General features: G+C 72.6%; 56 protein-coding genes (1 of these 56 running past the window's edge). 14 read left to right on the forward strand and 42 right to left on the reverse strand.

Translation table 11 applies throughout. The features are described 5' to 3' along the window. The 3 genes from ABWI04_RS08345 to ABWI04_RS08355 all read right to left on the reverse strand — a co-directional run. Positions 1-1,364, reverse strand: a 1,364-nt coding sequence (locus ABWI04_RS08345) for a lipid II flippase MurJ (RefSeq protein ID WP_353831963.1), incomplete at its 3' end; no start/stop codon positions are given. Beyond that, on the reverse strand, positions 1,361-2,668 hold the full coding sequence (locus ABWI04_RS08350) for an O-antigen ligase family protein (RefSeq protein ID WP_353831964.1): 1,308 nt from the start codon (positions 2,666-2,668) through the stop codon (positions 1,361-1,363). The genes ABWI04_RS08350 and ABWI04_RS08345, both read right to left, overlap by 4 nt. Beyond that, positions 2,665-4,071: an exopolysaccharide biosynthesis polyprenyl glycosylphosphotransferase gene (locus ABWI04_RS08355; RefSeq protein ID WP_345177971.1), complete on the reverse strand. Its 1,407-nt coding sequence runs from the start codon at positions 4,069-4,071 to the stop codon at positions 2,665-2,667. The genes ABWI04_RS08350 and ABWI04_RS08355 overlap by 4 nt, the downstream gene beginning before the upstream one ends. Positions 4,072-4,445: 374 nt before the next feature. Between ABWI04_RS08355 and ABWI04_RS08360 the strand changes: the two genes are divergently transcribed. After that, positions 4,446-5,660, forward strand: a complete 1,215-nt coding sequence (locus ABWI04_RS08360; protein ID WP_345177970.1) for a L,D-transpeptidase — start codon at positions 4,446-4,448, stop codon at positions 5,658-5,660. 54 nt (positions 5,661-5,714) lie between these two features. Next, complete coding sequence (locus tag ABWI04_RS08365; protein WP_345177967.1) at positions 5,715-6,827, forward strand: hypothetical protein; 1,113 nt, start codon at positions 5,715-5,717, stop codon at positions 6,825-6,827. Between the two features lie 294 nt (positions 6,828-7,121). Here the strand turns inward: ABWI04_RS08365 and ABWI04_RS08370 are convergent, their stop codons facing one another. Continuing rightward, the gene (locus ABWI04_RS08370) at positions 7,122-7,562 is read right to left on the reverse strand and encodes an ATP-binding protein (protein WP_345177966.1); all 441 of its coding nucleotides are present in this window, start codon (positions 7,560-7,562) and stop codon (positions 7,122-7,124) included. 100 nt (positions 7,563-7,662) lie between these two features. Here ABWI04_RS08370 and ABWI04_RS08375 point away from each other — a divergent pair, with 100 nt between their 5' ends. From ABWI04_RS08375 to ABWI04_RS08385, 3 genes are all read left to right on the forward strand, one after another. Continuing rightward, positions 7,663-8,472 carry a helix-turn-helix domain-containing protein gene (locus ABWI04_RS08375; protein ID WP_353831965.1) on the forward strand — a complete coding sequence of 270 codons (810 nt, stop codon included), beginning with the start codon at positions 7,663-7,665 and terminating at the stop codon, positions 8,470-8,472. Further along, on the forward strand, positions 8,469-8,654 hold the full coding sequence (locus ABWI04_RS08380) for a DUF397 domain-containing protein (RefSeq protein WP_353831966.1): 186 nt from the start codon (positions 8,469-8,471) through the stop codon (positions 8,652-8,654). Before ABWI04_RS08375 ends, ABWI04_RS08380 begins: the two co-directional genes overlap by 4 nt. Before the next feature lie 126 nt (positions 8,655-8,780). Continuing rightward, entirely contained in the window at positions 8,781-9,203 is a 423-nt protein-coding gene (locus ABWI04_RS08385; RefSeq protein WP_353831968.1) for a hypothetical protein, read from the forward strand. Between the two features lie 102 nt (positions 9,204-9,305). Here the strand turns inward: ABWI04_RS08385 and ABWI04_RS08390 are convergent, their stop codons facing one another. Then, entirely contained in the window at positions 9,306-9,716 is a 411-nt protein-coding gene (locus ABWI04_RS08390) for a hypothetical protein (RefSeq protein WP_353831969.1), read from the reverse strand. A 216-nt stretch (positions 9,717-9,932) separates the two neighbouring features. On the opposite strand from ABWI04_RS08390, the gene ABWI04_RS08395 reads away from it, so the two are divergent. Together ABWI04_RS08395 and ABWI04_RS08400 are read left to right on the forward strand one after the other, a co-directional pair. Beyond that, positions 9,933-10,982, forward strand: a complete 1,050-nt coding sequence (locus tag ABWI04_RS08395) for a hypothetical protein (RefSeq protein WP_353831970.1) — start codon at positions 9,933-9,935, stop codon at positions 10,980-10,982. Between the two features lie 108 nt (positions 10,983-11,090). Next, positions 11,091-11,687, forward strand: a complete 597-nt coding sequence (locus tag ABWI04_RS08400; RefSeq protein ID WP_353831971.1) for a hypothetical protein — start codon at positions 11,091-11,093, stop codon at positions 11,685-11,687. A 76-nt stretch (positions 11,688-11,763) separates the two neighbouring features. On the opposite strand, the gene ABWI04_RS08405 is transcribed toward ABWI04_RS08400, so the two are convergent. From ABWI04_RS08405 to ABWI04_RS08425, 5 genes are all read right to left on the reverse strand, one after another. Further along, complete coding sequence (locus ABWI04_RS08405; protein WP_353831972.1) at positions 11,764-12,798, reverse strand: CU044_5270 family protein; 1,035 nt, start codon at positions 12,796-12,798, stop codon at positions 11,764-11,766. Beyond that, positions 12,791-13,390 carry an RNA polymerase sigma factor gene (locus tag ABWI04_RS08410; RefSeq protein WP_345177946.1) on the reverse strand — a complete coding sequence of 200 codons (600 nt, stop codon included), beginning with the start codon at positions 13,388-13,390 and terminating at the stop codon, positions 12,791-12,793. The genes ABWI04_RS08405 and ABWI04_RS08410 overlap by 8 nt, the downstream gene beginning before the upstream one ends. 161 nt (positions 13,391-13,551) lie before the next feature. Then, the gene (locus tag ABWI04_RS08415) at positions 13,552-14,157 is read right to left on the reverse strand and encodes a GNAT family N-acetyltransferase (protein WP_353831973.1); all 606 of its coding nucleotides are present in this window, start codon (positions 14,155-14,157) and stop codon (positions 13,552-13,554) included. A 68-nt stretch (positions 14,158-14,225) separates the two neighbouring features. After that, positions 14,226-15,554 (reverse strand): serine/threonine-protein kinase, encoded by a 1,329-nt coding sequence (locus ABWI04_RS08420; protein WP_353831974.1) that lies wholly within the window; start codon positions 15,552-15,554, stop codon positions 14,226-14,228. Positions 15,555-15,636: 82 nt separating this feature from the next. Continuing rightward, positions 15,637-16,869: an amidohydrolase family protein gene (locus ABWI04_RS08425; protein WP_345177939.1), complete on the reverse strand. Its 1,233-nt coding sequence runs from the start codon at positions 16,867-16,869 to the stop codon at positions 15,637-15,639. 105 nt (positions 16,870-16,974) lie between these two features. Here ABWI04_RS08425 and ABWI04_RS08430 point away from each other — a divergent pair, with 105 nt between their 5' ends. Then, positions 16,975-17,463, forward strand: coding sequence for a MarR family winged helix-turn-helix transcriptional regulator (locus ABWI04_RS08430; RefSeq protein ID WP_353831975.1), 489 nt, complete (start codon positions 16,975-16,977; stop codon positions 17,461-17,463). 2 nt (positions 17,464-17,465) lie between these two features. On the opposite strand, the gene ABWI04_RS08435 is transcribed toward ABWI04_RS08430, so the two are convergent. The 3 genes from ABWI04_RS08435 to ABWI04_RS08445 all read right to left on the reverse strand — a co-directional run bounded on the left by ABWI04_RS08435 (position 17,466) and on the right by ABWI04_RS08445 (position 20,242). Next, positions 17,466-18,071, reverse strand: coding sequence for an isochorismatase family protein (locus ABWI04_RS08435; protein WP_353831976.1), 606 nt, complete (start codon positions 18,069-18,071; stop codon positions 17,466-17,468). A 71-nt stretch (positions 18,072-18,142) separates the two neighbouring features. Then, the gene (locus ABWI04_RS08440) at positions 18,143-19,117 is read right to left on the reverse strand and encodes a GlxA family transcriptional regulator (protein ID WP_345177934.1); all 975 of its coding nucleotides are present in this window, start codon (positions 19,115-19,117) and stop codon (positions 18,143-18,145) included. Positions 19,118-19,243: 126 nt separating this feature from the next. Beyond that, positions 19,244-20,242 carry a zinc-dependent alcohol dehydrogenase family protein gene (locus tag ABWI04_RS08445; RefSeq protein ID WP_353831977.1) on the reverse strand — a complete coding sequence of 333 codons (999 nt, stop codon included), beginning with the start codon at positions 20,240-20,242 and terminating at the stop codon, positions 19,244-19,246. 89 nt (positions 20,243-20,331) lie between these two features. Between ABWI04_RS08445 and ABWI04_RS08450 the strand changes: the two genes are divergently transcribed. Then, on the forward strand, positions 20,332-20,664 hold the full coding sequence (locus tag ABWI04_RS08450) for an ArsR/SmtB family transcription factor (RefSeq protein ID WP_353831978.1): 333 nt from the start codon (positions 20,332-20,334) through the stop codon (positions 20,662-20,664). A gap of 11 nt (positions 20,665-20,675) precedes the next feature. On the opposite strand, the gene ABWI04_RS08455 is transcribed toward ABWI04_RS08450, so the two are convergent. Then, the gene (locus tag ABWI04_RS08455) at positions 20,676-21,038 is read right to left on the reverse strand and encodes a VOC family protein (RefSeq protein ID WP_345177930.1); all 363 of its coding nucleotides are present in this window, start codon (positions 21,036-21,038) and stop codon (positions 20,676-20,678) included. Positions 21,039-21,275: 237 nt separating this feature from the next. Here ABWI04_RS08455 and ABWI04_RS08460 point away from each other — a divergent pair, with 237 nt between their 5' ends. Then, positions 21,276-22,493 (forward strand): coiled-coil domain-containing protein, encoded by a 1,218-nt coding sequence (locus ABWI04_RS08460; protein ID WP_353831979.1) that lies wholly within the window; start codon positions 21,276-21,278, stop codon positions 22,491-22,493. An 11-nt stretch (positions 22,494-22,504) separates the two neighbouring features. Here the strand turns inward: ABWI04_RS08460 and ABWI04_RS08465 are convergent, their stop codons facing one another. The 23 genes from ABWI04_RS08465 to sigJ all read right to left on the reverse strand — a co-directional run bounded on the left by ABWI04_RS08465 (position 22,505) and on the right by sigJ (position 46,147). Continuing rightward, positions 22,505-23,551, reverse strand: coding sequence for a hypothetical protein (locus ABWI04_RS08465; RefSeq protein WP_353831980.1), 1,047 nt, complete (start codon positions 23,549-23,551; stop codon positions 22,505-22,507). Beyond that, positions 23,548-23,910 (reverse strand): PadR family transcriptional regulator, encoded by a 363-nt coding sequence (locus tag ABWI04_RS08470; protein ID WP_353831981.1) that lies wholly within the window; start codon positions 23,908-23,910, stop codon positions 23,548-23,550. The genes ABWI04_RS08465 and ABWI04_RS08470 overlap by 4 nt, the downstream gene beginning before the upstream one ends. 39 nt (positions 23,911-23,949) lie before the next feature. Continuing rightward, complete coding sequence (locus tag ABWI04_RS08475; protein ID WP_353831982.1) at positions 23,950-25,647, reverse strand: GMC oxidoreductase; 1,698 nt, start codon at positions 25,645-25,647, stop codon at positions 23,950-23,952. Positions 25,648-25,767: 120 nt separating this feature from the next. Next, complete coding sequence (locus ABWI04_RS08480; RefSeq protein WP_353831983.1) at positions 25,768-26,346, reverse strand: hypothetical protein; 579 nt, start codon at positions 26,344-26,346, stop codon at positions 25,768-25,770. Between the two features lies 1 nt (position 26,347). Beyond that, positions 26,348-26,878, reverse strand: a complete 531-nt coding sequence (locus ABWI04_RS08485) for an Rv1363c family protein (RefSeq protein WP_353831984.1) — start codon at positions 26,876-26,878, stop codon at positions 26,348-26,350. A gap of 10 nt (positions 26,879-26,888) precedes the next feature. Next, entirely contained in the window at positions 26,889-27,413 is a 525-nt protein-coding gene (locus ABWI04_RS08490; protein ID WP_345177918.1) for a hypothetical protein, read from the reverse strand. Then, positions 27,410-27,940 (reverse strand): hypothetical protein, encoded by a 531-nt coding sequence (locus tag ABWI04_RS08495; protein WP_353831985.1) that lies wholly within the window; start codon positions 27,938-27,940, stop codon positions 27,410-27,412. Before ABWI04_RS08495 ends, ABWI04_RS08490 begins: the two co-directional genes overlap by 4 nt. Beyond that, complete coding sequence (locus ABWI04_RS08500) at positions 27,937-29,184, reverse strand: MCE family protein (protein WP_353831986.1); 1,248 nt, start codon at positions 29,182-29,184, stop codon at positions 27,937-27,939. The genes ABWI04_RS08495 and ABWI04_RS08500 overlap by 4 nt, the downstream gene beginning before the upstream one ends. Further along, complete coding sequence (locus ABWI04_RS08505) at positions 29,184-30,239, reverse strand: MCE family protein (RefSeq protein ID WP_353831987.1); 1,056 nt, start codon at positions 30,237-30,239, stop codon at positions 29,184-29,186. Before ABWI04_RS08505 ends, ABWI04_RS08500 begins: the two co-directional genes overlap by 1 nt. Beyond that, a complete protein-coding gene (locus ABWI04_RS08510; protein ID WP_345177910.1) occupies positions 30,236-31,228 on the reverse strand; it encodes an MCE family protein in 993 nt (330 codons plus the stop codon). Before ABWI04_RS08510 ends, ABWI04_RS08505 begins: the two co-directional genes overlap by 4 nt. After that, the gene (locus ABWI04_RS08515; RefSeq protein WP_353831988.1) at positions 31,228-32,271 is read right to left on the reverse strand and encodes an MCE family protein; all 1,044 of its coding nucleotides are present in this window, start codon (positions 32,269-32,271) and stop codon (positions 31,228-31,230) included. Before ABWI04_RS08515 ends, ABWI04_RS08510 begins: the two co-directional genes overlap by 1 nt. Next, positions 32,268-33,323: an MCE family protein gene (locus tag ABWI04_RS08520; RefSeq protein ID WP_353831989.1), complete on the reverse strand. Its 1,056-nt coding sequence runs from the start codon at positions 33,321-33,323 to the stop codon at positions 32,268-32,270. The genes ABWI04_RS08515 and ABWI04_RS08520 overlap by 4 nt, the downstream gene beginning before the upstream one ends. After that, complete coding sequence (locus ABWI04_RS08525) at positions 33,320-34,579, reverse strand: MCE family protein (protein WP_345177905.1); 1,260 nt, start codon at positions 34,577-34,579, stop codon at positions 33,320-33,322. Before ABWI04_RS08525 ends, ABWI04_RS08520 begins: the two co-directional genes overlap by 4 nt. Next, positions 34,576-35,403 (reverse strand): MlaE family ABC transporter permease, encoded by an 828-nt coding sequence (locus ABWI04_RS08530; protein ID WP_353831990.1) that lies wholly within the window; start codon positions 35,401-35,403, stop codon positions 34,576-34,578. Before ABWI04_RS08530 ends, ABWI04_RS08525 begins: the two co-directional genes overlap by 4 nt. 3 nt (positions 35,404-35,406) lie before the next feature. Beyond that, positions 35,407-36,192: an MlaE family ABC transporter permease gene (locus tag ABWI04_RS08535; protein ID WP_353831991.1), complete on the reverse strand. Its 786-nt coding sequence runs from the start codon at positions 36,190-36,192 to the stop codon at positions 35,407-35,409. Positions 36,193-36,247: 55 nt separating this feature from the next. Further along, the gene (locus tag ABWI04_RS08540; RefSeq protein WP_345177899.1) at positions 36,248-36,766 is read right to left on the reverse strand and encodes a hypothetical protein; all 519 of its coding nucleotides are present in this window, start codon (positions 36,764-36,766) and stop codon (positions 36,248-36,250) included. Positions 36,767-36,819: 53 nt separating this feature from the next. Next, entirely contained in the window at positions 36,820-38,043 is a 1,224-nt protein-coding gene (locus tag ABWI04_RS08545) for a lipase family protein (protein ID WP_353831992.1), read from the reverse strand. Between the two features lie 9 nt (positions 38,044-38,052). Continuing rightward, complete coding sequence (locus ABWI04_RS08550) at positions 38,053-39,180, reverse strand: DUF6801 domain-containing protein (RefSeq protein WP_353831993.1); 1,128 nt, start codon at positions 39,178-39,180, stop codon at positions 38,053-38,055. Positions 39,181-39,305: 125 nt separating this feature from the next. Then, complete coding sequence (locus ABWI04_RS08555) at positions 39,306-40,625, reverse strand: DUF6801 domain-containing protein (protein WP_353831994.1); 1,320 nt, start codon at positions 40,623-40,625, stop codon at positions 39,306-39,308. Positions 40,626-40,880: 255 nt separating this feature from the next. Beyond that, entirely contained in the window at positions 40,881-41,894 is a 1,014-nt protein-coding gene (locus ABWI04_RS08560; RefSeq protein ID WP_345170931.1) for a cupin-like domain-containing protein, read from the reverse strand. A 52-nt stretch (positions 41,895-41,946) separates the two neighbouring features. Beyond that, positions 41,947-43,323 carry a DUF6801 domain-containing protein gene (locus ABWI04_RS08565; protein ID WP_353831995.1) on the reverse strand — a complete coding sequence of 459 codons (1,377 nt, stop codon included), beginning with the start codon at positions 43,321-43,323 and terminating at the stop codon, positions 41,947-41,949. A gap of 50 nt (positions 43,324-43,373) precedes the next feature. Next, the gene (locus tag ABWI04_RS08570) at positions 43,374-44,969 is read right to left on the reverse strand and encodes a dolichyl-phosphate-mannose--protein mannosyltransferase (RefSeq protein ID WP_353831996.1); all 1,596 of its coding nucleotides are present in this window, start codon (positions 44,967-44,969) and stop codon (positions 43,374-43,376) included. Between the two features lie 239 nt (positions 44,970-45,208). Further along, on the reverse strand, positions 45,209-46,147 hold the full coding sequence (gene sigJ / locus ABWI04_RS08575; protein WP_353831997.1) for an RNA polymerase sigma factor SigJ: 939 nt from the start codon (positions 46,145-46,147) through the stop codon (positions 45,209-45,211). 157 nt (positions 46,148-46,304) lie between these two features. On the opposite strand from sigJ, the gene ABWI04_RS08580 reads away from it, so the two are divergent. Further along, positions 46,305-46,934: an LUD domain-containing protein gene (locus ABWI04_RS08580; protein WP_353831998.1), complete on the forward strand. Its 630-nt coding sequence runs from the start codon at positions 46,305-46,307 to the stop codon at positions 46,932-46,934. Between the two features lie 115 nt (positions 46,935-47,049). Here ABWI04_RS08580 and ABWI04_RS08585 read toward each other — a convergent pair whose 3' ends face one another. After that, positions 47,050-47,229, reverse strand: coding sequence for a hypothetical protein (locus ABWI04_RS08585; protein WP_353831999.1), 180 nt, complete (start codon positions 47,227-47,229; stop codon positions 47,050-47,052). Between the two features lie 371 nt (positions 47,230-47,600). Between ABWI04_RS08585 and ABWI04_RS08590 the strand changes: the two genes are divergently transcribed. After that, positions 47,601-49,217 (forward strand): hypothetical protein, encoded by a 1,617-nt coding sequence (locus ABWI04_RS08590; protein ID WP_353832000.1) that lies wholly within the window; start codon positions 47,601-47,603, stop codon positions 49,215-49,217. Positions 49,218-49,288: 71 nt separating this feature from the next. On the opposite strand, the gene ABWI04_RS08595 is transcribed toward ABWI04_RS08590, so the two are convergent. The 3 genes from ABWI04_RS08595 to ABWI04_RS08605 are packed head-to-tail and all read right to left on the reverse strand — an operon-like array spanning position 49,289 to position 51,726. Next, positions 49,289-50,062 carry an ABC transporter permease gene (locus ABWI04_RS08595; protein WP_345170945.1) on the reverse strand — a complete coding sequence of 258 codons (774 nt, stop codon included), beginning with the start codon at positions 50,060-50,062 and terminating at the stop codon, positions 49,289-49,291. Further along, complete coding sequence (locus tag ABWI04_RS08600) at positions 50,059-51,030, reverse strand: ATP-binding cassette domain-containing protein (RefSeq protein ID WP_345170947.1); 972 nt, start codon at positions 51,028-51,030, stop codon at positions 50,059-50,061. Before ABWI04_RS08600 ends, ABWI04_RS08595 begins: the two co-directional genes overlap by 4 nt. 36 nt (positions 51,031-51,066) lie before the next feature. Beyond that, positions 51,067-51,726 (reverse strand): DUF4097 family beta strand repeat-containing protein, encoded by a 660-nt coding sequence (locus tag ABWI04_RS08605; protein WP_353832001.1) that lies wholly within the window; start codon positions 51,724-51,726, stop codon positions 51,067-51,069. Between the two features lie 252 nt (positions 51,727-51,978). On the opposite strand from ABWI04_RS08605, the gene ABWI04_RS08610 reads away from it, so the two are divergent. After that, a complete protein-coding gene (locus ABWI04_RS08610; protein ID WP_353832002.1) occupies positions 51,979-52,725 on the forward strand; it encodes a GbsR/MarR family transcriptional regulator in 747 nt (248 codons plus the stop codon). A 164-nt stretch (positions 52,726-52,889) separates the two neighbouring features. Next, positions 52,890-54,425, forward strand: coding sequence for an MFS transporter (locus tag ABWI04_RS08615; RefSeq protein WP_353832003.1), 1,536 nt, complete (start codon positions 52,890-52,892; stop codon positions 54,423-54,425). A 162-nt stretch (positions 54,426-54,587) separates the two neighbouring features. On the opposite strand, the gene ABWI04_RS08620 is transcribed toward ABWI04_RS08615, so the two are convergent. Next, positions 54,588-54,941: the 3' portion of a response regulator gene (locus ABWI04_RS08620; protein ID WP_353832004.1), read on the reverse strand. It continues 333 nt past the right edge of the window; only the last 354 of its 687 coding nucleotides appear in the window; the start codon falls outside the window, past its right edge; the stop codon is at positions 54,588-54,590.

The raw sequence follows: 54,941 nt of genomic DNA on the forward strand, positions 1-54,941 counted from the left end.
CACGAAGTCTGATCGCCGGCCATTCCCGGAACGGGGAGCGGGACGGGCGCGACGCCGCGGCGCAGCCCGGCGAGCATCAGGACGGCGGCGAGGGTGATGCCGGCGGCGTTCGCGGCGGCCAGCGCGAGCGTCCCGGCGGACGCGGCGAACGCGCCGCCGATCGCCGCCGTGACGGCCAGCCCCGCGGCGAGCACGGCCGCCGGGCGCCAGGTCGGCTTCTTCTGCGCGAAGAACGCGCGGGCGGCGAGGCCGACGGCCATCTGCCCCCACAGGCCGAGCGCGTACACGCGCAGGATGGCCGCGGTGCTCGCGGTGTCGGCGGACGTGAACTCGCCGTGCTCGAACAGGACCCCGATGACGACCGGGGCGAACGCGACCAGGAACGCGGTCGCGGCCAGCACCATCGCGCTCGCGACGGCGAGGTCCTGCCGGATGCGGCGGGCGACCTGCGCGGTGTCGCCGTCCGCCGACGCGCGGGCGAGCCTCGGGAACGTCACCGTCACGATCAGCAGCGACAGCACCATCGGCACCTGCGCGACCTTCTGCGCGTAGTTCAGGTGCGAGATCGACCCGGCGGCCAGCCCGGCCCCGATGAACCGCTCCACGAACACCTGCGACTGCCGCGTGACCGTGTAGACGACGATGGGGGCGATGGCCGCCAGGCCGAGCCGCACGTCCACGCTCCCGGACGGCGCCGCGTCCGGTCCCGCGGGCGCGTCCCGCAGGCAGCGCAGGAAAGCCGGGAGCTGCACCGCGACCATCAGGAAGCTGCCGCAGGCGACCCCGACCGCCGCGCTGGTGACGCCGACGGCGCCGGACAGGCCCGCGATCAGCGCGAGGATGCCGACGTTGTAGGCGAGGTAGATGGCGGCCGGCGGCCCGAACCGGTGGTGGGCGCGCAGCGTCGCGCTCATGAAGCCCGCGACGCCGAACGTGACGACGGTGACCGCGGTCAGCCGGACGCACTGGACGGCCGGGCCCTGCTCGGAGAGGCCGGGCGCGAGGACGTCCACCACGGTGGGCGCCGCGACGGCGAGCGCACCGGTGATGACCGACAGGCCGAGCACCATGCGCGGCAGGGCCGTGCCGACGAGGGGGCGCAGGCCGTCCCCGCGCGCGAGGAGCCGCGTGACGACGGGGACCATGAGCAGCGCCATGGCGTCCTCGATCAGCAGCGGCGAGACGGTCTCGGGGATCGTCCAGGCCACGAGGAACGCGTCCGTGCTGCCGCTGGCGCCGAACAGGTCCGCCATGACGAGGTCGCGCAGGAACCCCAGCCCGGTGCCCGCCGCGATGAGCACTCCCGACACCATCGCGGCCCGTCCCACGGAACCGCCGGGAGGCCGCCCGCCGCGCCCGGTCACGGCGCGCTCCCGGAGACGCCGGCCGCCCCGAACGCGCGGGCCGCCGTGAGGCCGAGGACGACGCCGACGAGCGCGCACGTGGGCCCGCCCAGGTCCGCGTACAGGAAGTTGATCAGCAGGAAGGCCAGGAGCGCGACGCTCGCCAGCCAGAACGGGTCGCGGGCGTCGCGGCGCCTCCACAGCCCGGCGGCGATCGCGGCGAGCAGCGCGGCGAACCCCGCGAGGCCCACCGCCCCCTGCTCGGACAGGAACAGCAGGTACTCGTTGTGCGGCGACAGCAGCGGCTGCCGCACGTAGCCGTTGACGGGGTCGGCGGTCTCGCTGCCGGACGACAGCTCGATCGTCGCGTAGGTGTCGCGGTAGGCCGGGAAGTTCTTCACCCCGACGCCGGTGACCGGGTGCTCCTCCCAGATCCGGACGGCCGCCGCCCACAGGTTGTAGCGGTCGTCCACGGACTGGTCCGGGTCGCTGACCGAGCCCACCGTCGACTTCGCGCGCTCCACGACGGCCTGGGACCCGCCGCCCACGGCGCCGAGCAGGACGAGCATCAGCGCGCCGCAGCAGGTCAGCACCTTGACGGCCGTCCACCGGTCGAACAGCACCAGGGTCAGCAGAGCGGCGGCGCCGAGCGCGATCCACGTCCCGCGGCTGAGCGCGAGCGCCAGCGCCGCGCCCATGACGGCGATCCCGGCGAGCGCGGACGGGACGGCGGCGGCGCCGTGCCGGGGCGCCGTCAGCGCGAACGCGGTCAGCACGAGGAACGCGAACCCGACGACGACCGACATGGCCATCACGTCGAGCGCGCCGAACGTCCCGACCGCGCGGATGTTCTGGCCGCCCATCGACGCGCCGTTCCCGGTGACCGCCTGCCAGATCCCGTACACCGCCTCCGCGAGGCCGAGGCCGAGCACCGCCCAGCAGACGGTGGCGAGGTCGCGCCGGTCCCGGACGAGCACGACCACGGCGAGCGGCACCAGCACGAAGACCTGAAGGTCGCGGACGAACCCGGCGAGGCTGGTCCCGATGTCGGCCGAGTGCACGGTGCTGATCCCGAGCGCCGCGACCAGCGGCCCGAACGCCGGCAGCGCCCGGCGCGGCAGCCGCGCCCGGCCCGTGGCGAGCATCCCGGCCGCGACCAGCACGAGCACGGCGCTGGCGACGTCCCCGGCCGTGACCTGCGTGCCGGCCCCGGGCGCCTGCGCGCCGGGCGGGATCCCGGCGCACGCCACGGTCGCCGCGACGAGCAGGCTCGGGCGCCTCGGCAGCGGCCTCGCGAGGAGCGGAGCGGCGGCGTAGGTCGTCATGCGGGGTCCCGGAAGAGCATCGCCCGCGCCGTCAGCAGCAGGATCCTCAGGTCGCCGGTGAACGACCAGTGGTCGATGTAGTGGTTGTCGAGCCTCGCCCGCAGCTCGATGGACGTGTCGCCCCGGAACCCGTGGATCTGCGCCCAGCCCGTCATCCCGGCCGGGACGCGGTGCCGCGCCGCGTAGCCGGGGCAGGTCCGGGAGAACTGCTCCACGAAGTGCGGCCGCTCCGGGCGCGGGCCGACGAGGCTCATGTCGCCGCGGATGACGTTCCACAGCTGCGGGAGCTCGTCCAGGGACGTGGCGCGCAGGAACCGGCCGACCCGCCCCATCCGCTCGTCGTCCTTGACCGTCCAGCGGGTGTCGGCCTCCCGCTCGTCCGCGGGCTTCAGCGTCCGGAACTTCAGCAGGACGAACTCCTCGCCGCCGAGCCCGATCCGCCGCTGCCGGAACAGCACGCCGGGACCGCCCTCGGACCGGACGGCGACCGCGCACGCCGCGAGCACCGGCAGCGCGAGCAGGAGGACCAGGACCGCCACGACGACGTCGAGGACCCGCTTGGCGCGGCGGGCCGCCGGGGCGCGCAGCCCCCACTCGATCCGCGCGCACGGCAGCCCCGCGAGGTACTCGCGCCGCCCCGGCGCCACCGGGACGACGTCCGAGGGCGGCTGGACGAGCAGCGTCTCGCAGGGCAGCGCGAACGACGTCCGCAGCACCGCGTCCAGCCGGTCGGGCCGCACGTCCTCGGCCACGACGACCAGCGTCTCGATCCCGTGCGCCTCGACGAGCGCGGGCAGGTCGGAGGTCTCCCCGAGGACGGGCGCCGCGCCCGGGGGCCCCTCCGGGTCCCCCGCGGACACCTGCCCCGCCACCGCGAGCCCGAGGTCGGCGCGCTCGCGCAGGACGTCGAGCACGTGGGCGGAGGCCCCGCCCGTCCCGACGACCAGCGCGGACCGGGCCCGGGAGCGCCGGGTCCGGTACGTGCGGACCATCGCGTTCGCGCACGCGCGCCCGCTGAGCTGGACCGTCCCGCAGAGGGCCGCCGTCCACAGCCAGGCCGAGGCGTCCGCCCGCAGCAGCGCCGCGATCCCGCAGACGAGCAGCGTGCGGAGGACGAGCGGCGGCGCGTCGGAGAGCAGGGCCGGCGCGCGGCGCGCCCGGTACAGCCCGCCCGCGCCGTTGAGCGCGACGACCGTTAACGCGGCGAGGCCCGGCAGGTCGCCGCCCCCGGTGAGGGACACGGCGACCGCCGTCGCGCAGCCGTCCAGGACGGCGAGGCTCACCGGGAACAGCCCGGCGAGCATCCGCGTCCTTCGCGGGGTGACCGGCCGGCCGCCCGCCGAAAGCAGTTCCGGAGGGGCCGAGCCGGAGTCGACGGAGAAACTCAGCCCCTGGGCTCTCATCGCGCGTCCCCTTCACAGACAAGCACCTTGCGGGGGCCGTCGCTGGCGGCCGGTGATCAGCATCGCACCTGGTCAGAGCACAAATCGCCGCTTTTAACCGGGGCCGCCGCAGTCTTGAAGAGAAGATCGACGGGACGGTCTCCGCGGCCGCGCGCCGGGCCGTGGCCCCAGAAAGATCATGCGAAGTGGCCACCGCATGCGAACCTCTGCGAGACCATGGACGTCTATAGGTGAGTCGGACGCCGAACCCGGCCGTCCCGCCTCCGGGCGGGCCGGAATAAAGGCCGTTCCGCAACCGATCTTGTTGCCGGCCCCGCATCGCGCGGGAACCGGCGGGCTGTTGAGGGAGAACGGTGCGAGGTAAGGCGTTGGTGATGGCGCTCGTCCTGGGCCTGGCGACCGCGTGCGGTGGAAGCAGCGGCGGCGACGGCGGCGGCGGGACGACCACGAAGGGCGACGACGGCGCCCCCCAGTTGACGATCACTCCGGCGGACGGCAGCGGCAAGGCGCGTCCCGACCAGGGCGTCACCGTGACCGCCGCGGGCGGCAAGCTCGGCGACGTCAAGGTGAAGTTGAAGGGCGTCGACGTTCCCGGCGCTCTGTCCGCCGACAAGACCAAGTGGCGCTCGACGTGGACGCTCCAGCCCGGCGGCAGCTACCAGGTGTCGGCCACGGCGACGTCCGACAAGGGCAAGTCCACCACCGCGACGAGCGCGTTCCGCACGATCCGCTCGACCGCGGCGACCCGCGTCAACAACGTCGTGCCCAGCCAGAACGAGACGGTCGGCACCGGCATGCCGGTGTTCGTCCAGTTCAACAAGGCCGTCCCGGAGAAGGCCAAGCCCGCCATCGAGCGCGCCATCGAGATCTCATCGACGACGCCCACCGAGGGCGCCTGGCGCTGGCTGAGCGCGGGCGAGTCCTTCAACGGGCTGCCCTCGGTCGTCTTCCGCCCGAAGCACCCGTGGAAGGCGAACCAGACCGTCACCGTCAAGGTCCACTTCGCGGGCCTGAAGATCGGCGACAACGTCTTCGGCGACCGCGACACGGTCCGCACCTTCAAGATCGGCGACTCCCACGTCGTCAACATCAGCGCCACGACGCACCGCGCCGTCGTGAAGAAGAACGGCCGCACCGTCCGCACCTGGGGCGTGAGCCTCGGCAGCGGCGGCGACGTCCAGGGCGACGGCGTCGACCACCTGCTCACCACCAGCGGCGTCCACCTCACCATGGACCACGTCCGCCTGGAGCGCATGCGCCCGCCCGGCAAGAAGAAGGGCGACCCGGGCTGGTACGACGAGAAGGTCCCGTGGGCGACCCGCATCTCCAACAGCGGCGAGTACATCCACCAGAACATGGACGACCCGACCTGCCTCGGCCGGCGCAACTGCAGCCACGGCTGCGTCCGCTCGCCCTCCAGCGACGCCCAGTGGTTCTTCCACTGGTCCTACCGGGGCGACATCGTCAACATCACCGGCACCAAGCGCAGCCTCCAGTGGACGAACGGCTGGGGCTACTGGCAGCTCCCCTTCTCCAAGTGGACCAGCGGCAGCGCCCTCGGCAAGTCCATCACCACGTCCCACGCCTGACCCGTCCGGGCCACTACCCTTCGTGACCGACAGGTCGCGGGGGGAGTGGCCCGGGTGGCAGCGAGAATCATCCTTCACATCGGCGTGCAGAAGTCGGGCACGACGTTCCTGCAGCAGGTGCTCCAGGCGAACGCCGACGCCCTCGCCAAGGCGGGCGTCCGCTACCCCGTCAGCCCCGACTGGGCCCGGGGGAAGCGGACGGTCGCCAACCACGAGTGGGCGACCTACGGCCTGCTGGGTGCGGAGTTCCCCTGGGTGTCGCACGACCGCGCCTCCGAGGAAGCGACCTCTTGGCGGACGCTGCTGGACGACGTGAAGTCGAGGCCCGGCACCGTCCTCCTCTCGGCCGAGGCCCTTTCGGTCATCCGAACACCCGCGATCCACCGCTTCTTCGACGCGCTGGGCGCCGACGACATCGAGGTCGTGGTCACGGCCCGCAGCCTCGGCTGGGCCCTGCCCTCCCTCTGGCAGCAGCACATCCGCAACGGCCGCTCGGTGAGCTTCGGGACCTACCTGACCGGTCTCGCCAACGAGCGCGAGAAGGGCCGGGACCACATCGAGACGGACCGGTCGGCCCACCTGTGGCGGGCGTTCGACCTGGGCCGCCTGGCCCGACGCTGGTCGGACGCGGGAGCCACCCGCGTCAGCATCGTCACCACTCCGGGCAGGCCGCCGCGCCTCCTGTGGCAACGCTTCGCCGAGGCGATCGGCCTTCTCGCCCTCGCCGAACCGCCCACCATGCCCACCGAACGCGCCCACACCGGCCTGACGGCCCCGGAGACGCTGGTCCTGTCGTCCATGAACGCGGCCATCCGCCAGGCGTCCTGGAGCGGCCAGCACGCCGACTGGATCCGCCAGGCCGTCACGGCCCGCTTCCAGGCCCGCCCCCGACGAGGCGGCAAGGTCGCCACCCCACCCGAATGGCGGGAACGCCTGACGGAGTGGAGCGAGGAGGATCTGGCCGCCCTCCAGGACACACCCGCGCACATAGTCGGCGACCTTGAAGACCTGCGCTACGACCCGTCCGCGGAGACAACGACCCCACCGACCCCAGAGGAAATAGCCCAAGCCGGCGCCGAAGCAGCCATGGCCCTGGCAACGGTGGCTCTCCAGGAAACCCTGATCCAACGGAACATCCGCCGCCTGCGCCACCGCCTCACCACGTAGCCGGAAACAACCGCCCCTTCAGCACGGAATCGACCCGCTCCCCGGCAGCCTTGGCGTCCCCGCACGGGAAGAGGACCCGGCCTCGCTGGACGTCCTGGTAGACCCACGCACCGCCAACGGCCCGCGCCCTCACGACCACGCCCACGTCTTCCGCGACCCCGCTCGCGTACACCCAGAGCAGCGGCGTGGGGAACTCGCGCCCGTACAGCTTCACGCACCGCCACCCAAGCGCCCCGACCGCGAGCGCCAACAGATCCAGATACCGGACGGCTTTCTGCCGCCTCCGCCACCGCCTCAGCACGAGACCCTCGCCCACACCCACTTGCCGGGCGCGGCCCCGGTCACCCCGCACGCGGATGCCAGCGCCTGCACAAGCGGCAACCCCCACCCGCCGGTCCCGTCGTCGTACCCGTCATCCAGCGCCCGAGCGTCCGGCCCCATATCCCCCGGCCCCAACACCGGCCGAGTCACGGGCCTCTCCTCAGACGGATCCCACACAGCCACCAAAACGCCGCGCACCTCCCGCACGCACCTGATCCGGATCTCCCGCTCCCCGGCGACCCGCACGGCATTGGTGACGAGCTCCGCCACGATCAGGAGAACGCTGTCAGCCACCACCCCGAGCCCCCATTCCGAAAGCCGCAACCCGACCACCGTCCGCACCATCCCCGGCACGGTCCGATCAGCAAGGCAACAAATGTCCACCTCGCCCGCATCCACGGCCTCTACCGCCATTTCCACCACCCTCCTTTCTCGGCATTCCGGAGACAAGCGTGACCGCACCGAGTTAATTTCGAAAGGTTCGTACAGCAGATGCAACGACGGAGGAAAGTGAATGAGCCGCGCCGACTTCCTGCGCCCCGACTTCTCGCTCTGGCATCTCATCGCCGTTGAGCTGCGCAGACAGCGCCAGATGCGACGGATCTCCGGAGCCGCCCTGGCCGTCATACTCGACTGCGATCGGTCGACTGTCGCACGCTATGAATCGGGGGACGTCCAGCTCCCCACGGGACGGGCCAGGGTCTTAGATCAAGAATGGGGCCTTCAAAGCCTCTTCGAAAACCTGGTCAAACACGCCAAGAACGCCCGAGACCTGGACTGGTGGGAAACTTTCAAGGAATACGAACGCCGCGCGACCCTCATCAAGACCTACGAGCCCTCGCTGATCCCAGGGCTCCTCCAACGCGAGGCCTACGCCCGCGCCATCTTCACGTCGAGCCGCAGGACGGACGCCGACGAGGCGGTTGCAGAGCGCCTGGCCCGTCAGGAAATCCTCATCCGGCAGAACCCCTGCAAGCTCATGGCCATCCTCGACACCGCGGCAGTGCTGCGCTCCTTCGGCGACGTGGACGTCATGCGCGACCAACTCGGCCACCTTCTCGAAGTCTCCGAGTGGCCGAACGTCTACCTGCGAGTGACCTCGGACAAGCTGATCGGCTACGGCGGCGTCGGAGGCGGGTTCACCGTCATGCAGACTCCCACCGGCGACCTCGGCTTCGCCACCGTCGGCTCCACGGGGCACATCTCTCTTGATCCCGTCGATATCCAGGAACAAGCGATACGGTATGACGAGATCGGCATGTCCTCACTGTCCGTCGAGGCATCCCGTGCCTTCATCGCCAAGACGCTGGACTCGCTCACATGAACATTCACTGGCGCAAATCCACTCGGTCGGAAGATCACGGTAACTGCGTCGAGCTGGCCGCGCTCCCCCACGCGGTCGCCGTTCGCGACAGCAAGGCTCCCGGCGCAGGGCACCTCGCCCTCACCCGCCGCGCCTTCGCCGACCTCCTCGCCCGCGCCAAGCAGGACTCTCTGCCGCGCTGACCTGACAGCGGAATCGGTGCCGGTCCGTCCCCCACCAGACGCCCGCGATCAAACCACAGGTACTGGGCTATAAGCTGACCTGCGCAAACTTCGCCTATCAGGATCGATCGGGGTGACGGTGCCGCGATGCCGACTCACGAGTGGACCATGGCCGGTGATGATTACGGCTCGCGTTCGCGCCCGAGGCGGAAGACCTTCATGGTCCTCGCCGTGGCTTTGCCAGTGCTCTTGGGGCTACTCGTCGTGCTGTACCTGGTCGGTGGGCTGGACGGGACCACCCGGTCCCTTGGCCCGAAGAACTACAGCGCCCACGTCGAATGCCAGGTGAACTCGGCCGGATCGCAGGGCACGGTGACGGTCAGCGGCACGATCACAGGCGACGCGACGCGCTACTCGGTCACCGTCGAGGTTCTGGACGCGGCCTCTCACCAGCGGATCGGCCTCCAGACCTTCGAGGTCCGCGGCACGAACGCCTTCGAAGGGACCACCGCGGCGCAGGCGCCGATCGGCCCTTCGGGCATCGAATGCAAGATCACCAAGGTCGTCTGAGACGCCACCTCGTTCGGCGAGTCGGCGGTGGCAGGTGGCCGTCGAACGGACGGGCGGACGGGAACAGAGTCCCGGCCGCCCGTCGGTGTCGGTTCTCCGGCCTTACTTCTGCGAAGCGTCACCGGAGGACTCGGGGTGCTGCCCCTGCGGGGCCACTGTTCCAGCGGCGCCGACGGTACCGGCGCGGCCGGCGATGTGGTCGGCGAGGACGCCCGCGAGGAGGGCCAAGCCGATGACGCACAAGAGGGGCACCCTGGCGCCGAAGACGATCAGGCCAAGAGTCGCGAGGCCGGAGCCCAGCAAGGCGCGCGAGGCGACCTTGCCGAGAAGGACGATGCCCGCGCTGGCGATGACGGCGAACATGGTGCCGACGGCACCGCCCAGCATGACGGCCCCTACGACGTCCTCCCCGCTGATGACGTCGCCCATGGAGACTACGAAGACCACGCTGCCGACGGACCCGCCTAGGAGCGCTGCGACGAGGATGGTCAGAAGGTTCGTGAGACCCTTCATGATTCTCTCCTGCTTTGGATTTTTCCCGCTTACACGCACGGGCTCGGAAGAGACCGTACAGAGCTCGACCGCATCGACGGGAATCGGCGGCACGAAGTCTGATCGCCGGCCATTCCCGGAACGGGGTCTCGTGGTCACCGCCGAAATGGGCGGGATCAGACGGCCCGGTGTGGATCCGGGCCCTGCGTGTGGACGCGCGTGCACTACCGTCCAAGTGTGATCATTTCGCCGCCCTTCGCCTTGCTGGAAGGCCTGCTCGGCAGCCGCACCGATGATCCTCGGCTGGCCGAGTTGCACCGTGCCCACGGTCTGCGTCCACCGCCGATGTTTCCCGCCAGGGACGGCTGGGACGGTATGGGCGTCCCGGAGCAAGGCTGGGAGATGGCTTACAAGGCCACTGTGAGGGTCCCCGGCCGCTACCCCTCACCCCGGGTGCGCGGCCGCGGTCCGGTGATCGGCCATGTCACCAAGGTCTACATCACCGAGTCCTATCCCGCGCCGCTGCGGGACGGCCTCACGGTCGCGCTGCCCGAGCCGGAGGCCCGCGCACGGGCGCTGGACAGCATGGTCGCGGAGTACGGGAACCTCGTCCACGTACTGCACCGCGACGAAGAGAGCACGTTCGAGGTGCGGTACCACGAGGACGGCCGGTTCATCTGGTACCTGCTGACCCTCAACGAACGCGCCGAGAACGACCCGGAACTGCTGGAGGCGGCGACACCGAATGCCCGGGCGATCCCGCTCTGGCCGGCCCCCGACCCCCACGAGTTCCTCCCCGCCGCCCTGCGGGCGGTGAAGGCCCACCAGGACGCCTCCGGACTAGACGGGCTCGACTTCGAGACGTTCGACCGCTTCGAGCCGAAGGCGGTCGCGTCCTGGACCGGCAATGACGACGCCGACCGGGAGTTCCGCGTGTTCGCGGCGGACGGCGGCGGGCGGGTCGCATTCTGGCTCGTCCACGAAGGCCTTCCGATCGAACGGCAACCCGTCGTGCTGTTCGGGAGCGAAGGCCACGTCGGCCCGGTCGCCAAGGATCTGTGCGACCTGCTCTACCTGCTCGCCGCCGGCGTCGCCCCCTTCGATGCCTCCATGGCGTACACGGCCGACGAGGACATCGACGAGCGCACCGGCCCACAGCCCGAACTCGCCCGCATCGCCGAAATCCACCTCCAACGCCGCGAAGGCCGGACCCCGAAAGCGATCGTCGAGGACGCGGAGAACGAATACGCCGACGTCAGAGACCGTGTCGACGTCCTGGCCAGATGAACCCGGCGAGGACCTGCGTCCCGTCAGGAGAGCATCGGTTCTGGGCGGCCGGAGCATCGCCGACGATGCGGCAGGCTCTTGAGCAGCCGGAGAAGGGGCGGTGTCGGTGTGAGCGGTGTGCAGGGTGATCTCGTGATCCGGCCGGACTTCCGGACGGGGCTGATCGTTCTGGTCGTCGTGGCGGTGGCGGCCGCGGGCATCGTCGCCGCGATCCTGATCGGCGACGCCCCGACCGTGTTCGCCCTGATCGTGGGCGGCCTGTTCGCCCTACTGATCCCTTTGGCGATCGGGGCCCTTCTCAGCGCCCGGATCACCCTGACGGCTCACGAGCTCGTCGTCCAAGGGCTGTTCGGCCGGAAACGTGAGCCACGCTCGCGCGTCGCGGAGGTGGTGCGCGCGAGCATCATCGCGCCCCGCGGAGGGGCCGGTGAGAGCCTGTTCGTGCTCGACGCGCAGCGCGCCCTGCTCTTCAGAGTGCAGGGCAGCCTCTACTCGCGCGAGGACCTCACCTGGTTGGCGGACGCGCTCGGCGTGCCGTGCAGCGGGCCCGGCCGTCCCGTGAGCGCCAAGGAGTTCGCCGAGACGTACCCGGGCCTTGTGTCGTGGGTCGAGCAGCATCCCTACCGGCTCGCCTTCGCGGTCGCCGGGGTCGTGTGCGTCACAGGCATGGCAGTGGCGTTCGTTTCGCTCGCGACGGCGTCCTGACCGGCCCGGAGCCTGCCGCACAGCGCGAGGCGAGGCGGGGCCGGTCGGGATGACCGGCCCCGCCTGCGCCGCGGGCTCAGTTCACCGCCGGGGGGCGGTCCGCGATGGAGACCTTCAGCTGTGCCGAGTTGGTCAGGACGCTCCCGACCGGGGCTTCCGCCTTCTCGGCCTTGGTGACGACGCTGCGCCGGCCGAGGAACTCGTAGGTCTTGTCGTCGAAGATGTACTCCTCGCGGATACCGCCGTCGAGCGGGTCCAGCGTGACGGCGATGCCGGTCCTGCCCGCCGCGTCCACCGCGCGGCCGACGGTGGTGACGCCGTGGATGGCCGCCGCCGCCCGGAACAGCGCGGCCCGCTGCGCGCGGGGCATGTAGGCCTCGGTGAGCATGCCGCCGACGTTCTGCCACGCCGTGGCGTCGGCTTGGGGGCCGGTGCCCAGGCCGATGTACAGGTGCTGGTACATCTTGGCCGGATCGGCCGGCAGGCGGCTCAGGTAGGCGTAGTCGCTGCGCAGGTGCTCGGCGCGGCGGTCGAAGTCGGCGGCCTTGGACATCGAGCTGCGTCCCACGCCCTGGCGGGCCACGGCCGGGACGGGCCATCCCGGATACGGCTTCGGCTCCAGCGTCCTGGCCCACAGGACTCCGCGTGTGGCGTCGCCGTCCACGGGCAGCCAGATCTTCCGTTCCTGCCGGTCCAGGTAGCGTTCGTGGCGACCGCCGGAGTTGCTCTCGACGGTTTCCATGGTCCGCGACTCGAAGACCAGGAACTGGCCGGGACGCGGGTGCAGCTCCGGGGACTTGGCCGCGTGGTCGGCGGCCTGCTTGAGCAGCTGCACCGACGCCACCGGCATCGTGTGCACGACCGGCCGGGTACCCGGCTCCTCGCCCGTGCCGACCGCGATGACCCCGGCCGTGGCGGCGGCAGCGGCCAGTCCCGCCGCCAGACCGATCCACCCTCGCCGGGTCCGGCCGAGGACGGGCCTGGAACGCCCGGGGTTCGGCGCCGTGTCCCGCATGACGCTCAGCAGCCGGCGCTCCTCGGCCCGCACGTCGGTCAGGTCGAGCTCGGGAACGTCCGAGCGGAACCGCTCAAGCTCGGTCATCTCATTCATGGACGGGCTCCTCACTGACGTAGATCACGGGTTCGGTCGCACCGAGGTGCCTGCGGAGCTTGTGCCGGGCCCGGTTGATGCGGGACCGCACCGTCCCGACGCGCACGCCCAGGGCCTGCGCGGCCTCGGCGTAGCTGAGATCACCCCAGGCGACCAGCAGCAGCGCGTCGCGGTGCCCCCTCGGCAGCGCGGCCAGCGCGCTCGCCAGCGCCCTGCCGGACGCCCCCGCGCTGAGCCGCTCGTCGCTGCGCTCGGTGAACGGCTCCATCACGGGGTCGGTGCCCATCCGCTCCAGGACGCGCAGCTGCCGCACCTCCGCCCGCACATGGCGGCCCATCAGATTGGTGGCGATCCCGTACAGCCAGGGCCGCGCGTTCGGACGGGACAGGTCGTACCGGTCGCGCTGCCGGAACGCCGCCAGGAACGTCTCGGCCACCACGTCCTCGGCGGCGTCGGCGCCCAGCCGGCGGATCACGTACCGCTTGATGTCCGGGGCGTACCGGCGGAACACCTCGGCGAACGCCTCGGGCTCCTGCCGGGACCGCCTGATGACGGAGGCGTCATCGGCGTCCTCTTCACTCGCAGTGCTCATACACGGCCTCTCGGCTTCGGGTCGGAACACCCGTTGTTGCCGAGCCGCCCCCATCCGGTTCCCATCGCGATCGCGAGAGCGGTCGGATACCCACGGACGGCGACGAGATCAGAGGATATGGACGTCCCACCCAGGCACGATGCGTGCCGTGCCCAGCCCGTTCATCGGGGATCGATGTCCAGGATCATGTCCAGGGACGTCTGACCGTCCGGCCCGGCGAAGGAGCCGACCCGCCGGAAGCCGTTCTTCTCGTAGTAGCGGATGGCGCGGGGGTTGTCGGCCAGAACGCCGCCCCACAGGATGATCCTGCGTTTGCCGAGCCGCCGGGCGACCTCGCAGACGAGCGGCAAGACCAGCGTCGCCAGCCCCTTGCCCTGGTGGTCGTCGGCCAGCGTCAGGCCGAACCGGCAGTCGGTCGCCTCACCAAGGTGGATTCCGGCTCTGCGGTAGCGCACGAGGTCGCCTTCCGGCAGCGAGAGGCTGAACTCCAGCAGCCCCACGATCCTGGCTGACGCTTCTTCCTCCAGCACCAAGCGGAGCTTGTCGTAGCGCGCGATGGCCGCACACAACTCCTGCGCTGCCGCCAGGTCGTCGCCGTCGAACCCGCTGAACCTGCGGGACTCGGGAGAAAGCGCGGCGAGAAAGCCGGCCAGGCTCTCGGCGTCGGTTCGGGCCAAGGGACGAAAGACGAGGGGCACGCCGTCGGGCGACTCCAGACGGCTCCGCAGGGAGTCCGGATCCTCAGCGATCTGCGCCAGGGTGAGCACGGGTCTCCTCCGTTCGTCCCCACTCCTCGCTCGGGCTTCTGGGCAGTACCTGTGCGCCGGACGGCGAGCTAGCTTCGCCGCAGGCACCAGCGGCCGGTAGCCGGGAGTGCGGCCATGATCAGGGCAGCGACCGCAAGAATGAAAACGATCACTAGAGGGCCCCAACCGTACTCGTCCCCCCTGGCGCACATGCGCTGGGCCACCAGGCCGGCGGTCATCACGATCGTCCAGCGTCCTGCCGATCTGTGCCTGGACAGCAGCCACGCTCCGGCGACGAGCGCGACCGGCTCTGCCACGCCCACCGCCATGTTCACATTGGCCAGCACCGCGCCCGGCGAATCGGGGAGATCCAGGTCATAGGCGGAGCGGAGGAGCATGATCAGGAGCCCCGGAACGCACAGCAGGGCCAGCGCCATCGCGGCGATCGCGGTGCCGGCGCCGCCGCGCTGGACCGCCACCGTGGGGTGGCTCGCCATCTGGGGCTGTGGAGTCCGGGGGTGTCCGCCGCGCTGTTCGGGAGGGACATGCTGCGGCCCCATCGGCTCGCCGCGAAACGGCGGGCGGGCGGCGAGGCCGCGCAGGCGTTCGGCGACGGTGGCCGCGTCCCTCGGACGCGCGTCGGGCTGCTTGGCCAGCAGGTCCAGGACCAGGGCGCTCAGGCGGTCGTCGATGTCGGGCCGGACGGATCGCGGGGGCGCCGGGGCCTTGTTGAGGTGCTGGTAGAGGATGGCGCCGGCGCTGGATTCGGTGTCCACCCAGGTGGTCCCGGTGAGCAGCTGGTAGAGCACGCAGCCGAAGGCGTACAGGTCGGTGCGCTCGTCGACGGCGTGGCCCTCGATCTGCTCGGGCGCCATGTAGACCGGCGTCCCCGCCGACGACCCCGTAGCGGTGATCTTGGTGGCGTCGGCGAGGCGGGCGATCCCGAAGTCGCAGACCTTCACCTGCCCGGTGTCGGTCAGGAAGAGGTTGGCCGGCTTGATGTCCCGGTGCACGACCCCGCGCCGGTGGGCGGCGGCCAGGGCGTCGAGGATCTGCACCGCCCAGTCCGTCACCTGCGCGGCGGGCAGCCCGGCCGGCCTGTCGCGCAGGACCGAGGCCAGGTCGCGCCCCCGCATCAGCTCCATCACCAGGAACAGCAGGCGCAGCCCCCCGTCGGTGTGCTCGTCGACGTCGAACACCGTGGTGATGCCGGGATGGTTCAGGGTCGCGGCGATCTCCGCCTCCCGCCGGAACCGCGCGACCCCGGCCCCGTCGACGTCCCCGCTCAACGTCAGGATCTTCACCGCCACGGGGCGGCGGAGCCGCAGGTCGACGCCCTGCCACACCTCCCCCATGCCGCCCTTGCCGAGAGGCGCCTCCAGCCGGTACCGCCCGGCCAGCTCCAGACCATCGCGCATCGGCTCTCCTCAGCTCGGCAAGGCCGCCCGGGAAATCATATAGACGTCCGTGTATTTATAGGATGCCCGTGAGGCCGTCGCTTCACATGCCAGGGTCTCTCCGGGTGCCGCGGCGCCAGACGGCGCGGGTGTTGAGGGTGTCGGAGACGGCGGTGGTGGGATCGCCGTCGACGAGGAGGAGGTCGGCGCGCAGGCCCTCGGCGATGCGTCCGCGGTCGTCGAGGCCGAAACGGCGTGCGGGGACGGAGGTGGCCGCGCGCAGGGCGTGCACCGGGTCGAGTCCGGCGCGGACCAGGTACTGCAGTTCGTGGTGGAGGCTCGCGCCGTGGGCGATCCCGCCCAGGAACGGCAGGGGCATGGCGGCATCGGTGCCCGCCAGCAGGTCCACGCCCGCGTCGCCGAGGGCCTTGACGGTGGCCAGGACGTCTTCGATCTCGCCCTGCGGATAGTGGCCGTAGCTGGAGCGCAGCGTCGTGTCCCAGTCGGCGCTCAGCCGGGACGCGACGCGGGGGTCGTCGGCGAGGTCGCCGCCGGTGATCCCCATCATGGAGGCGTTCAGGACGACGCAGGGGACGACGAACACCCCCGCATCCTTGATCAGGTCGATGATCTCGCCGGTGGGGGGCCGGTCCATGAACAGGTGGGCCAGGCCGTCGATGCCCGCCTCGACGGCCATGCGGGTGGCGTCCAGGGTCAGGGTGTGGGCGACGGTGAGCATCCCGCGCCTCTTGGCCTCGGCCACGCCGGCGTTCAGGGTGGCCTGGTCGAGCATCGGAAGGCCGGGGTGCCCCTCGACGCTGCCGTCGTCGACCATGAACTTGATGTAGTCGGAGCCGCGTTCGATCAGCTGCGGGATGAACGCGACGGCCTCCTCCGGCGTGGTGGAGAACGGGATGAGCGGCGGCTGCCCGGGCGGCTTCACGCCCGGGGGCGGCCCGGGGCGGAAGCCCTCCGGGAACAGCTCGCTCGGGTGGCCGCCCGGCGGCGTGATGCCGAACCCGGAGGACCGCACATCGGCGAGGGCGTCGTTCTCGCCGATGTCCCCGCGGTTGTCGCGCGTGTGGAGGCCCTGCATCTCCAGCTCGGTCGTCACGCCGAAGCGCAGCGCCAGGGCGAGCGACTCCCGGGACGTGTGGACGTGGGCGTCGATCAGGCCCGGCAGGAGCGTCGCCCCGGCGCCGTCGACGATCTCGGCGCCCTCCGGGACGTCGCCGCCGACGCGGGCGATCCGCCCGTCCTCGACGAGCACGGTGGTCACGCCCAGGGTGTTCTCGCCGTCGAAGACCTGGGCGCCGGTGACAGCGGTCACGGGCATGGCTTACCTCGATCCTTAGGGTGCACCGCCAATATATAGCACCTGCTATGCAAATGCATGACGTCATGTATATGCATGCCGGGCACCACTCCGTAGGATGGCCGCATGGACAACGCCCCCCGGGACCCGGGAACCGACGGCAGCGCCCTCCTCGACCAGATCGGGCCCGCGCTGTCGCACCTGCGGCGGCGCACCTCCGGCGGGCGCGCGGACCTCACGCGCAACCTCGTCCTCAACGTGGTCGCGAACGCGCCCGGGGAGATGACGGTCGGCGGGCTCGCCGCCGAGATGGGGGTCACCCAGCCCGTCGCCAGCCGCACCGTCGCCGCCTGCATCGCCGACGGGCTGCTGCGGCGGGCCGCGTCCCAGGCGGACAGCCGCCGCACCGTCCTGGAACTCACGGACGCCGGAGAGGCCGAGCGCCGCCGCTTCGCCTCCGAGCAGCGCGCGACCTTCGAGGACATCACGGCGGGCTGGGAGCCGGCCGAACGCGTCCAGTTCGCGCGGTTCCTGGTCCGCTACAGCGAGGACGCCGGCGCCTGGTCCGCGCGGCAGCGCCGGGGCGGCCAGGACGGCGCGGGCGCGGACGCCTGACCTCAGGCGGGCAGGTCGTCCACGCGCGCCGCGACCCGGCCGAACAGGTCGCCGATCGTGGTCAGGGCCGCCGCGTGCAGCACCTCCGCCGGGACCGGCGCTCCGTCCGGGCCGGGCAAGGGCCGGGTGGCGCTCGCCTCCGCGACGACGGTCGGCCGGTAACCGCGGTTGAACGCGCCCTGCGCGGTGGACTGCACGCACATGTGCGTCATGAAGCCCGCCAGCACCAGGTCCGGCCCCGCATCGGCCCCGCGCAGCACGTCCAGCAGGTCCGTCTCGTGGAAGGAGTCAGGGAAGCCCTTCACCACGACCGGCTCACCGTCACGGGGCACGACCCGCTCCACGACCTGGCCGATCTCGGCGCGGATGTCGTAGGGGCCGCCCTCACCGCCGTCGTTGACGACATGCACCACCGGCGTCCCGGCGGCGCGGGCACGGTCCAGCAGCCGCGCCGCCGCGTCCAGCGCCCGGTCGGCGTCGGGCAGCGCCATCACGCCCGTGCGGTAGGTGTTCTGGAAGTCGATCATGATCAGCGTGCTCGCGGCCAGGGACGGCAGTCCGCCGTCCAGGCCCATCAGCTCACGCAGGGTCGCCGAAACAGCACTCATCGCATCCTCCTCGAGAAAGGGAAAGGCAGGGTTGGGCACCGGCCGCGCGGGGCCGGGAAACAGGGGAAAGGTCAGGCGGCGGTGCGGAACCGCCGCCGGTAGGACGCCGGAGTCGCGCCAAGGCGCCGCCGGAACGCCCGGTGCAGTGTTTCCGCCGACCCCAGCCCGGCGGCGGTGGCGACCCGGTCGAGCGGCTCGTCGGTGCCCTCCAGCAACCGCCGCGCCGCCTCCACGCGCGCCGCTTCGACGAACGCGGCGGGGGTGGCGCCGGTCTCCTTGCGGAAGACCCGGCTGAAGTGCCGTTCGCTCAGGCACATCCGCTCGGCGAGCGCGGCCGCCGACAGGTCCTCGGCCGGGTTCGCGCAGATCCACGCTCGCAGCTCGTCGATGTCACGGCGCTGCGCGGGCGCGTGCCAGAGCGGCACACTGAACTGGCTCTGCCCGCCTGGGCGCTTGAGATACATCACCAGCTGCCGGGCGACCGCCAGCGCGACCCGTTCGCCATGGTCCTCGGCGACGAGGGCGAGCGCCAGGTCCATGCAGGCGCTGATTCCCGCGCCCGTCCACACCTTCCCCGACCGGACGTAGATCGGATCGGGGTCCACGACGACATCCGGGTGGTCGGCCGCCAGCCGGTCGGCGGTGGCCCAGTGCGTGGTCGCCGTCCGGCCCGCCAGCAGCCCCGCCGCGGCCAGCAGGTGCGCGCCGACGCAGACCGACGCGACCCGCCGGGCGTGCCGGGCGGTCTCCGCGATCCATCCGACGAGATCCGGATCGACCACCGGCACGCCGGCGGAGTCGAGCGCGCCGGGCACCACGAGGGTGCCGACACGGTCGCCGACCTCCTCGAACGTCAGGTCGGTGGCGAGCCGCACACCGGCGCTGGTGCGCACCTGGCCTCCGTCCGGCCCGGCGAGCAGCACCTCGTACGGGGTCCCGCCGGACAGCTCCCGGTTCGCGATCGCGAACACCTCGGCGGGCCCGGTGACGTCGAGAAGATCGACGCACGGGAACACGGCGATGACGACACGGTGCGAAGCGGACATGTCCCTATCCTCGCAGCGGGTCGCGATGGCCGCCATGACGAGGTCCTGTCACATCCGGACACCCGTGGCCTGGCGCGGGCGTCAGGGCCGCGTCGGCTCGGACGACGCTCCGGGCTCCTCGGGGCGTCAGCGGGGGACGGTGACGACGATCTTGCCGATCTGGGTGTTCGACTCCAGGTGGCGGTGGGCGTCGGCGATCTCCGCCAGGGGGAAGGCGCGGTCGACGACGGGGCGGAACGCGCCCGAGCGCAGGCCGGAGGTCACGAAGGCGGCGGCGCGGCGGAGGCGTTCGGGGTCCCTGGCCGTCTCCAGCATCGTGTAGGTGCGCATGTTCAGCGCCGGCAGGCCGAGCTCGATGCCGGGGTAGGGCGTCGGCTCGCCGCTCAGCGCCCCGTACACCAGGAGAGACCCGCCGGGGGCGACGAGCCGGGCCAGGTCCGTCACTCCGGGGCCCGCGACGGCGTCGAAGACGAACTCGGCGCCGCGGCCGCCGGTCGCCGCGAGCACCCGTCCGGCCACGTCGTCCTCCCCGGTGACGATCACGTCGGCCGCGCCCTCCCTGAGCAGCGCGTCCTTCTTGGCGGCGGTGCGGGTCAGGGCGATCGGGGTCGCGCCGACGCGGTCGGCGACATGGATCGCGGCCAGGCCCACGCTGCTGGACGCGGCGTTCAGCACGACCGTGTCGCCGGGCCGCATGCCGCCGACCTCGACCAGCGCGCCGTAGGCCGTCAGGTACGGCATCCACACCGCCGCCCCCTCGACCGCGCCGAGCCCTTCGGGACGGTGCAGCACGGCCGAGGCGGGCACGATCGCCTGCTCGGCGTAGACGCCGTACTCGTTCTGCGAGAACCCGGGGACCGTGCTGACCGGCTGCCCTGGCCGGAACCCGGTGACGCCTTCGCCGACCGCCTCCACGACGCCCGCGGCCTCGGTGCCCAGCCTGGCCGGAAACGCCGTCACCGGTTCGATGTAGCGGCCGGTCCGGAACAGCACCTCGGCCCGGTTGAGGCCGATCGCCTCCACCCGGATCCGCAGCTCGCCCGGGCCGGGCTCGCGGACCTCCACGTCCTCGATCCGCATCACCTCGGGACCGCCGAGCTCGTGGAACATCACCGTCATGGCCATCGCGGGGCCCTTCCTCTTAGCAGGTCGGTCCACTGAACCCCTTAGTACGATGACTGTCAAACTTTGATGAGTGTCGTACTATGGGCGCCATGGAGGACGACCGCATCCCGGCGCACCCCGACGTCCGGACGATCCCGCTTCAGCAGATCCTCGAAGCCCTGGTCGACCCCGTGCGGCGGAGCATCGTCACGAAGCTCCGCGAGGCCGCCGGGGACATCCGCTGCGGCGCCTTCGACCTGCCCGTGAGCAACTCCACGGCCACGCACCACTTCCGGATCCTGCGCGAGGCGGGGCTCATCCGGCAGTACTACGTCGGCACCTCCCGGATGAACGCCCTCCGGAGCGACGAGATCGACGAGGTCTTCCCGGGCCTGGTCGACGCCATCGTCGCCGCCGACCGCACGTCCCCCCGGCCTGCCTAGCGACCCGCCGGTCAGTCGCCGGCGGCGATGCAGAAGGGGTGGCCCTCCGGGTCCAGGAGCACGGTCCACTCGTCGCCGCCGGGCTGGGTGTCGGGGCGGGTCGCGCCGAGGGCGAGCAGTTCCTTCACCGCGACCTCGACGTCCGCGACGGCGAAGTCCAGGTGCGCGTGCTTGGCGGCGCCGGGCCAGACCGGGGGCCGGTACCCCTCGATCCGCTGGAGCGCCAGCTGCGGCGCGGACCCGCTGTCGAGGTAGACGACGTCGTCGTCGCCGTAGCCGACCTCCCAGCCGGTGGCCTTCCGGTAGAACTCGGCCAGCGCGGTGTGGTCGGAGCAGTCGATGATGACCGCGCCGAGAGCGTTGAGAACGGACATGGGGAACCCCCTGCTGACGTACTTGACCGGTATGAAGCGCGGGGCCTCTCGGCACCCGCGTGCGGCCAGCCTGCCGATACCGGCGGCTCCCGGGCTTGAAGATCTTTGTGCCCCCGCCCCCGGCCGGGACCGCGCGCCGGCGGTCGCGGCCGCCTACGAGCGGGGCCTCCCCGGCTGACCGATATGAACCTTTTCGCGGGGGAGGTACGAAACGGAGTGGTTCACTAGGATGCTCGCGTGCGCGAAGATCAAGAGGTCCCGGACGACGGCGTGCTGACCGCGCCGATCCGGTTGCCGGGCGGCGCGCCGGTGGCCGCGGACGAGCCGGCCGAGCGCGCCCCGAGCCCCGTTCCCGCGCCGGCGGGCGCGTTCGGGCGGGACGTGGAGCGGCTGGCCGGGCTGGTCGCGCAGCTCGTCGAGAGCGCGGGCGTGCTGGGCGTGCGGCTGGACGGCGAGGTCCGCGACGTGCTGGGCACCGCGGAGAAGGCGTTCGCCGAGGCGCGGGACGCGCGGCGCGAGGCCGCCGAGGCGGACGCCCGCGCGGCCGTGGCCGAGGCCCGCGCGGAGGCGGCCCGCCTGGACGCCGTGGCGGCCCAGGAGGAGCTGGCCGCCGGGCTCGCCGCCGCCAAGGCCAGCGTCACGGCCGCGCAGGAGAGCGAGGCCAACGCGTGGAGGGAGGCCGGCGCCCACCAGCAGGCCCGCGCCACGTCCGCCAACGAGGCCGCGCACGCCGAGGGGATCCGCAAGCGCGCCGAGGCGGCGTGGAGCACCGAGCACCAGGCGCGCACCGAGGCCGAGCGCGAGCGCGACGACCTGGCCGCGCGGCTGAGCAACGACCAGCTCGCGCTGGCCGCGGCCAAGAGCGACCTCGCCGACGTACGGGCCGAGCTGTCGGACGTGCGGGCCGAACTGGCGGAGGCGCGCGCCAAGCTGGAGGCCGCGGCCGACACCGAGCGGCGGCTGCGCGCGGAGCTGAGCGTCGTGCAGGGCGAGGTCGCGGGGCTGAGCGTGGAACGCGACGCCGCGACGGAGCGGGCCGCGGACCTGGCCGCGCGGGCCGAGCGCGCCGAGCAGCTCGCCGACGCGGCCGACGCCCGGATCGACGGCGAGCGGGCGCGGGCCGACCGGGCCGAGGAGCGCGCGGACGCCGCCGAGATCCGCATCGACCGCGACGCCGCGACCGTGCGGGCGCTGCAGGACACCCTGCGCGCCGCGCTCGACCTCCCGTCCATGGAGGACCTCGACGACGGCCGCGGCGTGCGGGTCGGCGACACGGGCGCGGTCACCGTCCAGCCCGGAGGCCTGGTCGGCGTCGACCAGGTCCCCGAGCTGATGGACGGCGAGCTGGCCGGACGGTTCGCCCGCGCGATCCTGGCCGTCCGCGTCCACCAGGCGACCCGCCGCGCCGTGGAGGAGCCGCCGGCCGAACCCGAGGAGCCCGGCCCCGAGGAGTAGCCCGGCGGGCGTCAGGCCTCGCCGGCGCGGCCGGGCGCGCCGGTCTTCAAGGGCAGTTCCGCCAGCCGGACGCACACCATCGTCACGGCGAAGCCGGCCAGGCCCTCGGCGAGGAGATGGGTGAGGGCCGGGGGCTCTCCGGACGAGCCCATGTGGAACAGGCCCACGCGGACGAGGAGCGGCAGCCCCGCGATCGCCAGCAGTGCGGCGGCCCGGCGCCCCTGGCGGGACCTCGCCAGGTCGGCGCAGACGAGGACGCCGATGGCCAGCGCGGCGACGAACTGGACGTAGCCCCATTTCTGGGAGAAGGTGACCAACCGGTCGATGTCGCGCGTGCCCACCTGGCCGAGGTCTTCCTGGAACACGAGGGCGAACAGGGGGTGCGACGAGAGCGCCACCAGAACCCCCGCCATGGCGACCAAACCGGCGACACGGGCGCGGCCGAGCCGGCGAGCGCCGTGGCGGGGGCCCGGCGACGCGACCAGCGACGCGGTGGCCAGCAGGGCGAGCGCCAACGGGATGCCCGCCACCGAGGACGCCACGGGGGCGTACGGGGCCTCCGTGAAGGTCGCGGCCCACAACGCGAGGAGCAGCTGCGCGGCGGTCACCGCACAGGCGGCCACGGTGGCGGGGCGGCGGGCTCCGCGCCAGGCCAGGGTCGCGATGACCGCCCAGGCCGCCCAGTAGGGCGCGGTGCCGACGTAGGAGGCGAGCATGGGCCAGCCGCCCTCGCCCACCCGCTCCGCGAACACCATGCCCAGGTGCGGGACGTTGACGGCGAACCGCACCCCGTCGGCCACCAGCATGATCATCGCGACGAGGCCGGCCACGGCGAGCGCTCCCGGCCACGGCGATCCGGTGGCGTCGCCCGTGGCGCGGCGCAGCCGGATGCGGACGGCGCCGAGGAGCAGGTCGGCGGTGTCGGCGAGGGACGGCCGCGTCTGCCCCGGGCGGGCCGCGGACATCAGCACGTCCAGCATCTCCTCCCCGTGCTCGGCGCGATGTCCGGCCGGGTAGCAGGCGAGGAGGCGGCGGTAGCGGAGTTCGAGCGCGCTCACCGGAGCCCCCCGAAGGCCGGGGTGGTGCCGCCGCGCAGGTCCGGGAAGGCGGCCAGGCGGCGGGCGGCGACCCGCGTCCGGTGCTGGAGCGCCTCGACCTCGGCGCTCAGCGCGGCGGCGCCGTCCTCGGTGAGCCGGTAGTAGCGGCGCAGCCGGCCGTCCACGACCTCCTCGCGGTCGGGGGCGATGAGCCCCTCCGCCTGCAGCCGGTCCAGCGCGGCGTAGAGCGTGCCGGCGCGCAGCCGGGCGCGCCCGGCGGAGATCTGCTCGACGTCGGACATGATCCCGTAGCCGTGCTGCGGGCCGTCCGCGAGCGCGGTGAGGATCAGGAACGTCGGCTCCTGCATGGATTTGGGCATGTGATCGTTATATATCGATCATCTGACTATGGCAAGGCGTCATCGGAGCGCGGCGGGGGCCGTGGGCGGGACGGCGGGCTTCCCGGGCAGGACGCGGTCGACGCGCTCGTAGGGGCGGCCGGGCTCCGGACGGGGGTCCTTCTGGCCCCGGTTCGGCCAGAACGCCATGGCGCGCTCGGCCTGGGCCGTGATGGTGAGGGACGGGTTGACGCCGAGGTTCGCGGTGACCGCCGAGCCGTCCACGATGTGCAGGCCCGGATGGCCGTGGACGCGGTGGTACGGGTCGACGACGCCGGTCTCGGGCGTCTCGCCGATGACGCAGCCGCCGATGAAGTGCGCGGTCGTCGGGATGTTGAACAGGTCGAACCACGTCCCGCCGGGGGTGGCGTCGAGTTCCTCGGCGAGCATCCGGACGGCCCTGTGCGCGACGGGGATCCAGGTGGGGTTGGGCTCCCCGTCGCCCTGGCGCGCGACGAGCCTGCGGCGGCCGAGGCGGCCGCGCTCCTCGCCGATGGTGATGGAGTTGTCGGCGGTCTGCATGACCAGCGCGATGACGGTCCGCTTGGCCCAGTCCCTGAGGGACAGGCCGCGCAGGATGACGGTCGGGTGCCGGGCGGCCTGGCCGAGGAACTTCAGCCAGCGGGGCGCGCCGTCCCCGTCCACCAGCAGGGTCCGGATGACGCCCATGGCGTTGTTGCCCGCGCCGTAGCGGGTGGGTTCGATGTGGGTCTTGTCGTCCGGGTGGAACGACGAGGTGATGGCGAGGCCCGTGCTGTGGTCCACGTCCTTCGCGCGGTGCCAGACGGTCATGCGCTCGACGCCTAGGAGCGCCTCGGAGTTGGTGCGGGTGAGCTCGCCGAGGCGCGGCGACAGGTGCGGGAGACGGCCGGCGGCGCGCATGCGGTGCAGGAGGCGCTGCGTCCCGTACGTCCCGGCGGCGAGGACGACGTGCTCGGCGGTCAGCGTCCGGCGGCGCCCGCGGAACGGGCCGGTGCGCTCGGCGGTCACCTCGTACCCGCCGGACTCCCGGGGCGCCAGGGCGGTGACGCTGGTGTCGGGGACGACTCGCACGCCCGCCTTCTCCGCCAGGTACAGGTAGTTCTTGGTCAGCGTGTTCTTCGCGCCGACCTTGCAGCCGATCATGCAGGAGCCGCAGCCGGTGCAGGTGGTGCGGCGGGGGCCCGCGCCGCCGAAGTAGGGGTCGGCGGCATCCTCGCCGGGCCTCTCGCCGAAGAACACGCCGACCGGCGTCGGGTGGTGGGTGTCGCCGACGCCCATCCGCTCGGCGACGCGCTTCATCGCCTCGTCGGCGGGCGTGACGAGCGGGTTCACGGTGACGCCGAGCATGCGGCGGGCCAGGTCGTAGAACGGCGCGAGCTCGTCCTGCCAGTCGGTGATGTGGCCCCACTGGCGGTCCTTGAAGAACGGTTCCGGCGGGACGTAGAGGGTGTTCGCGTAGACGAGGGAGCCGCCGCCGACGCCCGCCCCGGCCAGCACGAGGACACCGGCCTTTCCGCCCACCAGGTGGACGCGCTGGATCCCCCGCATCCCGAGGCGCGGCGCCCACACGTACCTGCGCAGCCGCCACGACGTCTTGGGCAGCGTGCCCTCGTCGAAGCGGCGCCCCGCCTCGACCACCGCGACCCGGTAGCCCTTCTCCGCCAGCCGCAGGGCCGACACGCTGCCGCCGAACCCGGAGCCCACCACGATCACGTCGAAATCGAAGCCGTCGGGCATCACACACCGCCTTCGTCGGGGGAGCGAAGGGGCCGAGTGTGCTCCTCCGGAGCGTGCGCGCACCATGCACGCGTCGCAACGATTCACGGCGGCTTTTGTCAGTGGAGCGACAAAGCCCGCTCAGCCGGCGGTGAAGGCGTCGAGTGCGGTGATCTTCCAGTGGCCGTCGCGGCGGGCGGCGGTGACGGTGAGCATGGCGGGCGCGTGGGTGCTCTCGCCGTCGGCGGTGCGGGTGGTCCGCTGGTCGGCGAAGACGAGGACGGCGGCGCGGTCGCCGGTCAGGGTGGTGACGGCGCTGTCGGTGACGCGGGTGCTGAGCACGGTCCTCGCCTTCGGGGCGTCCTCGCGGACCTTCCCGAAGATCGCCTCGTACTGGCGGACGGCGTCGCCGGCGAGGGACGCGCGTGCCGCCTGCGACGTCCGGCCGGGGGCGGCGTAGTCGTAGGAGAACACCTTGCCGATCATGTCGGCGACGGCGCCCTTGACCTCGCTGGTCGCGGCGCCGTCGGTGAGCGCGGCGTTGCGGGCGGACGGGTCGTCCCGCAGGCCGCCGGCCTGCCGGAGCGCCCACACGCCGAAGGCGGCGAGCAGGACGGCGGCGAGGCCGAGAGCGATGGGCGAGGACGCGCGGGCCCGCCACCACGCGGTGTTCCGCAAGAGCCGGGCGGTCCGCAGAGAAGTACGGCCGAGCTCCGCCATGTCAGGATCCCTCCGCCGGAGCCTGGCCCAGCCCGCTGAGCTTCCAGCCGCCGGACGTCCTGGTCAGCTCGCCGACGAGGCGGCTCTGCCGGACGGCCGGGTCGCCGTCCGGCGGGGTCACGGTGATCTCGACGGCGACCAGCATCCGGGCCCTGCCGGACCGCTCGTCCAGTTCGGCGACGGCGGCGTCCAGGATGCGGGCCCTGGTGATCGTCCGCGCCTTCGCGACCTCCCGATCGAAGGCCGGACGGCCCTGCGCGATCTGCCGGTGCAGGTCGCCGGTGGTGGAGTCCTGCCAGGTCCTCAGGCCGGGCCCGAGGGAGCGGTAGTCGAGGGTGTTGAGGTTCTGGACGCCCTGCTCCCCCGCCTCCAGGACGTCGTCGCGCGCGCGGGAGTACGCGCGGGCGCCGTCGTGCGCGGCCGAGTACCAGGACCGGCCGGCCCAGGCGGCGAACAGCGCGGCGAGGACGAGCAGGGCCGTCGCCGTCCGTCGCGGGGTGTCGTCTGTCCCCCGCAGGGTTCCGTCTGCCATGCGAGCCCCCTCAGACCGAGGTGAGAGCGGTGATCGTCCAGTGGCCGCGGTCGCGGTGCGCGGTCACCGCGAGCTGCGCGGCGGCGGGCGTCCCGTCCGGCCCGCCGGCGCGCGTGGCGGTCTGGTCGAGGAAGACCAGGAGCCGGGCGGTGTCGCCGGTCAGCGAGACGACCCCGGCGCGCACGACGCGGGTGGCGAGCCTGACGCGCTGGGCCGGGGCCTGCCGCCTGACCTGCGCGAAGAGCCGCCGGTACTCGTCCAGCGCCCGGCCGGACAGCTCCGTTCCCGCGGCCCGCTCGGTGGCGGCGAGGTCGTCCGGCGCGTAGCTGAACACCCGGGCGAGGGCCGTGGACACGTCCCCGAGCACCTCGGTCGTGGCCACGTCGTCCAGGACGGCGGTGTCGCGGGGAGTCTTCCCGCCCCCCGCCAGCCCGTGGTCCCGTGCCGGCCCGGCGGCGAGACGGAGGGCCGGCGCGAGCACGGCGAGCGCGAGCGCGACCGCGAACGGCCCGCGGAGCCTGGGCAGCCGCCTCATCGCGCACCGACCGGGATCGCGGTGAGCGATTCGAGCCTCCAGCCGGACGGCGTGCGGACCGTCCCGGCCTCGAAACGCTTGCGCTGCAACGTGGGCGCACCGCCCTGCGAGGCCAGCTTCACCTGCACGGACGCGATGACCTTCGCCTTCCCCGCCCGGACGTCGAGCGAGGTGACGGCGGCGCCGGTGACGGTGGCCGCGGCGGTGGTCCGGGACCGGCCGATCCTGGTGCGGTTCTGCGGTTCGTCCCGGGCGAGCTGGTCGTGCAGTGGGCCGGTGGAGGCGTCCCGCCAGGCGCGCAGCCCGGCGTCCACCCGCGCGGGGTCCATCGAGTTGAGCGCGGCGATCTGCTCGCGCGCGCTCCGCAGCACGACGTCCCGCGCGCGTTCGGGCCCGCTCCGGGCGTCCGGTTCGTCGTGCCACACCGTCCAGCCCGACCAGGCGAGGAACGCGGCGGCCGCCGCGATCGCCGCCCACCCGGCGAGGAGCCGGCCGCGCCCCCGGGCGTCCTGTGCGGTCGCGGTCATTCGCCCGCCCCCTCGACGCCGAGCAGGCCGCCCATGCCGGTGGGGCCGTCTTCGACGCCGGGCAGGGCGAGCGCCCCCGGCAGCGCGGGCGAACCGGCGGAGAGCACCGACCCCGCCCGCGCCGGGGCCGGGACGGGACGTCGCGGAGCGTTGCCCGCGCCGCGCACGTTCACGCCGCTGGACGGCGGCGAGGCGCAGCGGGCGGCCGTGTTGAGCGCCGGGCCGGGCGAGGTGTCGAGGCCGTTGCGGTACTTCGTGCCGCCGTAGCCGCTCGTGCAGTCCGGCGGGTCGAAGAACGTCGTGACCATCCCGAAGCGGAGCCTGCCGCCCTGGGCGGCCGACATGCCGGCGGAGACCGCCGCGGGCGCCTTGACCAGGAGCTGCTCCAGGCCGTCGGCCCGGGGTTCCAGCAGATCGGCCGTGGTCAGCAGGTTCGCGACCAGGACGCTGAGGGACGGGTCGAGGTCGCGCACCAGCGCCCGGAACTCGCCCGCCGCTCCCGGCGCGGTCGACACCAGCCTGCGGAAGGCCGGGTCGGACTCGCGGAGCTGCTCGGAGAGGAGCCGCGCGTTGCGGCCGAACGCCTTCAGCGACGCGGCCTCCTGGTTCTGGGTGCGCAGGACGGTCTCGCCGTCACCGATGAGCGAGGTGGTCGGCCCGGCGTTCTCGTTCGCGGCGCGGGTCAGCGACCGCGTGCCGTCCAGGAGGGCCTGGAGGTCGGGTCCCTGCCCGGCGAACGCCTGGCCCAGCTCCCCGACGACCGTCCGCAGCGCCTCGGTCGGGACGGACGAGGCGAGCGCGTTCACGCTGGTGAGCAGGTCCGTCACCGGCGCGGGGGTCGCCGTGGAGGAGCGCGGGATCACCGAGCCGGCCGCCAGGTACGGTCCGGCGCCGGTGTCCGGGCGCAGGTCGATGTACTGCTCGCCGATCGCCGAGCGGTTCGCGACGACGGCCCGCGTGCGCGCGGGGATGCGCGGCGCCGACTTCTTGATCTTCAGGTCGGCGAGCACGCCGTCGCCGGTCAGGCGCAGCGCGCCGACCCGCCCGACCGAGGTGCCCCGGTAGGTGACGTCGGCGTTCTCCGCGAGGCCGCCCGCCTCGGCGAGGTCGGCCCGCACGACGTAGTGGTCGCGGTAGCCGACGTACCCGCCGAGGCCGGCGTAGGTGAGGCCGACGTAGCCCACCGCGAGCAGGCCGGCGACGAGGAACACGAGGTTCTTGACCCTGGCGGACGCGGTCGGCATCAGTCCCCCTCGGCGGGCTTGACCGGCGGGACGATCCGGGTCCCCGGGCGGGCGGTGATCTGGAGGTACACGTTCAGGTAGTCGCCCTTCACCGCGGGCAGGACGGCGTCGGTGAACGGGTACGTCGCCAGGACCTGCAGCGCGTTCGGCAGGTCGCGGCCGGCGTCGGAGAGCCTGCGCAGCGTCGGTTCGAGGGCGCGCAGGTCGGCGATCATGTCGTCCCTGCTCCGCCGGACGGTGGTGACCGCCGCGCGCGACAGGTCGTCCAGCGAGCGCAGCATCCGGACGAGCGCCCCGCGCTGCTCGGCCAGCACCGCGAGGCCGGGTTCGATGTCGTCGAGGGCGACGCCGATCTGGTCCCGGCGGCCGCGCAGCGTGGCCGACAGCCGGTTCAGGCCGTCGATGGCGTCGGTGATGCCCTGCCTGTTCGCGTCCAGGGCGCCGGCGAGCGTGCGGGCCTGCTCCAGCAGCGACCGGACCCGCGGTTCGTTGCCGCCGAGCGCCCGGTTCAGCTCGACGGTGATCGTCCGGAGCTGGGCGATGCCGCCGCCGTTCAGCAGCATCGACAGCGCGCCGAAGACCTCCTCGACCTCGGGGTTCCGGTTCGTCCGGGACTCCGGGATGACCGCGCCGTCCGCCAGCGCGCCCACCCCCGCGCCGGGCGGGGTCCCGCCCGGTGGGCCCGCGCCGAGCCGCACGAACTTCTCCCCCAGCAGGCTCGACTGGCGCAGTTCGGCGCGGGCGTCCGCGGGGAGCCGGACGTCGCCGTCGACCTTCATGGTGACCTCGGCCGCCCAGCCGTCCCGGGGCAGCGTCACCTTCACCACCCGCCCGACCGCGACGTCGTTGACCTTCACCGCCGACTGCGGGACGAGGTTCAGCACGTTCGCGAACCGCGCCCGCACCGTGTACGGGTGGTCGCCGAGGTCGGCGCCGCCGGGCAGCGGGAGGTCCGCGGCGCCGGAGAAGCCGCAGCCGCCGAGGGCGGTGCAGGCGAGGGCCGTCCCCACGGCGTGCCGGATCATGGCGTTTCGGATGAGGGTGTTCCGGATCATGGCGCCGCCTTCCGGGGACCGGCCGCGGGAAGGGGCGGGGCCAGCTCGCCGAGGTTCTGCCGCCCCATCAGCGACCGCGTCGCCGGGTCGTAGGCGTTGAGGACGTTGGTCGCGTTGAGCGGCTGGACGTCCAGGGCCTCCGCCAGCGACCGGCGCTGCTTCACCAGCAGCCGCGTGATGTCGGCGAGCTTCGCGACGTTCCCGGCGATCTGCCGCCGGTTGTCGTGCACGAACGCCTTGACCCGGGCGAGCGCCTGGGCCAGCGCCCGCAGCGCGGCGTCCAGTTCCTCGCGGTCGTCGGCGAGGAAGCCGGAGACGTCGGCGAGCTGCCGCTCCGCCTCCCTGACCTGCCCGTCGTTCGTCTTCAGCGTCGTCGTGAACGTCTGGAGGCCGCGGATCGTCGCGAACAGGTCCTTCTGCGAGCCGGACAGCGTCCTGGCCGCCTGCGCCATCCGCTCGGTGGTCGTGCGGATGTCGCGCCCGTTGCCGCTCAGGTTCGCCGCGCCCGTTTCGAGGAGCCGCGACAGCGCGCCGTCCTTGTTCAGGCCCTGGGGCCCGAGGTCGCCGGCCAGCTTGCGGATGCTGTCGTAGATCGCGTCCAGCTCCATCGGCGTGGCGGTCCGCTCGACCGGGATCACCGTCCCGGGCGCCATCTTCGGGCCGGACGTGTAGGCGGGAGTGAGCTGGACGTACCGGTCGGCGACCAGGCTCGGCGCCACCGCCACGGCCTTCGCCCCGGCCGGGACGTCCACCCCCCGGTCGACGGTCATGACCGTCCTGACCCGGGTCCCCTCGGCGCGGACGGAGTCGACCGTGCCGACCTTCACGCCGAGGACCCGCACGTCGGAGCCCTGGTAGACGCCGACGGCGGTCTCGAAGTACACGGTGATCCGGGTCCCGCCGGGGTCGCGCAGGGCGACCGGCACGACGGCGGCGACGACCACCGCGAGACCGGCGGCGACCAGCGGGATGCTCAGTCGGCGCAGCATCACCCACCTCCCTTCCCGGGTGGCATGCACCCGTGATCCGGTGCCTTCGCCCCGTACTCCTTCGGGACGAGCCCGCACAGGTAGCCGTCCATCCAGCGCCCGTTGCCGAGCGTGTTGCCGAGGAGCCGCGTGTAGGGGCCGGCCGTCTTCAGCGCCCTGTCGAGGTCGTCCTGGTTCCTGCGCAGCAGGTCCGTGACGCGGCCGAGCGATCGGAGCGTCGGATCGAGCTGCCGCTGGTTGTCGTCGACGAGCCCGGTGAGCTGCTCCGCCAGCGCCTGGGTGCCGGTGAGCAGCGCGTGGATCGCCTCGCGGCGGCGCCGGATCTCGCCGAGCAGCAGGTTCCCGTCGCGCAGCAGCGCCTCGACGTTCGCGCTCTGGCCCGCCATCGTCCCGGTGACCTGCCGGGCGCCCGCCAGCAGCCGCGCGAGCTCGGCGTCCCGCGACGAGATCGTCTTCGACAGCGCGGAGACGCCGTCCAGCGCCCTGCGGACGCTCGGCGCCGTCCCCGCGAACGTCGTGGAGATCGCGTCGAGGCTCGCGGCGAGCCGGGCGGAGTCGATCCGGCCGGTCGTCCCGGCGAGATCCTCGAACGCCCTGGTCACGTCGTAGGGGGAGGTCGTGCGGTCGAGGGGGATGCGGCGGCCCGGGTCCTGCGGGCGGGCGCCGAGCGGGTCGAGGGCGAGGAACTTGTCGCCGAGCAGCGTCTTGATCGCGATGGCGGCGGTGCTGGCGTCCCCGATCCAGGCGCGGCGCACCCGGAACGCGACGGCGACCTTCGCGCCGTCCAGCCGGACCCCGGTGACCTCGCCGACCTTCACCCCCGCGACGCGGACCTCGTTGCCGGGACGCAGCCCGGCGGCCTCGCCGAACTCGGCGGTGTAGCGGGTGCCGCCGCCGATCACCGGCAGGTCCCCGGCGTTGAACGCCAGCAGGACCAGCGCGCTGATCAGCGTGAGCGACACGACCGCGACGGCGACCGGGTTCCGCTCCCGGACGGGCCGCAGCCGAGGCCGCCGGCCTTCGGCGTGCCGTCTGTTCGTCATGCGCCGCACCTTTCGGCCGTGAGCGGGACACCGGTGGGCGGCGGATGCTCCTCGCCCGGGTACTGCCGGTAGGCGGCGCCGCCGAGGTCGGCCTGGCAGAGGTAGAGGTTCATCCACGACCCGTAGGAGGCGATGCGCCCGATCGCGGTCATCTTCACCGGCAGCAGCCGCAGGAACGACTCGACCTTCGGGGAGTCGTCCGACAGGTTCCGCGACAGCCGCCCGAGCTGGGCGATGTCTCGCCTGAGCGGTTCGCGGCCGTCGCGCAGCAGGCCGGTGGCGGTGCTCGCGAGGTCGTCCAGCGCGCCGATCGCCGCGCCGATCGACGTGCGGTCGGCGGCCAGCCCGGACACGAGCCGCCGCAGCGTCCCGACCAGGTTCCCGAGGTGGTCGCCGCGCGCGTTGACCGTGTCGAGGACGGCGTTCAGGTTGTCGACGACCTGCCCGATGACCTGGTCCTTGTCGGCGATTCCGCGCGTCAGCGACCCGACCGCCGACAGCAGGCCCTCGACCGTCCCGCCCTCGCCCTGGAGCACCTGCACGATCGACCCGGCGAGCCGGTTCACGTCCTGCGGCGACAGTGCCTGGAACAGCGGCTGGAACCCGTTGAACAGCTGCGTCAGGTTCAGTGCGGGCGCCGTCCGCTCGACGGGGATGGTGGCGCCGGGCCGCAGCGTCCCGCCGGTCCCGGCGCCCCGTCCCAGCTCGACGTACCGCTGCCCGATCAGGTTCAGGTACTTGATCGTGGCGGTGGACGAGGCGGGCAGCCGGCGCCCGCGCTCGACGGAGAACGAGACCAGCGCGACGCGGCGGTCCACGACCTCGATGCCGCCGATCCGGCCGACCTCGACGCCCGCGATCCGGACGCCGTCGCCCTCGCGGAGCCCGGACGCGTCGGTGAAGCGCGCCCGGTAGGTGACGGCGTCGCCGCCGCCGGACCCGGTGATGCTGAGGGCGAGCATCGCGGTCGCCACCACGGTCACCACGACGAAGGCCAGCGACTTGACCAGCGGCTTCGCCAGGCCCCGTTTCCCTCGCGCCGTCCGGTTCACTTGAGCCTCACCTCCGTGCCCCGGTAGACGGGCCCGACGAGGACGCTGCTCCAGTCGGGCAGCGCCTCCGGAACCTCCTGGAGCCCGGGGGCGAGCAGCTCGTTGACGAGGCGGTTCTCCTCGGGCGAGTTCGGCAGGCCGAGCGCGCCCGGCGCCACCGCGACGGGCGTCGCCGCATCGACCGGCGCCGACCTCGGGACGGCGGTCCCGCCCACCGGATAGCAGTGCGGGCCGCCCTTGTCGGTGTAGCGCGGACGGTCCCTGCCCGGGACGTAGCGGCCCTTGGACGGCAGCGTCGTGACGTCCACATGCAGGCCGGGCCGGTCGGTGCCCTTGCCGAGCACCTTGTCCATCACGGGGACGAAGTCGGTCAGCATCCGCAGCGTGCACGGGTACTCGGGCGAGTACCTGCTCAGCAGTTCGAGCGTCGGGCGGCTCGCCGCCGACAGCCGGATGACGTTGCCGGAGTTCTCGTGCAGGAAGTGGGCCAGGTCCTGGGAGGCGTCCGTGACCGACGCGTACAGCCGCGCGAGGTCGTCGCGCTGCTCGACCAGCGACCGGCTCGTGGAGGCGAAGTCGTGGAGGGCCTGGAGGATGTCGGGCGCGGCCTCGGTGTAGTCGCGGCTCACCTCGACGAGCAGCCTGAGGTCGCGGTTGAGGGCCGGCACGCTCGGGTTGATCTTCTTGAGGTAGGAGTCCAGCTCGGCGATCGTCCGGCCGAGGTCGGCGCCGCGGCCGTCCAGCGCCTGGGACACGGCGGTGAGCGTCGCCGCCAGCTCCGCCGGCCGCACGGCCGTGAGCAGCGGGTACAGGGTGTCCATCACCTGCTGGAGCTCGATCGCGTTCGCCGACCGATCCTGGCTGATGACGCTCCCGCCGGTGAGCCGTTCGGGGGACGGCCGCGCGGGCGGGACGAGCGCGACGAACCGCGCCCCGAACAGCGTCGTCGGCAGGAGCTGGGCCGACACGTTGCGCGGCAGCAGCCGCACCTTGTCCGGCCGGATCGCCAGCCGGAGCGTCGCGACGCCGCCGTCCGAGGAGATCTCGCGGACCTCGCCGACGACCACGCCGCGCAGCTTCACGTCCGCGTGCGGGCGCATCTCGCTGCCCGCGCTCGCCGTCCGCAGCGTCACCCAGGCGACGTCGGTGAACTTCTTGCCGTAGACGGCGACCGACAGCCAGACCAGCAGCACCGGCACCAGCAGGAACGCCACCCCCGCGAGCCGCCGGCCGAGGACCCCGCCGCGGGCGTTCACCCGGCCACCTTCACCGTCGTGCCGGCGCCCCAGAGCGCGAGGCTGAAGAAGAAGTCGCTGACGCTGATCAGGACGATGGACGTGCGGACCGCGCGGCCGACGGCGCGCCCCACCCCGGCCGGTCCCCCGGCCGCGCGGTAGCCGTAGTAGCAGTGCGACAGGATCACCAGGACGCTGAACACCAGCACCTTGAGGAACGACAGGACGACGTCCGCCGGCGCCAGGAACAGCCGGAAGTAGTGGTCGTAGGTGCCCGCCGACTGCCCGTTGAACACCACCGTGACCTCCCGGGACGCCAGGTAGGCGCACAGCAGGCCGACGGCGTACAGCGGGACGATCGCGACGGCGCCCGCGACGATCCGCGTCGTCACCAGGTACGGCAGCGACGGGATGCCCATGACCTCCAGGGCGTCCACCTCGTCGCTGATGCGCATGGCGCCGAGCTGCGCGGTGAACCCCGCGCCGACCGTCGCCGACAGCGCCAGGCCCGACACCACCGGGGCGATCTCGCGGGTGTTGATGTAGGCGGACGCGAACCCGGTGAACGCCGAGGTCCCGATCTGCTGGAGGGCCGAGTAGCCCTGCATGCCGACGACGACGCCGGTCGCGAGGGTCATCGCGACCATCACGCCGATCGTCCCGCCGATCACGCCGAGGCCGCCGCTGCCGAACGCGACCTCGGAGAGCAGCCGCTGCACCTCCCTGCGGTAGCGGTGGACGGCGCGCGGCGTCCACAGCAGCGCCCGGACGTAGAAGACGCCCTGGTCGCCGGGCCGGTCCAGCCACGCGAACCACCCGGCGGGGCCCGCTCCGATCACGGCCATCGCTCAGCCTCCCTTCGGCGGGACGACCTGGAGGTAGATCCCGGTGATCACGAGGTTGAGCAGGAACAGCAGCAGGAACGTGATGACGACCGACTGGTTCACCACGTCGCCGACGCCCTTCGGGCCGCCCCTCGGGTTCAGGCCCCGGTGGGCCGCGACGATCCCGGCGACGAAGCCGAACAGCAGCGCCTTCGCCTCGCCGACGTAGAGGTCGGGGAGCTGGGCGAGGGCGGAGAAGCTCGCGACGTACGCGCCGGGCGTCCCGCCCTGCATCATGACGTTGAAGTAGTAGCCGCCCGCGACGCCGACGACCGAGACGAGCCCGTTCAGCAGGAAGGCGACGGCGACGCACGCGAGGACGCGCGGGACGACGAGCCGCTGGACGGGCGAGACGCCGAGCACCTCCATCGCGTCCAGCTCCTCGCGGATCGTCCGGGCGCCGATGTCCGCGCAGATCGTCGAGCCCGCCACCCCCGACACCAGCAGCGCCACGATCATCGGGCTGGCCTGCTGGATCACCACCAGGACGCTGGCGGCGCCGGTGAACGACTGCGCGCCGAACTGCTGGGTGAGGGAGCCGACCTGCAGCGACGTCACCGCGCCGAACGGGATCGACACGAGCGCCGTCGGCAGGATCGTCACGCTGGCGATGAACCAGAACTGCTCGACGAACTCGCGGACCTGGAAGGGCCGCCGGAACGCCATGCCGGACACGGTGGCGCCGAGCGCGAACATCCGGCCCGCCTCGCGCAGCGCGCTCAGCGGATACGTGGCCAGGGGCGCCGTCATCCGGCGGCTCCTGCCTGCGTGAAGGCCGCCGGAGCCCCCGGGCCCTGACGCGGCGTCATCTCTTGCACGCCGGCGCCTTGGCGAACGCCGCCGCCAGCTGCGGGTTCTTCCGGAGGTCCTGCTCGGGCCCCTGGTAGCCGCTGTACTGCCCGAACGCCTTGCCCATCTGGTCGACGGCCCGTTGCAGCGACCGCTTGTCGGTCACGTTCGCCCGCTTGAGGTTCTTGGACGCGGTCGTGACGGTCGAGTGCGTGCGGGTGAGGTTGTTCATCGTGGTGGAGAACACGGCCTCGCCGTTGTCGACGGGCGGCGCGCCGAGCCCGGACAGCCTCGTCTCCAGCGTCCGCATCCTGTCGGAGATGCCGTCGAGGAGCTGGACGAGCGACGCCTTGGACTTCAGCACGCTCGCGCTGTCCAGCTTCGGCGCCCGCATCGGGGCGCTCTGGGTGAGGACGCCGCAGGCCCTGCCCGCCCAGGCGACCTCGGGGCCGTCCTTCTTCTCCGAGCCGCATCCGGCCGCGGACAGGGCGGCCACCGAGGCCAGCGCCGCGAGGGCGACGGATCGCCGAACCATGGTTGTCTCCTTCTCGGGGGTGGGTGACCGTGCCGGCGGTCGCGGGGTCGGGGTCAGCAGTTGGAGGCGGCGGGCTTCCCGGCGAACCGGTCGGCCAGGAACGCCATCGCGTCGTCGTTGCCGCGGTAGACGAGGGTGATGTGGCTGACGCCGTCCCACGTCTTCCAGGTGACGGGGACGCCGAGCTTGCAGTAGTCGTCCCGGAGCTGCTTGGCCTGCCCGTACGCGACGATCTCGTCGGAGACCGAGTGGTACTGGAAGACGGGGACCTTCACGGGCTCGCCGCCCAGCTGGTTCTCCGCGACGCGGTCCAGCCACGCCTCGGTCGCGAACGGGCTGGTGGTGAAGTAGTCGGGGATCGTCTTGCCCTTGTAGTCGAGCAGCAGCTCCAGCGTGCAGGCGCCGCCCTCTAGGCCGTCGACCATGGCGCGGCCCGCGTCGTTGAGGTAGGACGCGAGGTCCAGCTCCGGGTAGGCGTGGTCCATGCCGACCATCGAGTAGAGGAGGAAGCCGAACGGGTCCCGGCCCTCCAGCGGCAGGCCCACGGCGGCCAGGTCGGACGGCACGCCGCCGCCGACCACGCCCGCGAGCTTCAGCTCCGGCGCGTACTCCGGCTGCTTCTGCCCCGCCCACATCGCGGCCGCGCCGCCCTGCGAGTAGCCGCGGAACGCGACCCGCGCGTCCTTCGCCAGGCCCGACTCGGGGAGCCGCTGCGCCGCGCGGACCGCGTCGATGACGGAGTAGCCCATGGAGTCGACCACGTAGGTGGTCGCCGGGTTCTCGTGGTAGCCCTCGTAGTCGGTGACGGCGACCGCGTAGCCCTTCCCGAGCATCTCGTTCAGCGCCGCCTGCTCGTAGAAGGCGCCCTGGTCGATGAACCTGGACGGCGCGCAGCGGAACGCCGGGCCGCTGGTGCCGGGACCGAACCCCACGATCGGCGCCTTCGCCGGGTCCGCCTTCTTCGGCACGAGGACGATCCCGGTGACGGCGACGGGCCTGCCGAGCGCGCCGGTCGACAGGTACATGACCTGCCAGGCGTCGGCGAGGGAACGCGCGGCCGGCGGGCCCGCCTTGGCCGGGCGCGCCCGGATGACGTCGCCCGGGGAGCCGGACGGCAGCGGCGAGGGCGGGGTGTAGAAGGCGTCGCCGGCGGGACCGGGATCGGTCGCCGGGGCCGCCGAGGCGGGCGCGGAGGACGCCGGGACGGCGCAGAGCGCGGCCAGCAGCGCGGCGGCCAGGGCGACGAGCGCCGCTCGCCGGTGGTGGTGGTTCGGCATCGCCTGCTCCTAGCTCGTCTTCTTCGGGGTGAGCGTCACGGTGACCGCGTTGCCGGGGCCGGCGAGGGAGGAGCCGAGGACGCCGGTGAGCGCGCCGCAGCCGTCGATCGGCGGCAGCTCGTAGGCGCCGGTCAGCGCGCCGCCCGCCTTCGGGTCGAATCCCGCGGCGGAGCTCAGCGTGAGGCCGGACGGACGGGACGTCCGGCACGCCTCGCCGCCTCCGACGGGCAGGAAGCCGAACACCGTGAACGCGGGGAAGCGCGCGGTCACCTTCGAGACGGTGGTGAGGACGCCGTCCCTGTAGGTCCCGGTCGTCCCGCCCTCGGCGGCGAACACGACGTCGGCCGTCACGGGCAGGAAGCCGAGCATCTGGAACCGGGCCTTGGACGGGTCCAGCGTGAGGCCGCCGGTAACCGCGCCGCCGTCGATCTTCGCGTCGAGGGCGCCGGTCAGCGGGATCGTCCCGCCGGACGCCCTGATCGTGGAAGTGCCCTGGAGCGTGTAGGAGTACGGCGCGGCCCCCGGGCCGCCGTCCTCGTCCACGATCTCGAAGGAGGCGAGGACGGCGTCCTGCCCCGGGTCCTGCGTGCACTCGGACTCGAACGTGCCGAGCCCGGAGGCGCCGCCGTCGTCCGTCCGCGGGGTCAGGGTCAGGACGAGGTTCCCCACGGTGACCTTGCCGGGCCCGGCCTTCGTGAACGTCAGGTCGGGCGCCGCGCCGCGCCCCTTCACGGTGAAGCCGCCGGACGCCGGGATGGGCATCCCGTCCAGCGCGGAGTCGACCTCGACGGGCAGGCCGTCCGGCGTCTCGGGGACGGTCAGCGTCGCGTCGGCCAGCGCGTGGCCCTGCAGGGTCGTCGCGTACAGGGCCCGCAGGCCACGCGCGGACTCCGCGCTCACCGTCGAGACCGAGTCGACGGTGATGCCCGGCATGACCTCGCCGACCTCGACCCGGGCGGGGACGTTCGCGCTGAGCTCCACGTGCACCGGCTGGGGCCCGAGGAGCGGGAACGTGCAGTGGTAGTCGAGCCCGAGGGTGGCCGGGCCCGCCGCGGCGGGGCCCGCGCCGGCGAGGCCCGACGCCAGCAGGGCGGCGGCCAGGGCCAGCGCGGCGCCCGTTCTCTTCTTCTTCGTCACCTGTCGACCTCGCCTCGTCTGGGAGGGGCCCCCGCCGTGTCCGGCTGCGCCGCGTCCGCGGCACGCCGCGTTCGCGGCGCGGCGGCGGGGGCCCGCCCTGGTTGACCGTCAGCTCACCGCCGCCGTCACGCCTTGGGCGTGAGGGTCAGGTCGATGGTGTTGCCGTCACCGGCGGTGAAGAGGTTGAGGATGCCGGTCAGCGGCCCGCACTGGTCGATCGACGAGAGCGCGTACCGTCCGCTGATCTTGCCGCCGACGCCCGGGTCGAAGAACTCGCCCGCGGGCGACTGGAGCCGGATGTCGGAGGGCTTGGTGGTCTGGCAGTTCTCACCGCCGCCGATCGGGATGGCGCCGAACACGTTGAACGACGACAGCTTGGTGATGACCTTGCTGTTGGTCGTGAGCTGGCCGTCCTTGTAGAGGCCGGTGGTCGGGCCCTGCGTGACGAGGCCGATGTCGGCGGTCACCGGCAGGAAGCCGAGGATCTGGAAGTTGCCCTTGGTCGGGGCGAGCTTCAGGTCCGCGGTGACGGCGCCGGTGTCCAGGTTCAGGTCGGCGCCGACGGAGCCGGTCAGGGGCGCCTTGCCGTTCGGCGCCTTCACGAACGTCTCACCGGAGAGGGTGAAGTCGTAGTGCTCACCGCCGGTGGGGGTCGGGGTCGGCGTGGGGGTGGGCGTGGGGGTCGGGGTGGGAGTGGGGGTCGGAGTCGGCGTGGGAGTGGGGGTGGGCGTCGGGGTGGGCGTGGGAGTGGGGGTCGGCGTGGGAGTGGGGGTGGGCGTCGGGGTCGGGGTGGGCGTCGGCGTGGGGGTGCCGCCGTCGGTGATGGTGAAGTGGGCGAACGGCTCGTCCTGGCCCGGGTCCTTGGTGCAGGTCACGTCCTTGCCGCCGGCCCAGACCTCGGTGCCGTCGGCCTTCTTCGGGTTGATGTGCTGCGTCAGCCCGACGATCGTGATCTTGCCTTCGCCGGTCTGGCTGAACACCAGCTGCGGCGCGTCGCCCTCGGCGACCAGGTCCCAGGTCGCCCCGGCCTGCTGCGGGATGTCGACCTTGTTGATGACGACGTCCGTCGCGACCGGCAGGTTCGGGTCCTCGGGCACCGACACGACCGAGTCGGCGGAGGCCGTGCCCTCCAGCGTGACGGCCTTCACCGCGCGCAGGCCGTTGGTGATGGTGCCGGTGATGTGCGCCGTCGACTTGATGTGGAAGGGCGGCGACAGCTCCCCGACCTTGATGCTGGACGGGAAGTCGCTGTCGATGTCGACCGTGAGCGGCTGGTTGCCGATCAGCGGGAAGACGCAGTGGAAGTTCAGCGTCTGGTGGATCGGGTCCGCCAGGGCGGGGCCGGCGCCGACGACGCCGAGCAGGGAGAGGCCGAGGCCCCCGATGGCCGCGGTCGCGAGGCCCTTGGCCGTGCGCCGCTTGCGCGTACCGAGCTTGTCGTCCAACTTTCTGCCTTTCGTCCGGAACCAGATTTCCCGTACGTTTCGAGGCGGTAAATTACCGGCCGCCGGCACCCGGGTCTTCGCGGTCGACTGACAAAATCAAAGGCGTTCACGCTCACCGTTCAACGGCTTCTAAAAAGTGCGGCCACTTGAGCATGATCTGACATTTTTCGAGCTTTTCGAGAGCAGCGTCAGACCACCGGACGACAGCGTTTCCGCATTTTGTCATCCGGTGCTCGAATCACCGGCGCGAACGGATCAGAGGTGCTGGTAGGTGGTGTAGTCGGAGGCGAAGTCGTTGTCTTTCAGGAAGTTGGTGAAGCTCATCGTGATCGTGGCGTCGAGGCCCTCGACGTAGTGCCACCACCCGATCGGGATGAACAGCAGCTCACCGGGGGCGAGCGTGCACTCCAGCACCTGAGCCCTGCGCATGGCCGGGAACCTGTCGTAGTCGACGTCGCTCCCGTCGACCTCCGAGTAGCAGTGCAGGGTGTTGTAGACGTGGGCGGTGTCGTGCATCGGCACCATCCTGACCCTCTTGCGGCCCATCACCTGCGCCATGAAGTTGTTGGTCAGGTCGTGGTGATAGGGCGTCTTCGTGCCGGGCGGGCCGAGCCAGAAGAAACTGCGGCCCTTGACCTCGCCGCCGTCCAGGTACTCGGAGACCGGGTCGATGTCGTCCCACAGGACGTCCAGCGCCCGCTGGTTTCGGGACGCGTTGTTGGCCGTCATGTAGAAGTCGTTGGTCGTCCCGGCCGCCTCGACCATGTCGACGTACTCGCGGAACGGCATGAGCCGCTTGTGCCGCGGCCCGTTGATCTCGTAGTTCTCGTCGGACTCGCGGCCGAACTGCACCTCGACCTCGTTGCCGCCGCACGTCGCGCGCAGGTAGTCGAAGTCCCACTTCGTGAGCGCGGGCCACGACTTGAGCATTCCGGTGATGATGACGGGGCGGTTCTGGAAGTAGTACTCCTCGAAGAACTCGTCCCGGGAGAGGCGCTCCCTCCGGACGATCTCGCCGCCGTCCGCGCGCATCCGGGCGAGCCGCCCGTAGACGGTCAGCGTCCACTCGCGCTTGCGGAGCCGGTTGGCGACGCGGGTCGCGCCCAGCACGTACGGGCTCGCCAGCGCGCCGGCCACCTCCCGGGCGGCCTCCTCCTCGGTGAACCCGTTGCTCTCCAGCGCCGCGCGGATCACCTCCGGGGGGTTGCCGAGCAGCAGGTTCTCGGCGATCCAGCGGCGCCACTGGTCCTTCGGTCGGGTGGTGGTCACGGCGTTCCTCCGTGGTTCGGTGAGCGGGCGTTGCGGTGGGCGGGCGTGTCGTTCAGCCGGCGGAGCGCGGGGCGGTGCGCGCGGGGGCGGGGACGACCGGCGGGCAGCTGATGTCGGCGTCCGGGATGCAGGTGGCGCCCAGGGTGACGCGCAGCAGGTTCCCCGGGCCGGAGACGGCGCCGTCGAACAGCGGGCCGAGGTCCTCGCCGGCCCCGCAGCCGGTGAAGCGCGGGATGCGGAACGAGCCGTCGAGCATCCCGCCTTCCAGGACGCTGGTCATCTCGCCCTTGAGGACGATGTCGGCGTCGGCGGCGGTGCGGCAGTTCCCGCCGACGTCCAGCGGCGTCCCGTTGACGGAGACGTCCGAGATGCGGATCGACATCCGCATGTGGGCGCTGACGGACTGGACGCCGGTCTGCATGTCGCTGACGGCCTCGAACGTCCCGTAGTCCTCGCCCGGCCCGAGGGGGCGCTGCGTCATCTCCATCGTCGCGGTCGTCGGCATGAACCCGAAGGTCAGGAACGTCGACCGCGACCGCAGCGGCGAGACGAACCGCTGCCGGACGGAGGCGCCGGTGTCGGTGAGCGCGTAGACGACATTGGTGAGGGCGGGGCGGCCGAACTCCGGGTCGTTCAGGATCGCGGCGCCCTTGAGCTTGGCGACGTTGGAGAACCCCGAGAGGTAGACGCAGCCGGGGTACCAGTCGTCGGTGGGCCCGGTGAACCTCCCGCACTCGGCCGGGGTCTCGCCGGGCGCCGCGGCGGCCCGCTTCCCTGTCTTAGGCGGCGCGGTCTTCGGCGGAGCGGGCGTCGCCGGGGCCTCGCCTGCGGGGACGGGCACCGTGGCGAGGACGTGCTCCGCCGTCGGCTCGCACCCGATGGTGATCGCCGGTTTCGCGTCCTCGGGGACGCCGCCGTGGGCGTCGCGCGGGCCCAGCTCCAGCGTCAGGTCCCCGGCGGTGAACGTGAGGTCGCCGGTCCCGGCGGGCGTGACCGGCGGGACGTCCCCGGACGCCGCCAGGACCAGGTCGGCGCCGTCCGCGACCGGGGTGGCGGGCGTGGCGAGTCCCGGCCAGGCCGCCGGGGCGGACCGGCCGTCCTGCCGCACGGACACGCCGAGCTCCGCGGTCCCGGCGACGGAGGCGCCGCCGAGCGCGCTCACCTCGGGCACCGCGGCCTTCGGGATCGTCACCGCGACCGTGACCCGGCCCGGCCGCACGGGTCGTCTGGCCGTTCCCGTCGCGGGGAACGCGCCCCGCACCCGGACGCCGACCTCCCGCGACGTCCCGGACGGCAGGCGGCACGCGTAGGTCAGGGCGGCGTCCGCCTCCTGCGCCCGCGCCGCACCGCCCGGCAGCGATCCGGTCACGAGCGCGCCCAGCCCGACGGCCGTCACGGCGCCGAGCCTCCAGCGGGCGGGGGTCCTCATCGTCGATCACCTCTCCTGGGACTGCTGCGGACGTGCGGGCCGGCGCGAGGTCACGTCCACCCGGGAAGCCACAGGCGGGCCTGCCGGCCGGCCTCCGGAAGGGGCTCGCCTGTGAGGATCGGCAGGAGGTGGGACAGGTTCACCGCCACGAGCGCGAGGTAGGCGGCCCCGGCGGCGCCGAGCAGCAGGCGCGGCACGGGCCGCTCCCGGTACGGGGCGGAGACGCCGTCGAAGAGCAGGACGATCGCGAGGATCGCGAACGGCAGCATCGGCAGCGCGTAGGTGGAGTACATCGTCCGGCCGGCGAGCGCGGCGGGGAACCAGGGCAGCCAGCTCGCGAGGTAGCCGCCCACGACCGCCGCGGCCCGCCGGTCGCGCGCCGCGAAGGCGCAGACCACCATGCCGAGCAGCGCGACGATGGAGAACCACCAGAGCGCAGGCGTGCCGAGGTGGGAGATCTCGCTGACGCACTTCGCGGCGCCGCAGCCGTCTCGTCCCTGCGGTACGGAGGTGCGCCACATGACGGGCGGATGTCCGAGGACGGGCCACTGCCAGGGCCACGACTGGCCGGGGTTCGGCTGCGTCACGCCGCTGTGGAAGTCCAGAGTCATCGCGTGGTAGTGCCACAGCGACCGCAGCGGATCGAGGAACGACGGCCACAGGCCGCTCGGATGCGCCTCGGCCCAGCGCCGCTGGAACCCCGGGACGTTCTGGCCGAAGAGGGTCTTCTGCAGCGGCGTCCCTGAGACGAACCAGCCCCACCAACTAGCCAGGTAGACGACCCCGGCGACGGCCCACACCTGGACCAGCGACGGCAGGAGGTCGAGCCTGACCATGCCACGCCACGGCCGGACGGCTCCGGTGTCCTTGCGCGCTTTCCCGTCCCAGATCAGCGCCAGCACCCAGAAGAACACGAACACGGAGGCGCCGGACCATTTCGTCGCGCAGGCGAGGCCGAAGCAGACCCCGCCCGCCAAGCGCCACCCATGCCAGACGAACGGCCCGCCAAGCCCCCCGCTTTCGGAACGCGCGGCCAGGGCGGCCCGCGTCCTGTCCCGATCGGCGATGAGGCAGCCGAACCCGGCCAGCACCCACACGAGCAGGAAGATGTCGAGCATGGACGCGCGACTGGACACCAGCCACGAGCCGTCCAGCGCGAGCAGCAGCCCGGCCGCGCAGCCGAGAACGGTCGAGCCGGTCAGCCGCCGCGCGATGCGGGCCAGCAGCAGGACCGCCAGCACGCCCGCCGCACCGGCCGCGCACCGGTAACCGAACGGGCCGGATCCGAAGAGCGCCATCCCGGCGGCGATGAGCCACTTCCCGAGCGGCGGATGCGCGGCCCACTCGCCGCCGCCCGCGAGCCCCGCCGCGGGATGCCCGGCGATGAAGAGGGAGTCGGCGTACTCGCCGTTCGGCCCGCCGCGCCAGTTGTGCTCGACCCCGTAGTGCAGGAACGCCCAGGCGTCCTTGGCGTAGTACGTCTCGTCCCAGACGAGGGCGTGAGGGGCGCCCAGCCGGTGGAACACCAGGAACCCGGCGAACGCCGCGACGACCAGCGGCCCGGCCCAGCCCCACGCGGACGCGCGCCGACCGGCCGGCGCGCCGGCCGCGGACGCCGGTTCTTCCACCGCTACGGAGGCGGTCAAGGTGCTCCCCTTCGCTAAGGCGTGGACGGGGAGAAGAACCGTAATGAGCGGCGCACCACCGGATGAACCAAGTCCGCGACGAAGAAAGGGCGGCGATTACTCACCTCTGTGAGTTTTCTAACGTCCCGCCCCGGAAACCCGAATGCCGTTATAGAAGCGAACGACAACTTCCCCGAACACCGCTGTCCCAAGACGCGCGATTTCCGCCCCGCGAAAGGGGCAAGGCCCGGAACGCCCCGTCACCCTGCCGTCCAGCCGCGGAGTTTCTCGGGGTTGCGCACCACCCAGATGCGCCGGATCCGGTCTTCCGCGACCTGGAACGCGAACACCGACACGATGGCGCCGTTCTGCTGCGCCACCAGGCCGGGCTGCCCGTTGACCAAACGCTCCGCGAACGTCATGTCGTCGGGCCTGCGCCGGGCGAGTTCGAGCCAGGCGCGCGCGATCCGCTCGCCGCCCTCGATGGGGGGCGAGAAGGTGGTGGCGAGGCCGCCGCCGTCGGCGACCGCCGTGGCGTCGGGGTCGACCAGGCGGATGAGGGCGTCGATGTCCTTCGCCTCCCACGCCCGCCTGAAGTCTCTGACGACAGCGGCGTGCCGGGCCGGCGGTGTCGCGGAGGGCTGCGAGGCGCGGACGCGGCGGCGGGCCGAGGAGGCCAGCTGGCGGCACGCCGCCGGAGTGCGGCCGACGATCTCGGCCACTTCGGCGAAGGGGTGGCGGAAGACGTCGTGCAGGATGAACGCGACGCGCTCGGCGGGGGTCATCGATTCGAGCACGACCAGGAAGGCCAGGCTGAGCGACTCGTCCAGGGTGACCCGGTCGGCCGGGTCGGCGGCCGCGCCGTCCGGCCGCCCGCCGATCCACTCCGCGCGCTCGGGCAGCGGCTCGGGGATCCAGTCGCCCACATACGTCTCTCGCCGGGCCCGCGCCGAGCCGAGCACGTTGAGGCAGATGCGGCCGGCGACCGTCGTCAGCCAGGCCCCGGGCACCTCGACGGCCTCCTGCTGCTGCCGGGACATGGCGTACCAGCGGGCGTAGGTCTCCTGCACGGCGTCCTCGGCCTCGGCCAAAGAGCCCAGGAGCCGGTAGGCGAGACCGGTCAGGCGCCGCCGCTCGCTCATGATCGCGTCCAGGTCCGGGTCGGGCCGGTCCTGCTCGGGCTCGGATCGGATGGTCATGGCGCCGACGGCTCCCTCGGTCGAATCGGTCCTCACCCCTTCGACAGGACGGCGCACCGGAATGTGAGGCGGCGCACCGGCCTCACGTTTCCGCGGGCTGCGTTGTCGAACTGCTCAGACGACCCCATCATCCGGCGACAAGGAGCTCAGCGACATCATGACCACCTCGATTCCGGCGCCGCAGTTCACCGAAGCGGCGCCCGGGCGGCGTCTGGAGCGGGCGGCCGCCGCCCTCACCGCGCACGGTTTCACCGTCGAGATCCTCGATGACGCCGCCGCCGCGCGCACCCGTGTCAGGGAGCTGATCCCCGAGGGCGCCGGCGTGTTCACCGCGGCCAGCGAGACCCTCCGCCTGTCCGGCATCGACGACGACATCAACGGCAGCGGACGATACGACGCCGTCAAGCCGCGCATCCTGGCCATGGACCGCGCCACCCGGACGGACGAGATCCGGCGGCTGTGCGCCACCCCCGACGTCGTCGTCGGCAGCGTCCACGCGGTCACCGAGACCGGTTCCCTCGTGGTCGCCTCGGGCAGCGGAAGCCAGTTGCCCGGCTACTCCGGCGGAGCCGCCCGCGCGATCTGGATCGCCGGCGCCCAGAAGGTGGTGCCCGACCTGAGCACCGCGCTGCGCCGCGTCGAAGACCACTGCCTGCCGCTGGAGAACGCCCGCGCCCTGAAGGCCTACGGCACGCCCAGCGCCGTCAACCGCCTCCTCATCCTCAACGCGGAATACCAACCCGGACGCGGCACCGTCCTGCTCCTCCGCGAGACCATCGGCTTCTGACCCCCGAAGCCCGTCCGACGAGGCGGGGGCCCCGGGCTCGTCCCGGAGCCCCGGGAGGTCGGCGGGGCGCGCCGCGCCGGGGGGCCGCCCGGCGCGTCGGCGAGCTGCCCGAGGGTCAGCGCTGGGTGATCCACACGATCAGCCACGCGGTGAACGCGCATCCGAGGGTGTAGGCGATGCCGCGTGCGGCCGCGAACATGCCCGCCTGCGCCAGCCGACGGACCATCCGGCGGAGCCCGCCCTGGCGCGTCGTCCGGCGAGGCCGGCCGTTCTTCGGCACCGCGACACGACCCATTGACCGATTATTCCGGTTTTTACTGGAGTCAACCACTCTTTACTGCTTTCCAGCCCCTCCATTCGGGGCGTCCGCGTCCGAGGGTTTCGGACAGGAGGATGTAACGATTTGTAGCGAAATTCCAGAACGGTGTTCTGGTTGTTCGTTCTCGACTGCTTTGGTCGACTGGGTCGGCATCTATGCAGGTTGGACCCCTTCTGGGCGTGTTGTTTTGAAAGACGAACTAGGCAGGGAGATACTGGTTTGACTTCCTTGCGGCGCGTCTTCGGCGAGTCTCTACCGATGATCCAATTTCCCGGTAACGGGAGAGGGGGACGCCGCGGGGATTTTTCGTTTTCGCGAGTTCTCCCGTTCCGGGGGAAGGAGATCGCGTGGGCTCACACGGACGCCCCAAGAAGAAGATCAACGAGGACTTCCCGCAGGTCGCGGCGTTGTCCCAATACCTTCGCGACCTCATGGAGGCACGAAGGCTCACCAAGGACAGGCTGCTCGCCGCCGCCGGGATCCGGGGGCACAGCCGCCTCGACTGCTACCTCAACGGCGATGCGGTGCCCGAGGAGCGGGTGCTGGAGGCGTTCTTCGTCGCGCCGCTGGAGACCGTCCGGGAGCTGGACGACGACGAGGCGCGCACTCTGCGGGAGCGGTACCGGGCCGCCCGTGACGAGCGGAAGCCCCGCCCGGCGACCCACGCGGACCAGGTGCCGATCCTGGAGAAGGACCTGGCGACCGCGAAGAAGGACCTGGCGGCGGCGGAGGAGACGCTCAAGCGGATGTGGGGCCTGGTCGCGCTGCTGACCGCGCACGGCGAACGCCATCGTCAGACCGCCGAGGAACTCCGCGAGGCCCTCGGGCACCTGGAGGCCGGTCTGGCCGCCGCCAAGCAGCAGCTGCGGGAGGCCGAGGAAGCCGAGCGGCACAGCAACGCCCAGGCCGAGATGCTGAAGTTCCAGGCGTCCTGGTTCTCCCAGAAGCTGACCCAGCGGGCCATGCGGGTCGACGGCCTGCACGAGCATGCCCGGGTCATGGAGACCTCCCTGGTGAAGGCGCTGACGAAGATCTCCCGGCAGGGGGAGACCATCCAGGAGCTGAAGGACATGCAGCTTCTTCAGGAGCGGCTCAGCGCCCACTACCGCGACACCATCGCCGTCTTGGAGAAGGCCCGGGAGGACGACGAGGACAAGTACCGCCGGGCGCTGGAGGAGTGGGGCCAGGCCGTCCGGGACTGGGACCGGGAGAAGGCCACCCTCACCGGGCAGGTCGAAGGTCTCCAGCGGGAAGTCGAACGCCTGAAGGCCCGCGACGGCCAGGTCAGCCCGGTTTCCCTGAGGCGGGGGAACATGGCCGGCGCGGTGGAGTGGGGACGGCCCGGCTGGTATCTCAACAGCACCCGTCCCGACGTCGAGGCCTACTGGGATGGACAGCGGTGGACCGGTGAGAAGCGCCCCGCCCACCCCGCCGCCCGCGAGATGTGGCGCCCCAAGGGCCGCCACGCCCGGCCCGAGCCCACCGAGGACGAGCGCAACGCCGTGGCCGCCTGGAACGGGTACTGCCTCTGCTACCAGCTCCTGGAGCACCAGGCCCCCGGCTGGGCGGCTTCGATGATCGCGCGACGGCCCGGCAGCGACCTGCGGGTCCTGCTCCTGCCTCTCGGGCTCATGGCCGTCCCCACGTCCGACGACTCCGCCTACCGGTCTTTCGAGGCCGGCTTCTGGCGCGCGATCGAGAACCGGTGCCTCACTGAGGGCGACGCCCAAAAAGCCTTCCGCAGGTCCAGGCGCAACACCGGCGGCGGCCGCCACGTCAGCCCCACCAACAGCACCGTGCCCGACCTTCCCCTCGTCTCCGTCCCCTTCGCGGAGCGCCCCGTCATCGACTCCTGGTCATCCGACGGGCGTGCGATCGAAGGCGACGGCTCCTGGAACGTCACGGGCACACCGGCCCCCGATTTCTGGGCGGCCACCGCCAGCCTTTTCCGCCTGAGGCGGTGAACCACTGGGCCGGGAAACGGTCAGGGCCGTCAGACCCTTTGGTCTGACGGCCCTGGTCGGCCGGTTCACGGTCAGGCCTTGTTGTAGGTGCGCTTGGCCCAGAAGTAGGAGAGGAGGGCGAGGCCGGCGCACCACGCGGCGGCGATGGCGCCGCTGTTGCCGATCGGGGTGCCGAGCAGGAGCCCGCGGACGGTCTCCATGATCGGGGTGAAGGGCTGGTACTCGGCGAACCAGCGCAGGGCGGTGGGCATGGAGTCGGTGGGGACGAAGCCGCTGCCGAGGAAGGGCAGGAGGATCAGCGGCATCGGGGCGTTGCTGGCGGCCTCGGGGGTCGAGGCCTTCAGGCCGAGGGCGACCGACAGCCAGGTGACGGCCACCGCGAACAGGGTCAGCATCCCGGCGGTCGCCAGCCACTCGACGGCGGAGGCGTTCGGGCGGAAGCCGATCGCCAGCGCGATGCCGATGAGGACGGCCATGCCGAAGAGCTGCTGGACGACGCTGGCGACGACGTGGCCGGTGAGGACCGAGGCCCGGGAGATCCGCATGGTGCGGAAGCGGGCGACGATGCCCTCGGTCATGTCGGTGGCGACCATGACGGCGGTTCCGGTCGCGGCGGTCGCGGCCGTCATGAGCAGGATGCCGGGGACGACGTAGTTCACGTAGGCGTCGCGGCCGCCGCCGAGCCCGCTGCCGAGGGTGCCGCCGAGGACGTAGACGAACAGCAGCAGGATGATGACCGGCGTGATGATCAGCTGGATGGTCATGGACGGGTAGCGGACGATGCGCTTGAGCTGCCGCCGGACCATGGTGGAGGAGTCGCGCGCGGCGAGGGTGAGCGTGCTCATCGGAGGGCCTCCTTGGTTCCGGCCGTGTCGTCGGCCTGCCGGCCGGTGAGGGTGAGGAAGACGTCGTCGAGGTCGGGCGTGTGCACCGACATCTCGTCGATCTCGATCGAGTGGTCGTCCAGGACGGCGAGCACGTCCCGGATCATCCGGACGCTGCCGTCGCTCGGCACCTGGAGGGTGAACGCCTCCGGGTCGGGGGTGCCGGCGCCGAGGGCCAGCGCGGCGGCGTCGAGCCGGCCGGGCTCGCCGAACTTCAGCAGGATGTGGCCGCCGGGGATGCGCCGCTTCAGCTCCTCGGAGGTGCCCTCGGCGATCAGCCGCCCCTGGTCGAGGAGGGCGATGCGGTCGGCGAGCTCGTCGGCCTCCTCCAGGTACTGCGTGGTGAGGAAGATGGTGACGCCGTCCCGGACGAGGTCGCGGACGATGCCCCACATGGCGCGGCGGCTGCGCGGGTCGAGTCCGGTGGTGGGCTCGTCCAGGAAGATCAGCTTGGGGTCGCCGACCAGGGTCATCGCCAGGTCGAGCCGGCGCTGCATGCCGCCGGAGTAGGTCGAGGCCGGCTTGCCCGCCGCGTCGACCAGGTCGAACTTCTCCAGCAGTTCGGCGGCCTTCCGCCTGCCCTCGCTCTTCGGCAGGTGCCTGAGGTCGGCCATGAGGAGGAGGTTCTCCTCGCCGGTCAGGAGCTTGTCGACCGCCGAATACTGCCCGGTCACCCCGATCGCGCCGCGCACGTCGTCGGCCTGGCGGCCGAGGTCGAACCCCGCGACGCGGACCTCGCCGGCGTCGGCCCGGATCAGCGTGGACAGGATCTGGACGGTGGTGGTCTTGCCCGCGCCGTTCGGGCCGAGCAGGGAGAAGATCGTTCCTTCGGGGACGGACAGGTCGATGCCGTCCAGGACGACCTTCTCGCCCTTCTTGTCGCGGTAGGACTTGCGCAGCCCGGTCGCCGCGATGGCCAGGTCGGTCATGGTGCTGCTCCTTTGGGGGTCGCGTCGAGCCGCGGGTCAGAGGCTGCGGGCGGTGATGTCGCCGTGCATCGTGGTGGCGTGGAGGTCGAGTTCGGCGGTGCCGTCGTTCTTGAGGGTGTTGGTGATGCGGCCCTGGCTGGTGCCGGCGTCCAGGGAGGCCGAGACGCCCGCGGCGGCGCCGACCGAGATGTCGCCGGACATGGTGCGCAGGACGACCTTGCCGCCCGCGGCCTCGGTGATCCGGATGTCGCCCCGCTGGGTGCTGATCTCCGCGGGGCCGCCCAGCCGGCCGACCTCGACATCGCCGTCGGTGGCGGTGAGGCGCAGGCTCGCGGCCTCGTCCAGCTTGATCGAGCGGTAGGCGCCCTCGAAGGCGACGTCGCCGAACCGTCCGACGGTCCGGAGCTCGGCGGCGGCCGCCTTCCCCTCGACCCGGGACCCGGTGGGCAGCTGGACCGTCACCTCGACCGCCCCGGAGGAGCCGAGGCGGTTGTTCACCGGGACCGCGATCCGCAGGACTCCGTCCGCGTACTCGACCGCGGTCTGCTCCGCGGCCTTCACGTCGCGGCCCTTGGACGCGTCGGCGGGCCGGACCTCGACCGCGGTGTCGGTGCGGTCGGCGGCGATGAGCTGGACGCGGCCGGCGGGGACGTCCAGGACGGCGGTGATCGGGGCGGGGGTGTCGAACTTCTGCATCGTGCTCTCCTTGCGGTCCGCCTTGCGGCTGCTTGTTTCGAACAACGCAAAAGCTACGTTGCTTTCCAGATATAGGCAACACGATCTTTGCATTGAAGTAGCGTTTGCGCAGGTCAAAATTAGATAATCATTGCAACAGACTGAAATCTAACGCAACGCAACGCTGCCGAACGTTGCAATGTACTGAAGGTGAACGCTATGGTGGAGGCGTCAGGGAACGCCACGGCCCCGCGGGGCACGAAAGGGGTCGTGATGCCGGGAGGCAGGCTCACCCAGCAGGAGCGCCAGCAGATAGCGGTGGGGCTGGCCGACGGCCTCGCCTACGCGGAGATCGCGCGCCGCCTCGACCGTCCGACCTCCACGGTCACGCGCGAGGTGATGCGCAACGGCGGCCCCACCGGCTACCGCGCCGACCTGGCCCACCACGCCACCCAGCGCCGAACCCGGCGGCGCACCCAGACCGCGGCCCGGGGGACGCGGGCGGCGCCGCAGCCCTACGGACGCGACGCCGAGGCGGTGCTGGAGTTCCAGGAGACCCTCGCCACCGTCATCATGACGGCGGGCCTGCCCAAGATGACGGCCCGGGTGCTGAGCTGCCTCTACACCGCCGACACCAGCCTCACCGCCTCCGAACTCGCCGAGCGGCTCCAGGTCAGCCCCGCGTCCATCTCCAAGGCGGTCACGTTCCTCGCGGACCTGGAACTCATCCGCCGGGAGAGCGACGGCCGGCGCGACCGCTACGTCGTCGACAACGACCTCTGGTACCAGTCGATGATCCGCAGCATCCGGGACAACGACCGCTTCAGCGAAGCAGCGCGGGAGGGCGTCGCCGTCCTCGGGCGCGGCACCCCGGCCGCCACCCGCCTGGAGAACGCCGCCCGCTTCCTCGACTTCGTCAGCGAAAGCCTGAATCGGGCCGTGGAGCAGGCCCGCGACGTCCTCTACACCAAGCCGGAAACGCCCCCGGTCGCCGCCGCGCCGGAACCGGACCGCGGCTAGGGCCGTCCCGGCGCCCCGGCCGGACGCGGGCGGCGTCATCGCGGCCCGTGGCGCAGTTCACACGAGCGGCCTGTCAGAAGGACGCGGCCGCCGGTGTCTCGTGTGCGTCAGGAGGCCCGCGATCGATTCGCGCGGCACGCCGCACCACGAGTGAGGACGAAGTCATGGCGACCACGAAGGCGCCCGCGCCGCCGCCCGGCTCGCGCCGCTGGGCCGCGCTGCCGTTCATCGGCCTGGCCCAGCTAATGATCGTTCTGGACGGGACGGTCGTGAACATCGCGCTGCCGTCGCTCCAGCGGGACCTGCAGATCTCCGACGGCGACCGGCAGTGGATCATCACCGCGTACACGCTGGCGTTCGGGAGCCTGCTACTGCTCGGCGGCCGGATCGCCGACTACACCGGCCGGAAGCGGGCCTTCCTGGTCGCCCTGCTCGGCTTCGCCGGCGCGTCGGCGCTCGGCGGCGCGGCGGCCGGCTTCGAGATGCTGCTGACGGCCCGCGCGCTGCAGGGCGCGTTCGGCGCGCTGCTCGGGCCGTCCGCGCTGTCGCTGCTGGCCGTGACCTTCACCGGGCCGAAGGACCGCGCCAAGGCGTTCGGGATCTGGGGCGCGATCTCCGCCGCGGGCGGCGCGATCGGGCTGCTGGCCGGCGGGGCGCTGACCGACTACCTGGACTGGCGCTGGTGCCTGTACATCAACATCCCGATCGCCGTGGTCGCGGCGGTCGGCGGGTTCGCGATGCTCACCGAGTCCCGGCACCCGGGCTCCGCCCGGTTCGACTTCCTCGGCGTCCTGCCGGTCACCGGCGGGCTGGTCGCGATCGTGTACGCCACGGGCCGGGCCGGGCCGGACGGCTGGGGCTCGGCGAAGGTCATCGGCCTGCTCGCCGCCGGCGCGGTGCTGCTCGCCGCGTTCGCCCTCGTCGAGAGCCGCGTCGCGCAGCCGCTGCTGCCGCTGCGCGTGGTCGCCGACCGGACCCGCGGCGGCGCCTACCTGGCCGTGGGCCTGGCCGTCATCGGGATGTTCGGCGCGTTCCTCTTCCTGACGTACTACATGCAGGTCGTCAAGGGATACTCGCCGATCAGAACGGGTGCGGCCTTCCTTCCGATGGCCACGGCGGTGCTGCTGTCGGCCGGCGGCCTCACCACCCGGCTGCTGCCCAGGGTCGCGCCGCGCGCTCTGATCGTCCCCGGCATGCTGGTGAGCTCCGCCGGCATGCTGTGGATGCTCACCCTGGAGCCCGGCACCCCCTACGCCGCGGGCGTCCTCGTCGCCCAGCTCCTCCTGGGCTTCGGGGCGGGCATGATCATGCCGGTCGCCCTCGACTACGCGACCCACGGCGTCGGCCAGGGCGACTCCGGCATCGCCTCGGCGACCGTCAACACCGCGCAGCAGATCGGCGGTTCGATCGGCATCGCGCTGCTCAACACCATCGCCACCGCGGCGACCGCGGACTACCTGGCCTCGCACGGCCCGAGCCCGGCCGTCGCCAGGCAGGCACTGGTGGAGGGCTTCGCCGCGGCCGGCGCCTGGTCCGCCGGGATCCTCGTGGTCGGCGCGCTGATCGTCGCCGTCCTGATGAACACCCCGCGCCCCGAGCTCCAGACCGTTTCCGAGCACCGCCCCCCTGAGGACCCGGCCGTGCCCGAGGGCGCCGCGGCCCCGGGCCTGTCGCCCGGAGCCCCCGCCCCCAGCGTCTGACACACAGCGGCCGCGACCGCCGCCCAGACCACGGCCGACAGCCTCAAGGGCACGAGCCTGGTCGGCGGCGGCCCGGCCGCACTGATCTCAGTCGGCGAAGTCGAGGCCGGGGGTGAGCGAGCCACCCGGACCCTCGGGACGCGCCGGGCCTCACGGCCGGCCTCAGCCGGGGTCTGGGGTGGGGGGACGGTCTCGGAGGTAGGTCAGGACGGCGAGGACCCGGCGGTGCGTGTCGTCGGTCTGGGGGAGGTCGAGCTTGGCCAGGATGCTGCGGACGTGCTTGCCCACGGTCGCTTCGGTGACGACCAGCCGGCGGGCGATGGCGGCGTTGGAGCTGCCCTCGGCGATCAGCGCGAGCACCTCGTGCTCGCGGGGGGACAACGCGGCGAGCGGGTCACGGCGGCGGCCGATGAGCTGCCGGATGACCTTCGGGTCCACCACCGTCCCGCCGTCGAGGACCTGGCGCAGCGCGGCGACGAAGTCGGCGACGTCCACCACCCGGTCCTTGAGCAGGTA

Origin of the sequence: Actinomadura sp. NPDC000929 (genome assembly GCF_040492065.1) — a bacterium.
In the GTDB taxonomy this organism is placed as follows: domain Bacteria; phylum Actinomycetota; class Actinomycetes; order Streptosporangiales; family Streptosporangiaceae; genus Spirillospora; species Spirillospora verrucosospora.

Bases quoted from the DNA above. Each gene is read 5' to 3' on its own strand.
- ABWI04_RS08350 (WP_353831964.1), bottom strand. From the start codon at position 2,668: ATGACGACCTACGCCGCCGCTCCGCTCCTCGCGAGGCCGCTGCCGAGG.
- ABWI04_RS08355 (WP_345177971.1), bottom strand. From the start codon at position 4,071: ATGAGAGCCCAGGGGCTGAGTTTCTCCGTCGACTCCGGCTCGGCCCCT.
- ABWI04_RS08360 (WP_345177970.1), top strand. From the start codon at position 4,446: ATGGCGCTCGTCCTGGGCCTGGCGACCGCGTGCGGTGGAAGCAGCGGC.
- ABWI04_RS08370 (WP_345177966.1), bottom strand. From the start codon at position 7,562: ATGGCGGTAGAGGCCGTGGATGCGGGCGAGGTGGACATTTGTTGCCTT.
- ABWI04_RS08375 (WP_353831965.1), top strand. From the start codon at position 7,663: ATGAGCCGCGCCGACTTCCTGCGCCCCGACTTCTCGCTCTGGCATCTC.
- ABWI04_RS08380 (WP_353831966.1), top strand. From the start codon at position 8,469: ATGAACATTCACTGGCGCAAATCCACTCGGTCGGAAGATCACGGTAAC.
- ABWI04_RS08385 (WP_353831968.1), top strand. From the start codon at position 8,781: ATGCCGACTCACGAGTGGACCATGGCCGGTGATGATTACGGCTCGCGT.
- ABWI04_RS08390 (WP_353831969.1), bottom strand. From the start codon at position 9,716: ATGAAGGGTCTCACGAACCTTCTGACCATCCTCGTCGCAGCGCTCCTA.
- ABWI04_RS08405 (WP_353831972.1), bottom strand. From the start codon at position 12,798: ATGAATGAGATGACCGAGCTTGAGCGGTTCCGCTCGGACGTTCCCGAG.
- ABWI04_RS08410 (WP_345177946.1), bottom strand. From the start codon at position 13,390: ATGAGCACTGCGAGTGAAGAGGACGCCGATGACGCCTCCGTCATCAGG.
- ABWI04_RS08420 (WP_353831974.1), bottom strand. From the start codon at position 15,554: ATGCGCGATGGTCTGGAGCTGGCCGGGCGGTACCGGCTGGAGGCGCCT.
- ABWI04_RS08425 (WP_345177939.1), bottom strand. From the start codon at position 16,869: ATGCCCGTGACCGCTGTCACCGGCGCCCAGGTCTTCGACGGCGAGAAC.
- ABWI04_RS08430 (WP_353831975.1), top strand. From the start codon at position 16,975: ATGGACAACGCCCCCCGGGACCCGGGAACCGACGGCAGCGCCCTCCTC.
- ABWI04_RS08435 (WP_353831976.1), bottom strand. From the start codon at position 18,071: ATGAGTGCTGTTTCGGCGACCCTGCGTGAGCTGATGGGCCTGGACGGC.
- ABWI04_RS08440 (WP_345177934.1), bottom strand. From the start codon at position 19,117: ATGTCCGCTTCGCACCGTGTCGTCATCGCCGTGTTCCCGTGCGTCGAT.
- ABWI04_RS08445 (WP_353831977.1), bottom strand. From the start codon at position 20,242: ATGGCCATGACGGTGATGTTCCACGAGCTCGGCGGTCCCGAGGTGATG.
- ABWI04_RS08450 (WP_353831978.1), top strand. From the start codon at position 20,332: ATGGAGGACGACCGCATCCCGGCGCACCCCGACGTCCGGACGATCCCG.
- ABWI04_RS08455 (WP_345177930.1), bottom strand. From the start codon at position 21,038: ATGTCCGTTCTCAACGCTCTCGGCGCGGTCATCATCGACTGCTCCGAC.
- ABWI04_RS08470 (WP_353831981.1), bottom strand. From the start codon at position 23,910: ATGCCCAAATCCATGCAGGAGCCGACGTTCCTGATCCTCACCGCGCTC.
- ABWI04_RS08475 (WP_353831982.1), bottom strand. From the start codon at position 25,647: ATGCCCGACGGCTTCGATTTCGACGTGATCGTGGTGGGCTCCGGGTTC.
- ABWI04_RS08480 (WP_353831983.1), bottom strand. From the start codon at position 26,346: ATGGCGGAGCTCGGCCGTACTTCTCTGCGGACCGCCCGGCTCTTGCGG.
- ABWI04_RS08485 (WP_353831984.1), bottom strand. From the start codon at position 26,878: ATGGCAGACGGAACCCTGCGGGGGACAGACGACACCCCGCGACGGACG.
- ABWI04_RS08490 (WP_345177918.1), bottom strand. From the start codon at position 27,413: ATGAGGCGGCTGCCCAGGCTCCGCGGGCCGTTCGCGGTCGCGCTCGCG.
- ABWI04_RS08495 (WP_353831985.1), bottom strand. From the start codon at position 27,940: ATGACCGCGACCGCACAGGACGCCCGGGGGCGCGGCCGGCTCCTCGCC.
- ABWI04_RS08500 (WP_353831986.1), bottom strand. From the start codon at position 29,184: ATGCCGACCGCGTCCGCCAGGGTCAAGAACCTCGTGTTCCTCGTCGCC.
- ABWI04_RS08505 (WP_353831987.1), bottom strand. From the start codon at position 30,239: ATGATCCGGAACACCCTCATCCGAAACGCCATGATCCGGCACGCCGTG.
- ABWI04_RS08510 (WP_345177910.1), bottom strand. From the start codon at position 31,228: ATGCTGCGCCGACTGAGCATCCCGCTGGTCGCCGCCGGTCTCGCGGTG.
- ABWI04_RS08515 (WP_353831988.1), bottom strand. From the start codon at position 32,271: ATGACGAACAGACGGCACGCCGAAGGCCGGCGGCCTCGGCTGCGGCCC.
- ABWI04_RS08530 (WP_353831990.1), bottom strand. From the start codon at position 35,403: ATGGCCGTGATCGGAGCGGGCCCCGCCGGGTGGTTCGCGTGGCTGGAC.
- ABWI04_RS08535 (WP_353831991.1), bottom strand. From the start codon at position 36,192: ATGACGGCGCCCCTGGCCACGTATCCGCTGAGCGCGCTGCGCGAGGCG.
- ABWI04_RS08540 (WP_345177899.1), bottom strand. From the start codon at position 36,766: ATGGTTCGGCGATCCGTCGCCCTCGCGGCGCTGGCCTCGGTGGCCGCC.
- ABWI04_RS08545 (WP_353831992.1), bottom strand. From the start codon at position 38,043: ATGCCGAACCACCACCACCGGCGAGCGGCGCTCGTCGCCCTGGCCGCC.
- ABWI04_RS08565 (WP_353831995.1), bottom strand. From the start codon at position 43,323: ATGAGGACCCCCGCCCGCTGGAGGCTCGGCGCCGTGACGGCCGTCGGG.
- sigJ (WP_353831997.1), bottom strand. From the start codon at position 46,147: ATGACCATCCGATCCGAGCCCGAGCAGGACCGGCCCGACCCGGACCTG.
- ABWI04_RS08580 (WP_353831998.1), top strand. From the start codon at position 46,305: ATGACCACCTCGATTCCGGCGCCGCAGTTCACCGAAGCGGCGCCCGGG.
- ABWI04_RS08585 (WP_353831999.1), bottom strand. From the start codon at position 47,229: ATGGGTCGTGTCGCGGTGCCGAAGAACGGCCGGCCTCGCCGGACGACG.
- ABWI04_RS08595 (WP_345170945.1), bottom strand. From the start codon at position 50,062: ATGAGCACGCTCACCCTCGCCGCGCGCGACTCCTCCACCATGGTCCGG.
- ABWI04_RS08600 (WP_345170947.1), bottom strand. From the start codon at position 51,030: ATGACCGACCTGGCCATCGCGGCGACCGGGCTGCGCAAGTCCTACCGC.
- ABWI04_RS08605 (WP_353832001.1), bottom strand. From the start codon at position 51,726: ATGCAGAAGTTCGACACCCCCGCCCCGATCACCGCCGTCCTGGACGTC.
- ABWI04_RS08610 (WP_353832002.1), top strand. From the start codon at position 51,979: ATGCCGGGAGGCAGGCTCACCCAGCAGGAGCGCCAGCAGATAGCGGTG.
- ABWI04_RS08615 (WP_353832003.1), top strand. From the start codon at position 52,890: ATGGCGACCACGAAGGCGCCCGCGCCGCCGCCCGGCTCGCGCCGCTGG.